General features: G+C 63.9%; 56 protein-coding genes and 1 tRNA gene (1 of these 57 only partly in view). 40 read left to right on the top strand and 17 right to left on the bottom strand.

Going from position 1 to position 55968, the window contains the following annotated elements; translation table 11 throughout:
• On the top strand, nt 1-4226 hold the 3' portion of the coding sequence (locus ACIQT2_RS05855) for an AAA family ATPase (RefSeq protein ID WP_402944490.1). The gene continues 76 nt to the left of window position 1, outside the view; only the last 4226 of its 4302 coding nucleotides appear in the window; the start codon falls outside the window, past its left edge; it ends in the stop codon at nt 4224-4226.
• 13 nt (nt 4227-4239) lie between these two features.
• On the opposite strand, the gene ACIQT2_RS05850 is transcribed toward ACIQT2_RS05855, so the two are convergent.
• The 3 genes from ACIQT2_RS05850 to ACIQT2_RS05840 form a co-directional block, all read right to left on the bottom strand.
• Nucleotides 4240-4992, bottom strand: coding sequence for a Flp pilus assembly protein CpaB (locus ACIQT2_RS05850; protein WP_402944487.1), 753 nt, complete (start codon nt 4990-4992; stop codon nt 4240-4242).
• Nucleotides 4993-5059: 67 nt separating this feature from the next.
• Nucleotides 5060-5335 (bottom strand): FmdB family zinc ribbon protein, encoded by a 276-nt coding sequence (locus ACIQT2_RS05845; protein ID WP_400329315.1) that lies wholly within the window; start codon nt 5333-5335, stop codon nt 5060-5062.
• Between the two features lie 145 nt (nt 5336-5480).
• Nucleotides 5481-6080 carry a 5-formyltetrahydrofolate cyclo-ligase gene (locus tag ACIQT2_RS05840; RefSeq protein WP_402944485.1) on the bottom strand — a complete coding sequence of 200 codons (600 nt, stop codon included), beginning with the start codon at nt 6078-6080 and terminating at the stop codon, nt 5481-5483.
• Nucleotides 6081-6184: 104 nt separating this feature from the next.
• On the opposite strand from ACIQT2_RS05840, the gene galU reads away from it, so the two are divergent.
• The 12 genes from galU (at nt 6185) to ACIQT2_RS05780 (ending at nt 14460) form a co-directional block, all read left to right on the top strand.
• Nucleotides 6185-7117 carry a UTP--glucose-1-phosphate uridylyltransferase GalU gene (galU, locus tag ACIQT2_RS05835; RefSeq protein WP_402944482.1) on the top strand — a complete coding sequence of 311 codons (933 nt, stop codon included), beginning with the start codon at nt 6185-6187 and terminating at the stop codon, nt 7115-7117.
• 7 nt (nt 7118-7124) lie between these two features.
• Entirely contained in the window at nt 7125-7751 is a 627-nt protein-coding gene (locus tag ACIQT2_RS05830; RefSeq protein ID WP_400329324.1) for a GNAT family N-acetyltransferase, read from the top strand.
• A gap of 152 nt (nt 7752-7903) precedes the next feature.
• On the top strand, nt 7904-8770 hold the full coding sequence (locus ACIQT2_RS05825; protein ID WP_402944978.1) for a hypothetical protein: 867 nt from the start codon (nt 7904-7906) through the stop codon (nt 8768-8770).
• A gap of 6 nt (nt 8771-8776) precedes the next feature.
• A complete protein-coding gene (locus ACIQT2_RS05820; RefSeq protein ID WP_402944480.1) occupies nt 8777-9577 on the top strand; it encodes an SDR family oxidoreductase in 801 nt (266 codons plus the stop codon).
• A 36-nt stretch (nt 9578-9613) separates the two neighbouring features.
• Nucleotides 9614-9686: transfer RNA gene (locus ACIQT2_RS05815), tRNA-Ala, on the top strand.
• Between the two features lie 47 nt (nt 9687-9733).
• Nucleotides 9734-10174 (top strand): VOC family protein, encoded by a 441-nt coding sequence (locus ACIQT2_RS05810; protein WP_402944477.1) that lies wholly within the window; start codon nt 9734-9736, stop codon nt 10172-10174.
• Between the two features lie 88 nt (nt 10175-10262).
• Nucleotides 10263-10799, top strand: coding sequence for a PadR family transcriptional regulator (locus tag ACIQT2_RS05805; protein ID WP_402944475.1), 537 nt, complete (start codon nt 10263-10265; stop codon nt 10797-10799).
• Nucleotides 10800-10804: 5 nt separating this feature from the next.
• Nucleotides 10805-12511: an ABC1 kinase family protein gene (locus ACIQT2_RS05800; RefSeq protein ID WP_402944472.1), complete on the top strand. Its 1707-nt coding sequence runs from the start codon at nt 10805-10807 to the stop codon at nt 12509-12511.
• A 37-nt stretch (nt 12512-12548) separates the two neighbouring features.
• Nucleotides 12549-13064, top strand: a complete 516-nt coding sequence (locus ACIQT2_RS05795) for a universal stress protein (RefSeq protein ID WP_402944470.1) — start codon at nt 12549-12551, stop codon at nt 13062-13064.
• Nucleotides 13061-13516 (top strand): fluoride efflux transporter FluC, encoded by a 456-nt coding sequence (locus ACIQT2_RS05790; RefSeq protein WP_402944467.1) that lies wholly within the window; start codon nt 13061-13063, stop codon nt 13514-13516. Before ACIQT2_RS05795 ends, ACIQT2_RS05790 begins: the two co-directional genes overlap by 4 nt.
• Entirely contained in the window at nt 13513-13884 is a 372-nt protein-coding gene (gene crcB, locus ACIQT2_RS05785; protein ID WP_402944464.1) for a fluoride efflux transporter CrcB, read from the top strand. Before ACIQT2_RS05790 ends, crcB begins: the two co-directional genes overlap by 4 nt.
• Before the next feature lie 45 nt (nt 13885-13929).
• Nucleotides 13930-14460, top strand: a complete 531-nt coding sequence (locus ACIQT2_RS05780) for a ferritin (RefSeq protein WP_397322117.1) — start codon at nt 13930-13932, stop codon at nt 14458-14460.
• A gap of 33 nt (nt 14461-14493) precedes the next feature.
• Here the strand turns inward: ACIQT2_RS05780 and zapE are convergent, their stop codons facing one another.
• From zapE to ACIQT2_RS05760, 4 genes are read right to left on the bottom strand one after another with little or no spacing between them, the layout of a single operon-like run.
• Nucleotides 14494-15669, bottom strand: coding sequence for a cell division protein ZapE (gene zapE / locus ACIQT2_RS05775; protein ID WP_402944461.1), 1176 nt, complete (start codon nt 15667-15669; stop codon nt 14494-14496).
• Nucleotides 15660-16655: a magnesium/cobalt transporter CorA gene (corA, locus tag ACIQT2_RS05770; RefSeq protein ID WP_402944459.1), complete on the bottom strand. Its 996-nt coding sequence runs from the start codon at nt 16653-16655 to the stop codon at nt 15660-15662. The genes zapE and corA overlap by 10 nt, the downstream gene beginning before the upstream one ends.
• A 10-nt stretch (nt 16656-16665) precedes the next feature.
• On the bottom strand, nt 16666-17091 hold the full coding sequence (locus tag ACIQT2_RS05765; protein WP_402944456.1) for a DUF1761 domain-containing protein: 426 nt from the start codon (nt 17089-17091) through the stop codon (nt 16666-16668).
• A gap of 10 nt (nt 17092-17101) precedes the next feature.
• Entirely contained in the window at nt 17102-17635 is a 534-nt protein-coding gene (locus ACIQT2_RS05760) for an Lrp/AsnC family transcriptional regulator (protein WP_402944453.1), read from the bottom strand.
• A gap of 152 nt (nt 17636-17787) precedes the next feature.
• Between ACIQT2_RS05760 and ACIQT2_RS05755 the strand changes: the two genes are divergently transcribed.
• Nucleotides 17788-19020: an MFS transporter gene (locus ACIQT2_RS05755; RefSeq protein ID WP_402944450.1), complete on the top strand. Its 1233-nt coding sequence runs from the start codon at nt 17788-17790 to the stop codon at nt 19018-19020.
• Nucleotides 19021-19032: 12 nt separating this feature from the next.
• Here ACIQT2_RS05755 and ACIQT2_RS05750 read toward each other — a convergent pair whose 3' ends face one another.
• The 3 genes from ACIQT2_RS05750 to ACIQT2_RS05740 are packed head-to-tail and all read right to left on the bottom strand — an operon-like array spanning nt 19033 to nt 21488.
• The gene (locus ACIQT2_RS05750) at nt 19033-19539 is read right to left on the bottom strand and encodes an Lrp/AsnC family transcriptional regulator (RefSeq protein WP_387434933.1); all 507 of its coding nucleotides are present in this window, start codon (nt 19537-19539) and stop codon (nt 19033-19035) included.
• 52 nt (nt 19540-19591) lie between these two features.
• A complete protein-coding gene (locus tag ACIQT2_RS05745) occupies nt 19592-20230 on the bottom strand; it encodes a TMEM175 family protein (RefSeq protein WP_402944446.1) in 639 nt (212 codons plus the stop codon).
• A gap of 31 nt (nt 20231-20261) precedes the next feature.
• Entirely contained in the window at nt 20262-21488 is a 1227-nt protein-coding gene (locus tag ACIQT2_RS05740) for an MFS transporter (protein ID WP_402944443.1), read from the bottom strand.
• Nucleotides 21489-21580: 92 nt separating this feature from the next.
• Here ACIQT2_RS05740 and ACIQT2_RS05735 point away from each other — a divergent pair, with 92 nt between their 5' ends.
• Nucleotides 21581-22555, top strand: a complete 975-nt coding sequence (locus ACIQT2_RS05735; protein ID WP_402944975.1) for a LysR substrate-binding domain-containing protein — start codon at nt 21581-21583, stop codon at nt 22553-22555.
• On the opposite strand, the gene ACIQT2_RS05730 is transcribed toward ACIQT2_RS05735, so the two are convergent.
• The gene (locus ACIQT2_RS05730) at nt 22530-23555 is read right to left on the bottom strand and encodes a nitronate monooxygenase (RefSeq protein WP_402944441.1); all 1026 of its coding nucleotides are present in this window, start codon (nt 23553-23555) and stop codon (nt 22530-22532) included. The two genes, ACIQT2_RS05735 and ACIQT2_RS05730, sit on opposite strands and share 26 nt — an antisense overlap.
• A 39-nt stretch (nt 23556-23594) precedes the next feature.
• Here ACIQT2_RS05730 and ACIQT2_RS05725 point away from each other — a divergent pair, with 39 nt between their 5' ends.
• Nucleotides 23595-24539, top strand: a complete 945-nt coding sequence (locus tag ACIQT2_RS05725) for an N-acetylglucosamine kinase (RefSeq protein WP_402944439.1) — start codon at nt 23595-23597, stop codon at nt 24537-24539.
• A gap of 37 nt (nt 24540-24576) precedes the next feature.
• Here ACIQT2_RS05725 and ACIQT2_RS05720 read toward each other — a convergent pair whose 3' ends face one another.
• Entirely contained in the window at nt 24577-25593 is a 1017-nt protein-coding gene (locus ACIQT2_RS05720; protein ID WP_402944436.1) for a pirin family protein, read from the bottom strand.
• A 49-nt stretch (nt 25594-25642) separates the two neighbouring features.
• On the opposite strand from ACIQT2_RS05720, the gene ACIQT2_RS05715 reads away from it, so the two are divergent.
• The 9 genes from ACIQT2_RS05715 to ACIQT2_RS05675 all read left to right on the top strand — a co-directional run bounded on the left by ACIQT2_RS05715 (nt 25643) and on the right by ACIQT2_RS05675 (nt 35232).
• Nucleotides 25643-27439, top strand: coding sequence for a beta-galactosidase family protein (locus ACIQT2_RS05715; RefSeq protein ID WP_402944433.1), 1797 nt, complete (start codon nt 25643-25645; stop codon nt 27437-27439).
• Between the two features lie 29 nt (nt 27440-27468).
• Nucleotides 27469-27933 carry an NUDIX hydrolase gene (locus ACIQT2_RS05710; RefSeq protein ID WP_402944430.1) on the top strand — a complete coding sequence of 155 codons (465 nt, stop codon included), beginning with the start codon at nt 27469-27471 and terminating at the stop codon, nt 27931-27933.
• A gap of 210 nt (nt 27934-28143) precedes the next feature.
• Nucleotides 28144-29304, top strand: a complete 1161-nt coding sequence (gene rsgA, locus ACIQT2_RS05705) for a ribosome small subunit-dependent GTPase A (RefSeq protein WP_402944428.1) — start codon at nt 28144-28146, stop codon at nt 29302-29304.
• A 159-nt stretch (nt 29305-29463) separates the two neighbouring features.
• Complete coding sequence (locus ACIQT2_RS05700) at nt 29464-30558, top strand: ABC transporter ATP-binding protein (protein ID WP_400329377.1); 1095 nt, start codon at nt 29464-29466, stop codon at nt 30556-30558.
• A complete protein-coding gene (locus ACIQT2_RS05695) occupies nt 30558-31292 on the top strand; it encodes an ABC transporter permease (protein ID WP_400329380.1) in 735 nt (244 codons plus the stop codon). The genes ACIQT2_RS05700 and ACIQT2_RS05695 overlap by 1 nt, the downstream gene beginning before the upstream one ends.
• Nucleotides 31289-32035 carry an ABC transporter permease gene (locus tag ACIQT2_RS05690; RefSeq protein ID WP_400329383.1) on the top strand — a complete coding sequence of 249 codons (747 nt, stop codon included), beginning with the start codon at nt 31289-31291 and terminating at the stop codon, nt 32033-32035. The genes ACIQT2_RS05695 and ACIQT2_RS05690 overlap by 4 nt, the downstream gene beginning before the upstream one ends.
• Nucleotides 32032-32985: an ABC transporter substrate-binding protein gene (locus tag ACIQT2_RS05685; protein ID WP_402944424.1), complete on the top strand. Its 954-nt coding sequence runs from the start codon at nt 32032-32034 to the stop codon at nt 32983-32985. The genes ACIQT2_RS05690 and ACIQT2_RS05685 overlap by 4 nt, the downstream gene beginning before the upstream one ends.
• 120 nt (nt 32986-33105) lie before the next feature.
• Entirely contained in the window at nt 33106-34326 is a 1221-nt protein-coding gene (locus ACIQT2_RS05680) for a pyridoxal phosphate-dependent aminotransferase (protein ID WP_402944421.1), read from the top strand.
• A gap of 51 nt (nt 34327-34377) precedes the next feature.
• On the top strand, nt 34378-35232 hold the full coding sequence (locus tag ACIQT2_RS05675) for a polyphosphate kinase 2 family protein (protein WP_402944418.1): 855 nt from the start codon (nt 34378-34380) through the stop codon (nt 35230-35232).
• A gap of 126 nt (nt 35233-35358) precedes the next feature.
• On the opposite strand, the gene ACIQT2_RS05670 is transcribed toward ACIQT2_RS05675, so the two are convergent.
• Nucleotides 35359-35601, bottom strand: coding sequence for an exodeoxyribonuclease VII small subunit (locus ACIQT2_RS05670; RefSeq protein WP_400329395.1), 243 nt, complete (start codon nt 35599-35601; stop codon nt 35359-35361).
• Between the two features lie 73 nt (nt 35602-35674).
• Complete coding sequence (gene xseA / locus ACIQT2_RS05665) at nt 35675-36952, bottom strand: exodeoxyribonuclease VII large subunit (protein WP_402944414.1); 1278 nt, start codon at nt 36950-36952, stop codon at nt 35675-35677.
• Nucleotides 36953-37123: 171 nt separating this feature from the next.
• On the opposite strand from xseA, the gene ACIQT2_RS05660 reads away from it, so the two are divergent.
• Nucleotides 37124-37990 carry a hypothetical protein gene (locus tag ACIQT2_RS05660; protein ID WP_402944411.1) on the top strand — a complete coding sequence of 289 codons (867 nt, stop codon included), beginning with the start codon at nt 37124-37126 and terminating at the stop codon, nt 37988-37990.
• A 9-nt stretch (nt 37991-37999) separates the two neighbouring features.
• Nucleotides 38000-39085: a 4-hydroxy-3-methylbut-2-enyl diphosphate reductase gene (locus ACIQT2_RS05655; protein WP_400329404.1), complete on the top strand. Its 1086-nt coding sequence runs from the start codon at nt 38000-38002 to the stop codon at nt 39083-39085.
• 148 nt (nt 39086-39233) lie between these two features.
• Here the strand turns inward: ACIQT2_RS05655 and ACIQT2_RS05650 are convergent, their stop codons facing one another.
• On the bottom strand, nt 39234-40484 hold the full coding sequence (locus ACIQT2_RS05650) for a DNA recombination protein RmuC (RefSeq protein ID WP_400329407.1): 1251 nt from the start codon (nt 40482-40484) through the stop codon (nt 39234-39236).
• Nucleotides 40485-40595: 111 nt separating this feature from the next.
• On the opposite strand from ACIQT2_RS05650, the gene ychF reads away from it, so the two are divergent.
• From ychF to ACIQT2_RS05610, 8 genes are all read left to right on the top strand, one after another.
• Nucleotides 40596-41681, top strand: a complete 1086-nt coding sequence (ychF, locus tag ACIQT2_RS05645) for a redox-regulated ATPase YchF (RefSeq protein ID WP_400329410.1) — start codon at nt 40596-40598, stop codon at nt 41679-41681.
• A 150-nt stretch (nt 41682-41831) separates the two neighbouring features.
• Nucleotides 41832-42344 carry a hypothetical protein gene (locus ACIQT2_RS05640; protein WP_402944406.1) on the top strand — a complete coding sequence of 171 codons (513 nt, stop codon included), beginning with the start codon at nt 41832-41834 and terminating at the stop codon, nt 42342-42344.
• Between the two features lie 37 nt (nt 42345-42381).
• A complete protein-coding gene (locus tag ACIQT2_RS05635; RefSeq protein ID WP_402944403.1) occupies nt 42382-42825 on the top strand; it encodes a nucleotidyltransferase domain-containing protein in 444 nt (147 codons plus the stop codon).
• A gap of 47 nt (nt 42826-42872) precedes the next feature.
• Nucleotides 42873-43160, top strand: a complete 288-nt coding sequence (locus tag ACIQT2_RS05630) for a DUF86 domain-containing protein (protein WP_402944401.1) — start codon at nt 42873-42875, stop codon at nt 43158-43160.
• 305 nt (nt 43161-43465) lie between these two features.
• On the top strand, nt 43466-45148 hold the full coding sequence (locus ACIQT2_RS05625) for an ABC transporter substrate-binding protein (RefSeq protein WP_402944398.1): 1683 nt from the start codon (nt 43466-43468) through the stop codon (nt 45146-45148).
• Nucleotides 45149-45275: 127 nt separating this feature from the next.
• A complete protein-coding gene (locus tag ACIQT2_RS05620) occupies nt 45276-46205 on the top strand; it encodes an ABC transporter permease (RefSeq protein WP_397322161.1) in 930 nt (309 codons plus the stop codon).
• Entirely contained in the window at nt 46195-47139 is a 945-nt protein-coding gene (locus tag ACIQT2_RS05615) for an ABC transporter permease (protein WP_402944395.1), read from the top strand. The genes ACIQT2_RS05620 and ACIQT2_RS05615 overlap by 11 nt, the downstream gene beginning before the upstream one ends.
• Nucleotides 47140-47149: 10 nt before the next feature.
• Complete coding sequence (locus ACIQT2_RS05610) at nt 47150-48859, top strand: ABC transporter ATP-binding protein (protein WP_402944392.1); 1710 nt, start codon at nt 47150-47152, stop codon at nt 48857-48859.
• 124 nt (nt 48860-48983) lie between these two features.
• On the opposite strand, the gene ACIQT2_RS05605 is transcribed toward ACIQT2_RS05610, so the two are convergent.
• The gene (locus ACIQT2_RS05605) at nt 48984-49871 is read right to left on the bottom strand and encodes an SGNH/GDSL hydrolase family protein (RefSeq protein ID WP_402944390.1); all 888 of its coding nucleotides are present in this window, start codon (nt 49869-49871) and stop codon (nt 48984-48986) included.
• 245 nt (nt 49872-50116) lie between these two features.
• Here ACIQT2_RS05605 and typA point away from each other — a divergent pair, with 245 nt between their 5' ends.
• The gene (gene typA / locus ACIQT2_RS05600; protein WP_400329433.1) at nt 50117-52033 is read left to right on the top strand and encodes a translational GTPase TypA; all 1917 of its coding nucleotides are present in this window, start codon (nt 50117-50119) and stop codon (nt 52031-52033) included.
• Between the two features lie 24 nt (nt 52034-52057).
• Complete coding sequence (locus ACIQT2_RS05595) at nt 52058-52453, top strand: hypothetical protein (RefSeq protein WP_400329435.1); 396 nt, start codon at nt 52058-52060, stop codon at nt 52451-52453.
• On the opposite strand, the gene ACIQT2_RS05590 is transcribed toward ACIQT2_RS05595, so the two are convergent.
• A complete protein-coding gene (locus tag ACIQT2_RS05590; protein WP_400329437.1) occupies nt 52440-52685 on the bottom strand; it encodes a hypothetical protein in 246 nt (81 codons plus the stop codon). The genes ACIQT2_RS05595 and ACIQT2_RS05590 overlap by 14 nt on opposite strands.
• 135 nt (nt 52686-52820) lie before the next feature.
• On the opposite strand from ACIQT2_RS05590, the gene fdxA reads away from it, so the two are divergent.
• From fdxA to ACIQT2_RS05575, 3 genes are all read left to right on the top strand, one after another.
• Nucleotides 52821-53147, top strand: coding sequence for a ferredoxin (gene fdxA / locus ACIQT2_RS05585; protein ID WP_018776555.1), 327 nt, complete (start codon nt 52821-52823; stop codon nt 53145-53147).
• A 14-nt stretch (nt 53148-53161) separates the two neighbouring features.
• Nucleotides 53162-54310, top strand: a complete 1149-nt coding sequence (gene dapC, locus ACIQT2_RS05580) for a succinyldiaminopimelate transaminase (RefSeq protein ID WP_402944386.1) — start codon at nt 53162-53164, stop codon at nt 54308-54310.
• A 232-nt stretch (nt 54311-54542) separates the two neighbouring features.
• A complete protein-coding gene (locus ACIQT2_RS05575; RefSeq protein ID WP_387434892.1) occupies nt 54543-55826 on the top strand; it encodes a citrate synthase in 1284 nt (427 codons plus the stop codon).
• Nucleotides 55827-55968 lie beyond the last annotated feature (142 nt).

The following is a 55968-nucleotide window of genomic DNA, read 5'->3' as shown; positions in this document are numbered from 1 at the left end:
AAGAGGACTCCGAAGAGCTCCGGAAATGGCTGTCTGGACTTAAGCCCGTTACCGGGGCGGACACCATGCTTCGCTTCGTCAAGACGCCGGAAGGCGCAATCGACCTCAGCACGGCGCACCCGTCCGGCCTGGCACAGTTGCTCGCAGGACGCCGAACTCGCTTGTCCACGCTGATCCGGGACCGCCAGCAATACCTGGTTGCTGCCCGTGCCGCGCGCAATATCCGTTCCAAGATCTTTGAACTCGGCAACGACCGTGGCATCGAGGCGGGCTACCTTTCTGCTGGAACCGTGGTGTGGACTTCCGCCGTAGGAGGCAAACCGCAGCGCGTTTCGGCGCCCGTCATGCTGACCGCCATCACGCTGACCGTCCGTCCTGGAGAGGACGACTTCGAGCTGCAATTGACCGAACAGGCCCGGATGAACCCCGCCTTGGTTCGGCACCTCAAGACTGTCCATGGCATTGTGTTCGACGTCAACGCGGTAGCACGGATGGCGTACAACACCGCGCGGCTGGATCCGCAGCCGGTCCTCGACCGCCTCGCCACGCTGGTACAACCGATCCATGGTGCGGACGTTGAGTTCAACCTGCTGGTAACCACGCTTGCCGACCTCTCCGGCAACCTCGACGATCCTTGGATCAACATGAACAACCCCACCGTGGCCGCATTGGCTACGGCGGCCAATGGCGGCGACGTGGAGCCCGAGCCGATCAAGGCCGGTCGTTTCCCCAGCCTGGACGAGCGCGATCCCGCCGACGAACTCCTGCTCCTGGACGCCGACACCGACCAGCAGTACGTGGTGGATGCTGTCCGCGCCGGCGATTCCCTGGTGGTCAGCACGCCTCCCGGCAGCGGACAAACGCAGACAGCCATTAACGCGGTTGGTGCGTTGGTGGCTGAGGGCAAGTCCGTCCTGGTGGTGGGGGAGCGCCAGTCGAGCCTCGCAGCCCTCTCTGCGCATCTTGACACCCTGGGGCTCGAATCGATGCTTTTCCGCCCCGGCAACGGCACTACGCCGCAACAGCTGAAGGGTCAGCTGGTCCGGGCCATCATGCGGAACGAGAAAGCCCTGGAACCCCAGCTGGGCAACCTCCACGAGACCTTGACGGGGCACCGCCATGCCCTGACGGACCATGTGGCTTCGCTGCACAACGTGCGTGAACGGTGGGGCTGCTCGCCGTACCAGGCCATGCAGTCCCTCGCCGAGCTGACGTCCATCCACCCGGCCCCGTCCACCACCGTGAGGCTCAAGCGCAGCGTCCTGGACAACATCAAGGACCGCGAGGAACTGGCCGGCCGCCTGCGCCGCGCTGCGGAACTGGGCAGCTTCAGCAAGGCATCCACGTCCAGCCCTTGGTACGGTGCTCGACTGGTCACGCGCAAAGAAACCGAGGAAGCGCAACAGCTTGCCCGGCTGGCCGAGGAGAAGCTTCCTGTCCTTCGCGACCGGATGAAGCAGTTGGCCGACCACGCCGAGATCCGGCTCGGGGAGACGTTCACCGAGTGGGGTACCCAACTCGAGCTGCTGATTGCCGTGCGTGAGAGCCTGGACAAGTTCACCCCGGACATTTTCGACCGTCCCGTCCACGACCTCATCTCCGCTACGGCGAGCTCTTCCTGGCGCCGCGAACGCAACCTTGAGATGCCGTCCATGCAGCGTTCCCGTTTGCGCCGGGTAGCCAAGGAATACGTGCGACCAGGTGTCCACATCGCAGATCTCCACAGCTCGCTGGTCCTGGTCCAGGAGCAGCGCGCGTTGTGGGCCGGCTACGCCACCACCCAGCGGCATCCCGCCGTGCCTTCCGGCCTTGCCGACCTTGGGGCGCTTTACCGCGAACTCGATGGCGAGTTGCAGCGTCTTGGCGAGGCCCTCCAGCACACCTCCGACGGCGGCTCCCTGCATGGAAGTCCCTACACGGAGCTCATGGAACGGCTGGAACGGCTTGTGGCCGATACCGCCACCTTGGAAACCCTTCCTGAACGCACCCTCCTGATTGAGCAGATGCGTGAGCATGGACTGGGCGACTTGCTGACCGACCTTGCCGCGCGTGAAGTCCCTGCCGCATCCGTCGCGGCCGAGCTTGACCTCGCGTGGTGGCAGTCTGCGCTGGAAGCCATGATCAGCGGCGATGACTACCTTGCCATGTCCGACGGCGATTCGCTGCGGCAGCTTGAGGCCGAATTCCGCTTGGCCGACCAAGCGCATATTGCCAGTGGTGCCGCACGCCTGCGGTGGCAGCTGGCCAGCCGGTGGCGCCAAGGAATCGTGGAACACCCGCGCCAGGCAGAACTGCTCCGCGCCCTGCTCAAGGATGGCCGGGTGACACTCCCGGCATTGAGCGCCCAGGCACCCGACCTGGTGCCGCTGCTGGTCCCTGTGTGGTCAGTCAGCCCGTACCTGCTGACGGGGGTGCTTCCCGCTGAGCAGAAGTTCGATGCCGTGGTGATCATCGACGCCGAGTCGACGTCCCTCCAGGCAGTGCTCCCGGCCATCGCCCGTGCCCGCCAGGTCATTGCCTTCGGCGACGCGAAGATCGCCAACGCCCGAACCTTCAGCGTGGCAGTAGAACCTCCAGTGGCCGGAGTTGCCAGCCACGAACCCGTGGACAGTGCCTTCACCGCGCTGGCGAGGGTCCTGCCGACGTGGCAACTGAACTGGGTGTACCGGGCCGTGGACGAGGACCTGGTCCTCCAGCTCAGCAAGAACTATTACGACGGCGGGTTGCGGCGCCTTCCGGACGGCAGCTCCGTGACGGGCCTGGACCGTTCCATCCTGGTGGAGTACATCCCGGACGGTACCGGACTTCCCGGGGCGGACCATGAGGGTGTGGAATCCGTGACGGCGGAGGTCAACCGCGTGGTGGACCTTGTCTTCGAGCACGCCCGGCTGCGTCCCCGCACGTCCTTGGCCGTGGTTACAGCGAGCCTGCGGCATGCGGCCCGCATCGGTGAAGCGATCAGGCTCCAGCTGCCCAACCACCCGTTGCTCTCTGCCTTCTTTGGTGCGGGACCGGAGTCCTTCCGCGTGGTGGATCTGGAACGCGCACAGGGACTGGTGCGGGACCATGTGATCTTCTCCTTGGGATATGGCCGCACGCCGCACGGACGAGCCCTGCATTCTTTCGGGCCTTTGTCCGTTGAAGGCGGACGCAACCGCTTTGCCCTGGCCATGACCCGAGCCCGCCGTTCCCTGCACGTGCTGAGCTGCTTCCGTCCTGAAGACCTGGACCTGGACCGCTTGTCGCACGGGGCCGTGGACTTTTATGAGTTGCTGGACCGGGAGTTGTCCGGGAACAGCAACCTGGGCACGCCGGCATCCCGCGCCGTGGCCAGTGAGCAGGCCCTCGGCGAGGATCCGCTGGTGGCCGATCTTGGCGACCGCCTGCGGGCGCGGGGAGCGCGGGTATGGCACCTCTATGATGGAGTGCTGGACATCGCTGCCGCGGCCGATCCTGTGCACACGATCGGCCGGGAAGGCGCCGAGGTTCCCACCCCGGTGGCCATTGAATCCGACGGCACCGAGCGTTACCGGCGGATGAGCGTCCGGGAACGCAGCAGGTTGCGTCCCCAACTGCTGGAGCGGATGGGCTGGCGGTACATGTCCCTGTGGACTATCGAGGTGTTCACTGATCCCTCCTCCTGCGCTGACCGTATTGGCTCTTACCTGGGCCTGGAGAACCATGTGCCGCAAGCTGCCACCGTCCCGCACCATGGTTTTCTGGACATGGACGTAGAACAATTGGACGTGGGCAGCGTCCAAGCCTTCGTGGCCCGCCCGTCCTCGGTGGGCTCCCGGGACCGTGCGGACAACCCGGAACCTGAAGTCGTGAAAGAAGAACCAGTGAGCACTGAGGAACCTGCCGTAGAGCCCGCACAGAAGGAAGGACAGCCCGGGGAACCGGGCCAGGAAACACTGGCGAACGCTTCCGAAGGTTCCGCAGAACCGGCCTCCGTCGACCAGGATTCGGGTGAGGCCAACGAGACCAGTAAGGCGATCGAGACCCGTGAGGCGAACGAGTCCCGTGAAGCGAACGAGTCCCACGAGGGCTCGGAGTCCGGAAAGGGCGCGGACGACGAAGACTTGAAGTCCGCAGCTGTGAAGCCCGCTTCCACGGGAATCCTGCCCAACAAGGCCTCGGAGGACGACCCCCGCCGGTGGGGCGACGAGTCCGGCTACGACCACGATCAGTGGCTGAAGGAGCAGCGGCCGCCTCACTGGGGCTGATCCCGGACGCTGATCAAGAGGTATTGATGAGCACGAAGAAGAGCTTGCCTTGCGTGGATGCGCCGGCAAGCTTTTCTGCTTGCTGAGGGTCTGCCGCTACCACAACCAGGCCGTCGGTATCGCTTGTTCCCAGCCAGGGCCCGGCCTTCCCGCCTTGGCCCGACGTCCAGAGCACGGGGACGGGGCCAGCGAGAGTCTGGTTCTGGCGGGATCCTTCGTAGGAGTCAGCAGGGGTCAGCACCACGTTGACGAGTTGTCCGGGGGAGAGCAACTGAATGGACGAGGGATCGGCCATGCGCAAGGGAACTGCTGCGGATCCTTCGGGCGCCCCTATGAGAAGGCCCGGACCCAGGAGATTCGCTTCGGTAGGAATTTGTCCCTTGGCCAAGGGCGAAGACAACTGGCGTCCGGCCAGCGATGCGGGGTCGCCAATGGCCCCCGAAATTGCCATGTCCTGTGGGACACCCATGCTGATGAAGTCTCCTTGGCTGAGACTTGTCCCCGCGGGCAGGTCCCGGGCGGCCACCACAATGCTGATGCGGTGCTCAGGGGCGGGAGTGAGCTGCTGGACGGCGATGCCGGCCGCCACGCACAGCAGAAGGGCTACAAGCAGCCGGCGGTGACGGGCAAGGCGGGAAAGGAACAGCAGCCGGGGGAGGCTGCCAGACGCGGGCACTGACGGACGCCCGGACGTGTAGCGCGTGCGGACTCCGCCATGTGCATGGCGCGTTCGGGCAAAGCGAGGAGAGGACGGTGAGTGTGGCATGACGCCACGCTAACCACCGTCACCGGCCGTCAGGCAGTGGCCCGCAGCCCTATGTGGATAAGTGGGTCTAGCTCGCGGCAGCGGCGGGCGCCGGCGTGGCGGCCGGTGCAGATGCCGGTGCCGGTGCAGCCGAAGGTGCAGCAGAAACGGTGCTGCTGCCCTTGGAATCGCGGGAATCCGTGCGGTAGAAGCCGGAGCCCTTGAATACAACACCGACGCTGTTGAACTTCTTGCGCAGGGCGCCCTGGCATTCCGGGCACTCCGTCAGCGAACTGTCCGAAAACGACTGGACGATGTCAAAGGCATGGTCACAGTCTTTGCAGGCGTATGCGTATGTGGGCACTGAATTCCTCCTCAGGACAAACGTCAGGTCCTGTGCAGCCTCGGCGGAGGGATCTCCGCCTTAGCAGTCGCAGGGCCTGAGTGCCAATTCTATCATCCGGCTGTTCAACCGCCACCCTGAAGTTGCCGGCCGTACGCCACCATAACTACCTGCCGAGCCGCACAATTCCCGATGGCGTGAGGGCCTCGGGGACGGGCTGGTCAAAAGGCTCGGCCGGGATGGCGCCGGAAGGCAACACATCGTCGTCGTACGTCACCGCGATGGTGCGGGGCTGCCGGCCCGAGGTGCCGAGGCCTTGGAGGAAGCGGTCGTAGTAGCCGCCGCCCTGGCCGATCCGGTTGCCGTCTCCGTCCACAGCCGTGGCAGGCATGAAGATGCCGTTGGCGTGCGCGGCGGCATCCGCGCCGTGCCGCTCGCCCTCCGGTTCGTCAATCGGTGCGTATTCCGAGCGGAGGAAGACCGTCTCCGGGGTCCAGAACACCCAGCTCAGTTGCCTGTCCGGCTCGCACACGGGAAGCAGGATCCGGTGGCCGTCCTGGTGCAGGGACTCGATCAGGGGGAGTGTGGGAGGCTCGAAGGCCACGCCCAAGTACACGGTGAAAGTCCCGGGGGCGCCGCCTGAAACGTCCTTGGCCCACGCCGTTCCGTGGGCCGCGAGGGCGTCGCCGGCGATTGCTATCTGCTCAGGAGTCAGCGTGCGACGGTGCAGCCTGCGGGCGGCACGTATTTCTTCCTTCGAGGCCATGATTGTCCGTTCCGTCGGTGCTTTGCCGGTTGGGGCGCCAGTGCCCCAACCAGCCAATTCACCGACAATTTGTGTGTCCCGGCACGGCGGGGGTTTACCTTTTGATGTGTTCCGTCCGTTACATTAGTCCCGTGACTCACCATAACAATGCTGTCCGTAAGGCCGTCATCCCCGCAGCGGGTCTTGGTACCAGGTTCCTCCCCGCCACGAAGGCGATGCCGAAGGAAATGCTGCCCGTGGTTGACAAGCCAGCCATCCAGTATGTGGTCGAAGAAGCCGTGAAAGTTGGACTGCATGACGTCCTGATGATCACCGGCCGCAGCAAGCGTGCGTTGGAGGACCACTTCGACCGTGTTCCTGCGCTTGAAGCCACTTTGGCGGAGAAGGGTGACACGTCCAAGCTCGAAGCCATCCAGTCCGCCACCAACCTTGGTGACATCCACTACGTACGCCAAGGCGACCCGAACGGCCTGGGCCACGCTGTCCTCCGCGCAAAGCAGCACGTAGGACACGAACCTTTTGCCGTCCTGCTCGGCGACGACCTGATCGATCCCAAGGACGATCTCCTGAGCGAAATGATCGCCGTGCAGCAGAAGACCGGCGGATCCGTGGTGGCCCTGATCGAAGTGGAACCGTCCAAGATCAGCGCCTACGGTTGCGCAGACGTCGAGGAGAACGGCGAGGAGGGGTACGTCCGCATCAAGCAGTTGGTGGAGAAGCCTTCCGTTGATGAAGCCCCGTCAAACCTTGCCGTGATTGGTCGCTACGTGCTGCACCCGGCCGTCTTCGACGTCCTCGAGAAGACAGCTCCGGGCCGCGGCGGAGAAATCCAGCTGACCGACGCTCTCGAGGTCCTGGCCCGCGGCGAGGGCGAAGGCTGCGGCGTCTACGGCGTGGTCTTCCGTGGCCGCCGCTACGACACCGGAGACAAGCTGAGCTACTTGAAGGCCTGCATCGAGTTGGCCTGCGAACGAGAAGATCTAGGTCCCGAGCTCCGCGAGTGGCTGCCGGACTTCACTGCCACCCTTCCCCAGTAACACCCGGATGTACGGCTCTGCGATCTGGCCGGTGACGCTGGAAAGCGGAGACCTGGTGCTTCGGCCCATCCGTTACCGGGACAAGCGGGAATGGTCCGAGGTCCGCTCGCGGAACAGTGAATGGCTGGCTCCTTGGGAGGCCTCCAACCCCGCACCGGGTGGGAGCCTCCCAAGCTACCGCCAGATGGTGGCCTCCCTGAACCAACAGGCGCGCCAGGCCACCGCCCTGCCGTTCATCATCGCCGAGTGGACACCGGGCTTCCGGGAACCGCGCATCGTGGGGCAATTGACGGTTTCCTCGATCGTCTGGGGTTCGGCCATGATGGCCACCCTGGGGTATTGGGTGGACAAGGACCGCGCTGGACACGGAATCGCTCCCACCGCTGTGGCGATGGCGACGGATCACTGCTTCCGGACGCTCGGCCTGCACCGCATGGAAATCAACATCCGGCCGGAAAACGCACCCAGCCTGCGCGTGGTGGAGAAACTCGGCTTCCGGGACGAGGGCTACCGCGAAAGGTACCTGCACATCAACGGGGAATGGGCGGACCACAGATCTTTCGCGCTGACCTCCGACGAAGTTCCGCACGGACTCCTGGAAAGCTGGCGGGAAGGAAGAACGGGCAGGTCATAGGCCCTTTTGGGGCTTCCCGGGAATCATTTAGGGACTCGCGGGCGACACACCGGCAGGAATGCCACGGCACCTGACGATTTGCTTCTACGGTTTTGAATGTGGACTTCCCTCTCAGCAGCTCAGTGATACTCGTTGTCACTGTCGCGCTCTGGATGGTGTGGGTCGCGCCCTATGTTCTACGCAAAGGGCGGCCACAGGTCCAAACGGCCACCGGGCCGGCAGAGCCATTCGAGGACGAGCCCGACGAGACGCAGCCAGGGGTGGTATTGGCATTGGCACCTCAGCAGGAGAAACCGATGGAGACCATGCACAGCACAGCACAGGCGTCGCCCCTGGAATCCCGCGTGGCTGATACGACTCCCCGGAAAACGTCCGGTACCCCGTTCACTATCCGTTACGCCCGTCTGACGTTGGCCTTGTCCGGCCTGATCCTCCTCCTGACGGCCGTGGTTTCCGGCATTGTCCGGCTGTTTGGGCAGGGCTCCATCTGGTTGCCGTTGGTGTCATTCCTCGGTGCCGTGCTCGCTGTCGTCGTTTTGCGGCAGCTTGCCTTGCGTGATCTCCGCGAACGCCGGGCACGCCGTGCTGCCGAAAAGGTATCCATTCCCACTCCCGCCCGGTACCTGCCCAAGGAACCGCCCATGGAGGCCAAGGAAACTCCTGTTTTCGATGCCGAGGCAGACGGGGAAAAGGCGAGGCTTTCCGCCGTCGAACTTCGTCAAGCGGCACTGGCCGTAGCCCTCGCCGCCGGCGACACATCTGCCGAGGCCGCACCCGAAGACGGTGGCACCCCGTGGAAGCCCGTTGAGGTTCCCAAGCCCACCTACGTTGGCGCAGCCAAGGCAAACCGGCCTGCACCGGAGCCGCTGGTCCTCCCCGAGGCCCCCAAGCCCGTCGGGAAGCCGGTCCTCAAACAGGGTGCGGAGCAGGCTGACGCCGCCACGCAGGTTCGCACTCCGGCCAAGGGTCACAGCGCCCTGAGCAATCTGGACGACGTCCTGCAGCGACGCCGGGCCTAGCCGCCCATGGCGGTGGTCTGCGTCGCTGGCGGCACCGGGCAGGTGGGCCGCGAAGTAGTGCGGCGTGCGCTGGGCCAGGGGCACACAGTCAACGTCCTCAGCCGCCACGTACCGCCCGCCGGTTCCGCGAAGCATCACGACGGCGCCACCTACTTCGCGGGCGACGTCACCACCGGCGTGGGGTTGGCGGCCGCGGTGGCGGGTGCCGACGTCGTTGTTGACTGCTTGGAAGGCCAGTTCGGAAAGGCTAAGAAGTACTTCGCCGACGGCGGTTCCCGGCTTCTGGGCGCCGCCCACCAGGCAGGCGTTCCCAAGGCGGTGGCGTTGTCCATCATCAATTGCGACAGGAGCAGTTACTCCTTCTACGTTTCCAAGGCCGCGAAGGAACGCGTCTACGCCGACTCGGCCTTGGAGACCGTGGTGGTACGGGCAACGCAGTTCCACAGCCTCGTGGAGATGGTGTTTGCCGCCGGTGCCCGAGTAGGGCTCATCCCAGTGTTCAAGGGCGCCAGGTTCCAGACGATCTCGCCTTCGGACGTCGCCCGGGCGTTGCTTGAGGAAGCACTGGCGAGGCGTTTTCCGGAGAACCACCGGATGAGGACAGTGGGTGGTCCTGAGGTGCTGAGCATGCAGGACATGGCACTGTCCTGGAAGGCGGTCACGCGATCACATGGCCGGGTAGTCGGGTTCCCGTTGCCCGGCCCCATGGGTCGCTACCTTCGTGCAGGGCTCAACCTGGCGCCAGGAGAAAAGCATGGGTCGGAGACGTTCGTGTCGTGGTTGGAAAAGCGCCGGAAAACTTTATAGCCTAAGGACACCGGCCACGCCGTACGGCATGGTCCAGGGGCTATAGCTCAGTTGGTAGAGCGCTTCGTTCGCATCGAAGAGGTCAGGAGTTCGAATCTCCTTAGCTCCACCCCTTCTCCCTTACCCTTCGCCGCAGCCTGGGCTAGCCTAGGCACCATGTCTTTCGTAAAGCACTTCGACCACGTCGGCATTACGGTTGCCGATCTCGACAAAGCCATTGCCTTCTTCGAAAGCCTGGGCCTCGCAGTCGAGGGCCGGATGCACATGGAGGGCGAGTTCGTTGACACGGTCATCGGCATACCGAACTCCCGCAGCGAAATAGCCACTTTGCGGGCTCCGGATGGCGGAACCGGCATCGAGTTGTCCAGCTTCACTCATCCCGACCACCAGCCGGGATCTCCCGCACCGATGTCCACTGAGTTGGGCCTGCGCAACGTTGCTTTCGAAGTCAATGACCTCGATGCTGCCCTGGAACGGTTGGCGGCCGATGGGTACGGCCTGGTGGGCGGCGTGGGCCAGTATGAAGACATCTGGCGGATGACGTACGTCCGCGGTCCGGAGGGGATCATCGTTGCCCTTGCCCAGCGGATCGGATAGTCCTCAAGAATGATTGTCCATCGCGGTGGCCAGGTATATCGTTTGGGCTATCGTTCAGTATCGTTCGCGATGATGTGAGGTGGGCATAATGCGTGAGTCATTTCCGGCAGGCGGCTTCATGGGGAACGGTTTCGAGGGCATGTGGCAGGCCATGGAGGACTTCCGGTCCCGATTCGAGAAACGCAGTGGGACACGGGCAGGGCGCGGCGAGCTGCGCACCGCGATCCTCACGCTCCTGGCCGAGCGTCCCATGCACGGTTACCAGATCATCCGCGAAATCGAGGAGCGCAGCGGAGGCAGTTGGAAGCCCAGCGCCGGCTCTGTTTACCCGACGCTCCAGCTCCTGGCGGATGAAGGATTCGTCAGTGCCGAGGAGTCCAACGGACGGAAGATCTATTCCCTGACCGAAGCGGGCCGGGAAGACGTGGAGCAGGCCGAGACCTCCGGTCTTTGGAGCTCCCAGGGCGAAACCCGGGGTTTCGCATCGCTGCCGAAGGCAGGCATCGACTTGGCCCAGGCAGCGGCCCAGGTGGGTCGTACCGGGACGCCCAAGCAGGTGCAGGATGCCGTGACCGTGCTTGAGGAAGCCCGCCGCCGGATCTACGCGATACTCGCCCAGGACTGAAACGGGTGGCATTGGTTCGGGGGGACCGGACGGCCCATCAGGCCCGCCCGGCGGATACCCGTGCCCGCTACCGCCGTATCCTGCGGTTTGCCGCATGGCATTTGGCCGTCACCTGGTGGTTCGAACTGTTCCTTCCCAGGTTCGGCCTGCGCAGGATCGCGGACCGGCACCGTGCAAGGAGAATGCGCCACTTCGCCCGGCGGTTCCATGACCTCGCCGTGGAGTTGGGTGGGCTGATGATCAAAGTGGGCCAGTTCATGTCCTCGCGGCTGGACGTGCTCCCACCCGAGATCACCTCGGAACTCGAAGGACTCCAGGACGAGGTTCCGCCGGTCCCTTTTCCTGCCATCAAGGAACTCGCAGAAACGGAGCTCGGCGCTCCTTTGGAAGCAGTCTTTGCGTCGATCGATGAAACGCCCATCGCGGCAGCTTCGCTGGGCCAGGCACACCGCGCCACGCTGCTCGCGCCGGACCGCGAGGAGACCGGCCTCAGCAGCGTGGTGTTCAAGGTGCAGCGTCCGGGGATCCAGGCGATTGTCGACGTCGACCTTGCCGCCTTGCGGAGGGTGGGCGGCTGGTTGAAGCGCATCCGGATCGTAGCGGAACGGGCCGACGTGCCGGCCTTGGTGAAGGAGTTCGCACAGACCAGCCTCGAAGAAATCGACTACCTGAACGAGGCCGCCAATGCTGAGCGCTTTGCCGTCGAGTTCGCAGATGACCGCAGGGTTGCCGTACCCGGGATTGTCTGGGAGCGGACGTCCCGCAGGGTCCTCACGCTGGAGGATGTCACCGCCATCAAGATCACTGACGCAGAGGCGCTGCGGGCTGCCGGGATCGAGCCCACAGCCGTCGCTCCCGTCTTTGCCTCGGTGATGTTCGAGCAGCTCTTCACCAATGGCTTCTTCCATGCGGATCCCCATCCCGGCAATATCTTCATCACCCCGGACCGTGATCCATCGGCGGAGCACCCGTGGAAACTGACGTTCATCGACTTTGGCATGATGGGCCAGGTCCCGCCGAAGACCCGCAGCGGGCTCCGGAAGTTGCTGATCGCGGCGGCCGCAAGGGATGGCCAGGGGCTCGTTGCTGCCATCAGCGACATCGGAGTGCTGGTGCCATCGGCGGATACCCGCAAGCTGGAACAGGCCATGACCCAGCTGTTCGCGCGTTTTGGCGGCATGGGGTTCGCGGAACTCCGCGAAGTGGACCCGCGGGAATTCCGTGATTTCGCGGTGGAATTCGGGGACGTGGTGCGTTCCTTGCCGTTCCAGCTACCCGAGAACTTCCTGCTGATTATCCGGGCCATGTCGCTGACGTCCGGGGTGTGCAGTTCCCTGGACGCCAGGTTCAACCTTTGGGATTCCGTGGAGCCGTACGCGGCCCGCCTGCTAAGGGATGAGCGCGGCAACGTGGTGAAGGACGCCGCTGCCCACGTGCTGGAAACCGCGGCCGTGGCCATGTCTTTGCCGAAGCGCCTGGACGGGATCATCACCAGGATCGACGAAGGATCCATCGAGGTATCCAATCCGCGGATGGAACGGCACTTGGCCCGGCTTGCCAGGACCGCCCAGCGCGCCGTGGGGGCTTTGATCTTCAGCGGCGTCCTGATCGCAGGCGCCTTGGTCCGCGCTGACGATCCGGTGCTCAGCAACGTCCTGATGGTTGCCTCGCTCCTGCCACTGCTCTATGTGCTGAGGCCCGGACGCCGTTAGGCCGGAAACCGGATTCGCGCATCGTAAACTTGCCCTTGTGACTGACACGCCTCCCCGCCCCCTCCGTGCAATGAACGTGATGAGGGGACCCGTGATCGCAGGCGTGGCACCTAAGCAGCAGTCGATCGTGGTGGAGCACGCCGCTGCCTTGGCCACCGCCGCAGGACTGCCCTTGGTGTGTGCCTTTGTGGACGTCACGGTCTACCCGGTTGATGGCACCACAGGCGGTCCCATGGCCCCGATTGATCCCGACGGTGTGGACGAAGACGCCGAGCCCATCCCCGCATCCCTGGAAGCGACCATCGCGGAGCAATTGGCCGGTTCCGGCGTTGACTGGTCGCTGGTAGCGCTGGCCGGAGAACCGGCCCACGCGTTGGCACGGCTTGCAGGCGAGATCGGCGCGTCCCTGATCGTGGTGGGCTCCAGGGAACACAAAATGGGCTCGACCATCCGGGAAATGACCGGAGGTTCGGTCGCCAGGCAGTTGCTGCACCGGCAGGATGGTCCGGTCCTGGTGGTTCCGGTCGATCCGCGGGTACCTGGCGAGCGATGACAGGGAACACCATCAAACGCCCGGCACATCTTCGGTGGGGTTTCATCGGCATTGTGGCTGCCGGCGGGGTCTTTGGCGCCTTGGCACGTTACGGGTTGGGGCTGGTCATCCCTGCACCCGGTGCGTGGCCGCTGCCCACGCTGATCATCAACCTGACGGGTGCGTTGGCGCTCGGTGCCTTGCTGGAAGGGCTCTCCCGGAGGGGGCCCGACGTCGGCAATCGCCGGGTCCTGCGCCTCGCCTTGGGAACGGGTTTCCTGGGCGCCTACACCACCTACAGCACGCTGGCCTTGGACACGGTGCACCTGATCATGGGCGGCTCTTCCAGCGGCGCGGCCTGGTATGTGGGTTTGAGCGTGGTGGGCGGGGCACTGGCGACGACGGCAGGCATTGCCTTGGGTGCGTGGCACCACCAACGAACCCGCAGGGCAGCGGACGGGCGTGCATCGTGACGGTGATTCTGCTTGCCCTGGCCGGTGGCATCGGCGCAGCGTCCAGGTTTGTCGTGGATGGCCTCATCCGGGGTAGGGTCCGGACTGCCCTCCCATGGGCCACGATTCTCATCAACGTTTCCGGTTCCCTGATGCTGGGGTTCATCGCCGGCTTGGTGATGCGTGGGCATGCCCCGGAATCGTTGCAGATGATCCTGGGCACGGGTTTCCTTGGCGGCTACACCACGTTCAGCACAGCCAGTTTGGAGACCATCCGCCTGGTGCAGGGCGGACGCATCGGACTTGCCTTCATCAACGCCCTCGGCTCCTTGGTGGCGAGTGTGGGCGCTGCGGCATTGGGCCTCTGGATGGCCTGGTTACTGCCCTGAGCGAACAGCCCGCCGGCGTCGATCCCCGACTGTAGGATCGGTGCCATGGCTAAGAAGACATTCAATGAGTTGTTGTCCGCCCAGGTCGCCAATGAGTTCGCGGCCTCCCAGCAGTACATCGCCGTGGCGGTGTACTTCGACGGCGAAGACTTGCCGCAGTTGGCACGTCACTTCTATCGCCAGTCCCTTGAAGAACGAAACCACGCCATGATGATGGTCCAGTACATGCTGGACCGCAACGTGCATGTCGAGATTCCGGGAATCGCCCCGGTCCGCAACAACTTCACCAATGCCAAGGAACCCATTGCCCTGGCGTTGGAGCAGGAGAAGGAAGTCACCAGGAACATCGAGGACATGTTCCGCGCGGCGCGTGCCGAGGGCGATGCCCTGGGTGAGCAATTCATGCTGTGGTTCCTGAAGGAACAGGTTGAGGAAGTTGCTTCCATGACCACGCTCTTGAACATCACCGAACGAGCCGAGAACCTGTTCGACATTGAGAACTATGTTGCCCGTGAGACCGTGGGCGACGGCGGACACGATGCCGGGGCTCCTTCGGCAGCCGGCGGCGCCATCTAACTGCGAACCAGAGCCAGGCGGGTCCGTCGGAAGTCAGCTTCCGGCGGGCCTGTCGTTTTCGGTGTCCGCCACGGATCGGCCCAGGAGGGAGAGTCTGCTGGCGATCCGCGCCAGGTCGACTGGCTGGACGCCGTCGGTCCCGGCCGCGTCCCAGTCGAGTGGGCCGACCCCTACCAGGAACAGGGTGATGTCCTGGTCGTACAGTACGTCCACCGCATTGCTGAACCTTTGCCAGGCGGGCGCCATGGAGGCGTCGGCGTGTGCCGGCGAAGGTACGTCGTCGATCACCCAGGCCTTGTAGGCATCGGCCAGGGCCAGGTAATCCGCCGTCGATGTCAGGCCCGCGAACAGGGACCCGAAGCTGACCCAGAGGAGGTCCGGATCTGCGTTCTTCACCACCACCGGCTGGGTGGTAGGGGTGAGGACCCGGCTCTGCGAGGCGGGTGGCGCGAACAATCCCAGTCGGCCCAGTTGATGGGCAGAGCCGGGGCAGATGATCCGTCCGGAGCTGAACGCCGGGGGAGCGGCGTCCAAGGAAGAACCGGCCACAGGGTACCGCCGGAAATCCGAGGGCCCGCTGACCACCAGCACGTCCATCATGTCTTTGATGGCTTCGATGGTGGGAAGAAAGTGATCATGCCACAGGGGATTGGGCAGCAACTCGTCAGGGGCGTAGTTGGAGGTAACCACCAGGGGCACGTGGCGTTGCGCGGCGGTGCGCAGCAGACGGGCCATGAACATCCCGTCTCCAACATCGTGGACGTGGAATTCGTCGAAGAACAGCACATCGATGTCCGCCAGCAGCGCATCCACGGACCGCTGGATGGCTGTCCCGTCGCCTGCGCCTTGCTGTCCGTGGGTACCGCGGTGCAGCGACCTGAAGAAATCGTGGAAGTGGACTCGGCGCTTCCGTGCGTGGAGTCCGCGGTAGAAGCTGTCCATGAGCCAGGTCTTGCCGCGCCCCACGGGGCCGTGAAGGTAGATGCTCCGGGGCGTCCTGGCCCGCGTGACCGTTGTGGGTAGTGCCCGACGCCGGCCGGTCACCGATGCGCCGAAAGCCGCCAACCGCTCAGCTGCTGCCCGCTGGCTCGGCTCAAGCGCGAAACCCGAGCGTCCGGCGTCGTGCTCTATTCCTGCCAGCAGGGCGGCACCGACCGCCTTGGGCCGTTGGCGATGCCAGGGGCTTGCAAGGGGTGGCGTCAAAGCCATCCCTTCCGTTTGAAGATCACGTACATCACGAGTGCCGCGCCCACCATGAGGCCGACCGCCATCGGGTAGCCGACTATCCAGTGCAGTTCGGGCATGTAGTCGAAGTTCATGCCGTAGACCCCGGCCACAAACGACGGGGCGAAGAAGATTGCGGCCCAGGAGGAGATCTTCTTGACTTGCTCGTTCTGCGCTGCGCTTGCCTCGTTCTGGCGGTTGGCAGTGAGGGTGCCATCCAACGTGAGGGCGTTCTGAAGAAGGTCGCGGAAGGAGTTGACCCGCGATATCACGTGCTTGACGTGGTCCTCGACGTCCCGCAGGGAGCGCTGGAGCTCAATATCCACGCCGTACTTTTCAAAGCCCTTTTCGAGCAGGGTCATCATCTCCGGCAGGGGATGGATGGCGCGCTGGAACTGGATCACTTCGCGGGCGAGTTCATAGATCCTTCGGGAGACCGTGGAATCTCCGCTGAAGAGCTGGTCCTCGATTTCGTCGATGTCGTTTTCCAGGCCGGCCACCACGGGAGCGTAGTCGTCCACCACCTGGTCGAGGAGCGCGTAGAGCACGGCCTCGGGACCGTGGCGCAAGAGGTCCGGGCGGTCTTCCAGCCGGTGCCGGACCCGGGCTACGCCCGCTGTTTCCGCGTGGCGGATGGTGACCACAAAATTGGGGCCGGTGAAGACGTGGAGTTCGCCGAACTCCACCGTTTCGGTTTCGTCCAGGTACCTCGCGGGCCGCAGGACGGTGAAGAGGTTGTTGTCGTACCGTTCCAGCTTGGGCCGCTGGTGGGCGGAGACGGCGTCTTCGACGGCGAGTTCGTGGAGTCCGAACTCGGTGGCGACGCCTGCCATCTCCTCTTGCGTGGGCCGGTACAACCCGATCCACGCCATGCCCCCGTGCTTGGCAAGTGTCTCGAAAGTTTGCTCCAGGCTTTCCGGAGTGGCGGTGCGTACGCCGTCTACGTAGACGGCGTTATCGATGATGGTCACGGGCAGAAGGCTACTGCATGGCTCCGATGATGGCGCCCGCGATTGCGAGTGCCACCACGTCGTGGCCCGAGTCGATCACTGTGACTGCCGTGGGCCTGCCGGCGAAGCCGTTGTGGATCACGTGGCCGCCGGCCCGGAATACCAAGGCAATGATGATCCCGAAGAAGGCGCCAGCCCAGAAAGTGTTCAGGTCCAGTGCGCTGATCAGCACGGCGAGGAGGACGCTGGTCAGGGCCGAGGCAAGCATCATGGGGACCCAGATGCCCACGCCGCCGTCAATGTTCTTGAGGTCTTCCTCTGTCTTGCCGATGGCCTGCATCCATCGTTGGCCCAGGACGGATGGCATGTACCAGACGAACCCCACAACCATGCTGGAAACGAATGCCAGCAGCACGGCCAGCCAGTTGATCTGTGAAATGTGTGAAAGCCAATCCATGCTAAAAATCCTAGGACCCTTGACCGGGGTTGGAGTGCTCCTGCCTGGTGCGTGTTGGCGTGGCCGCCATGCGCCCAATCAGTGGCTCGGTGCGGTACGGGATGTGTGTGTGGAGCGCGAGCACTGTCTCGGTCCGGATCACGCCTTTGGTCCTGAGCACCGAGCGGAGGGCTGACTGGAGGTTGTGCGTATCCGTTGCCACGACGCGGCACCAGAGATCGCCGCGGCCGGAGATCTCGTGCACTTCCAGGACCTGCGGGATCAGGCGGAGGGCGCCGATGACGCCGTCGAGCTCGCGGTGGGTGACCTCGATGGTCACGAAGGCCACCACGTCATAGCCCACCTTCTCCAGGTCGACCTCGCGGCCGGCAGCCTGCAGGACCCCTGAACGCAGCAGTCGCTTCACCCGGCTTTGCGCGGTGTTCCGGGCAATGCCCAAGGACTCACTGAGCTCGGCGATCTGGACGCGCGGGTCCTTGATGAGTTCCAGCAGGATTTTCAAGTCCAAGGGGTCAAGGCTGTTCAAATGGTCACTCCGACTCATTCTAGGGGTACATGTTTGAGTATTTCGCTCAATCCTGCCATGAATTCACTGCGTTGCGCTCAGTTGTAGGCCATTCTGTTGCCACCAATACTCAGCCATGCCAACCATCCCACAAGGACACGCCGGCACGGCACTTGATCGAAGGCACGGAAATGACTGTCTTGAGTGAACTCCGCATGCGTCCGGCCACCGCCGGGCGATGGGGATGGGATGCCAGTACGACTGCGCGGTTGGTCCTCGCGGGCGTGGTGATCTTCTCGTTGCTGGTTGGTGCCAACCTCGCAACGCCGTTGTATCCCTTGCTGCAAGCCCGGCTGGGTTTGTCTTCCCTGGACGTCACTGTGGCCTTTTCCAGCTACGTCGTCGCGTTGGTGGCCGTCCTGATCCTGGCCGGCCACTGGTCGGACCACATTGGCCGGCGGGCCGCCTTGGTCCTGGCTGTCCTGGTTGGCCTGGCCGGCGGGGCCATCTTTGCCGCAGCCGACAGCCTCCTGATGCTGTCTGCCGGCCGTGCCCTCCAAGGCGTGGCCGTGGGCTTGGCTACGGGTGCAAGTTCGGCGGCGCTGCGTGAGCTGTTGCCGCACAGGCCGGACTGGGCTTCGCGCTTCACGCTGTTGTCTTCCGCCGGTGGTGTCGCCGCTGGTCCTGTGATCGGAGGCCTGCTCTCGCTCCTGCCGGACCCTACGCGTACCCCGTACTATGTCCACTCCGGAGTGCTGCTGGCTGCGCTGGTGCCGTTGTGGCTCCTGAAGGCCCGGCCCGCCATTGCGCCGGCTCCAGGGAAGCCGGCGTTCAAGGTGCTCGCCCCGCGGCGTCCGGCGGTGTCACGGAGCGCGCGGGGTGCCTTCTGGATGGCCTCTGCCGTGGGCTTCCTGAGCTTCGCGGTCTTCGGGTTCTGCCTGTCGTTGGCACCTGGTTACTTCGCGTCCGTGGTCCATGCTGATTCCCGGCCACTGATCGGGCTTCTTGCGGGCGTGACGTTGGGGGCTTCAGCCTTGAGCCAACTGTTGGGCACCCGCGGAAAATACCAGGTCCCCGTTGCCTTGGCCGTCCTCGGCGTATCAGTGGTCCTGGTGGGTGCTGCCGCCATGTGGTCCAGCCCGGCACTGCTGGTCGTTGCCAGTATCACTGCGGGAGCCGGCCAAGGTGTGGCCTTCCGCCAGGTCTTCAACGAGGTGGCCGGCAAAGTGGAAGCGGCCCGCCATGCGCAGGTCATCAGCACGGTCTACGTCATCACGTACCTGGGAAGCGCCGTCCCGGTGATGGGGCTGGGTCTTGCCGTTGCGGCGGTGGGGCTCCAGTCCGCCGTCGTGGGTTTCACCGTCTTGTGCGGAGTGGCAGCGCTGGCGCTCGCTGGAGTCGCCTTGCGGGCTGCCCGCGCTTGAGTGGTTCCGTTCCTACTCGGGAAGCGGTCCCCGATTACCAGGGATGTGCTGGAACACCATGGTGGTTTCCGTGTGGCCCACCACTGGATCCGTGGCGAGGTTGTCCAGGAGCCAGTTCCGGAGGTCGTCCGTATTGGCGACGGCGATGTGCAGCAGATAGTCGACGGAACCCGTGGTGTGGAAGGTGGAAATCACGGCCGGCAGCTTGGGGACGCGGGCCGTGAAACGGTCGATCTGGTCGCGGTCGTGGGCGCGCAGGCGGACGGCGATCAGGGCCTGTACGGAGCGGCCGATCGCGGGCAGGCTCAGCACGGCTTCGAAGCCCTCAATGATGCCGCGTTCGGAGAGTGCCCTGGTGCGCATCAGGGCCGTGGAGGGGGCAATGCCCACCAGTTCGGCGAGTTGTTTGTTGGAGATGCGGGCGTCGTCTACCAGCGCTGCGAGGATCCGTTCGTCGATGGCATCCAGTGGCTCTGCGTTGCCCGATGCAGATCGAACATTCTTCGGGGTGGTGCTCACGGATCCTCCTGAAATAGCGGTTTCACCATCATAACGGTGAATTCCCTGCGATCTAGGCGGCCTTTGTTTTCCGGAGCCGTTTGTTGCCGAGCCGCTGCAGCGGCTCGCTGAAAACCATCAGTATCAAGGGGAGCATCCCAAGGTCCGGTGCCATGAGCGCAATGACCAGCGCAAGGAGGAACAGGGCGGCCACGATGGCCCCTCCCAGAACTCCGGAAATGGCCTCGGTCTCGTCGAAAGTGTGAAGCTCGGGATGGCGGCGCAGATACACGCGGGCAGCCAGCAACATAATGCTTGCCGCCAGCAGCGTGCCGATGTAAACGAGTGGTTGGGCCCAGTCATCGCGCATCTGGGTAGTCAATGCCGTGGCAACGGGCAGCCACACAATGGTGAACATCCACCCCACTGTCAGCCAGAGCAACCCTGAATCGACGCGCTGGACACCCCGGAAAAGCTTGTGGTGGTGTACCCAAAACACGGCGATGAGGAGGAAGCTCAGGGCGAAGCCCAGCAAGGGGTAGCGCTCTTCCTCGAACCACTGGGCCGTGGTGCCCTCATGGTCCGCTAGCTCGCCGACGCTTTCCATGAGCGGCAGGATCAGCAGCGTCAGGGCGATGGCCACCACGGCATCCGTGAATGCCTGCAGCCGTTCGGGTGAGGACAGTTCCCGGGGTCTGGTGACCTGTGCCATGCCTCCGATTGTAGGTGTTGTACGGCTGTTGTCAGCCTGTTGCGCGGGACCCGCCGTGGATCGCAGCGGTGACGGCCGCCGTCGTCAGTCCCAAGGCGATGACGCCGAGCGCCAACGTGGGCCAGCCGAAGGCCTGGAAAGCCAGTCCACCGGCCCAGCCGATCACGCTGGAACCCAGGTAGTAGGACAGGTTGTAGAGCGAAGCCGCCTGGGCCCGTCCCGTGGTGGCGATGGCACCCGTCCACCCCGATCCGACACTGTGCGCCGCGAAGAATCCGCCGGTGAAGACCACCAGGCCCGCCAGCGTGGCAGCGAGGTTTTCGAGCAGGGTGAATGCGAGGCCCGCGGACATGATGGCTATTCCGGCGAGGAGGACGTTCCGTCGTCCAAAGCGGGTGGTCAGCCCGGCCGCCCAGCGCGAGCTCACTGTCCCGGACAGGTACGCCAGGAAGATCAGGCTCACCAAGGTGGCGGGCAGGCCGAACGGTTCGGCGTGGAGCCTGAAGCCGAGGTAGTTGTACACGGCCACGAATCCTCCCATGAGCAGGAATGCCTGCAGGTAAAGGGAGAAGAGCCGAGGATTGAAGGCATGGCCGCGAAGGGTCCGCAGGGCGCCTTGGAAGCCTTGGACCGGGGCCGGCCGGAAACGGCGTTGCTTGGGGACAAGGACCAGGAACAGGATGGCGGACACTGTGGCGAGTACCGAAACGGCCAGCGCGGCGGCCCGCCATCCCCACGCCTCGCCAACAGGGCCGGCCACGAGGCGTCCCGCGAGCCCGCCCAAAGTCGTGCCGGCTACGTAGCTGCCTGCAGCCAGCGCGGTGTGGATTTTGGTGACTTCCTCATTGAGGTAGGCGATGGCAATGGCCGGAATACCGCCAAGTGCCATGCCTTCCAGGGCCCGCAAGCCCAGCAGTACAGGAACGGTGGGTGCCAGCGGAACCAGCAGGCCCAGGACGGTAGCGGCCCCGATCCCGAAGGCCATGGCCCGGACCCGACCAATCCGGTCCGCGACGAAGGACCAGGGCAGCACGGTGACCGCGAGGCCGATGGTGGCCAGGGAAATGCTGAGGGCAGCATCGGCGGCCGAGATATGCAGGTCTGCCGCCATGAGGGGGAGGACTGCCTGGGTGGAGTAGAGCTGGGCAAACGTAGCCACTCCGGCCAAGGCCAAGGCGGCAAGGACCCGTCGATAGCCGCTGGATCCTTTCGCGTGTCCGTCCCAGGTGGGGGGCGAGGCTGCTGCTGTATTCGTCACCCGGCCAGACTAGGCTTGGCGCAACTGTGTATTCCAATGCATGATTTGCTCATAACTCATGCACTATTGCATCAATGATGGTGGAGGGAACCATGGAGCCGGACCACCAGCAACTGATCCAGTTGCTGCCGCTGCTGCCTGTCTTGGCCGAGTTGGGGCGTACCGAACATATGACGGAGACCGCCGAACTCCTTGGCGTTCCGCAATCGACGGTGAGCCGTGCCGTTGCCCGGGCCAGCGCGATCGTCGGGATGGACCTGCTGGTCCGCGACGGCAGGGGAATCCGGCTGACGCCCGCAGCCAAGACGCTCCTGCCTTACATCGAAGCCGCGCTGGAGGACTTCCAAGCCGGCCTGGACAGGGTCAGGCACGAGTCGGATGTGGTGCGCGGCAAGATCGGGGTCTCGTTCCAGCACACGTTCGGCGAAGCGACGTTGCCGCTGCTCATCAGCGCGTTCCGGGCGCAGCACCCGAACGCCGTTTTTGAGCTGCGGCAAGGCCCGCGGGACGACTGCCTCCAGGAACTGGCAAGAGGCGACGCCGACTTTGCGCTCACCGCGCCCATCGCTCCGGAAGGCAAAGGCATCCGCTCCTTCGCCCTTTACCGCGAGCCATTGAGGGTGGTGCTCCATTACCGCCACCCCCTGGCCGGACGGACGAGCCTCCACCTTTCCCAGCTTCGCCATGAACCCTACGTCACTCTTCCCGAGGGCGTGGGCCTGCGGGCACTCGGCGAGGCACTGCTCCGGGAGGCCGGCTACCGGCCACGGATCGCCTTCGAAGTGCAGGAGTCCACCACCGTCCGCGGACTGGTTTCGGCCGGTTTGGGATACAGCATCCTGCCCCCTGCCGGACCCGGCTATGGCACGGGGCAGTTCCTCCCGGAGGCGGAACTGGGGCTGGTGGAGGTGCCGATCGAATCCGATCTGGCCTTCCGGCAGATCGGTTTGGCTTGGCGGGAACGGAGTTTCGAACCGGAGGCGGTGCGGCGTTTCAGGGAACTGGTGGTTAACCGGGGCGGGGAACTGTTGGCCGAACTGGTCAGAGCCCGCTCAGGAACTCCTTGACCACGGAGGAAGCCGACCCGGTACGCGCCGACCGCCAGCCCGCACCCGCCCACAGATTGACCCGGTGTGGATCGGCCGCGGCGGACGCAGCGGCCCGGATGGGTGCCGTCAAATGGTGGATGGCAGGGTAGCCCTCGGGGGCATCGTGGTGATCACGGACAAAATCGTTCACCAACGAGCGGGCCCAGCGTCCGGTAAACGCCCTGGTCATGGCTGTTTCGGTGAAGCCCGGATCGCCCAATGCGTCCTTGTGTACCTGCCTGGCCCCGCTCTCCTCGGTGCGGACCAAGGCCGTACCCACCTGGGCGGCGTCGGCCCCGGCCGCCAGGACGTCGCGCAGCAGGGCGCCGTCACTGATCGCGCCTGCCGCAATCAGCGGAAGCCCGACGGCGGCACGCACCTGGGCGAGCAGCCCCGCCGTCGTGCTTTCAGCCCGGGGTCCACCGCTGGTGAGGAAAGCCGCTGTGTGTCCGCCGGCGGTGTGGTGCTGAACCGCGATGGCGTCCGGCCCTTCTTCGGCCGCCGCCAAGGCTTCGTCAACACTCGTGACACTGGAAATCACCGTTGTTCCGGCTTTTTGCAAAGCTTTGACCACTGCCGTGCCCGGAAGCCCGAAGGCGAAACTGACGAATTCGACAGGATCCGCCAGGAGGGCGTCGATCTTTCCCTGCCATGCGTCGTCATCATCCAGGCGGAGGGGCGGCATGGTCACGCCATAGCGGGCGGCGTCGGCCTCAAGAGCGGCACGATAGTCCTCAAGCCGTGCCCTCACCTCAGCCCCGGGCGGGAGCTGGGCAGGATCCGGGATAAAAACGTTCATCCCGAAACGCAGGCCCGCACCGCGGGCGGCGGCGATTTCCGCCGTCATGGACTCGACGCTCTTGTATCCCGCAGCAAGGAAGCCCAAGCCCCCGCCATCCTGGACTGCCTTCACCAACGCAACACTGGAGGTGCCACCGGCCATGGGTGCGGCGATGAACGGGGTATGGAACAGGGACATGCGGTTTCTCCTCCGGACGCTCCAAGCTAGTCTTTCACGGTGAACAATCTTGACTCGGACAAGCATTCCCCGTCGTCGCCCGAAGCCGTGGCACCCCTGGCCGGAACCGTGATCGGCCTGGACATCGGCGGCACCAAAACGCGCGGCGTGCGTTTCGAGGACGGAACGCCTGTACGTGACGAGAGCGCCGGAAGTTCCAACGTCCAGAACGTCACCCGGGAACAGGCCAAAGCCAATCTTGCCGAACTGTTCGCCAAGATCGGCGGTGGCAATGTTGCCGAGGTGTTCGCAGGCTCCGGCGGCATTGACACAGACGAGGACGCGCAGGCGCTCGCAGACCTGATCGCCCCGCACGTACCGGGCGCGCGCATCACGGTTGTCCACGATTCCAGGCTGCTCCTGGCAGCCGGTGGCGCAAGCACGGGCGTCGCGGTCATTGCGGGGACGGGTTCGGCTGCCTGGGGCAGGAACGAGGCCGGTGAGGAAGCCCGCGCCGGTGGGTGGGGGTACCTGTTGGGCGACGAAGGCAGCGGTTACTGGTTGGGCCGCGAGGCTGTCCGCCACAGCCTCCGCCGCATGAACCAGGGCCTTGAACCTGACGTGCTCAGCCGGGCCTTGCTGGAAGCGTGCGGAGTGGACGAACCCGGCAAGCTCATCGCCCTTTTCCATTCCCCGGAGACCGGCCGCCGATTCTGGGCGCAGCAAGCACGCCTGGTGGTGGAAGCCGCGGATTCCGGTGACGAGACGTCAGTGGCCTTGGTGAACCAGGCGGGCAGGGACCTTGCCGACCTCGCCGCCCAGGCCGTGCGGCAGCTGGGCATCGACGGGCCCGTGATCCTTGGCAGCGGCCTGGGCATGAACGTGGTCCGGCTTCAGGAAGCTTTCAGGGGAAGGCTCGCCGAGGCGGGGATAGCCGACGTGCGGATCCTGCAGCAGGACCCGGTTTTCGGTGTTCCCCGGCTCGTGGCGGAACAGCGCGCCTGACCGGGGCAGCGGCGCGGCTCGTCAGCCGCGGGTCGGCTCAGCCGCGGGTCCGCGGGCGTAGCTTGACCCCCGGAAGCGGCGGCGCCGGTATGCGGCCTGCCTCGGCTCCCGCATCCGGTCCGTGGCCGCGGACCAGGCCGAAGCGGGAGGTGGCGGCAGCATCGTCGTCGAGCAATCCCTCGGCTTCCCACTCCTCGCGGGCCCGTTCCACTTCCTCGTGGGTGCGCCCCACGAAGTTCCACCACATCAGCAGGTCCTCGCCGAACGGTTCTCCGCCCAGGAGCATGAACCGGGTGTCCGGGGCTGCGTCGACCGTCAACGAGTGCCTGCCCGCACCCAGGTAGGCGAGCGGACCGGGTGCAACGGTTTCTCCGTCGATGACCAACTGCCCGTCCAATACCAGGACGGCATGCTCAAAGTCCGGGCGCAGCGGGAGCCCAAGTGTTCCCGCGCCCCTGATGTCCACGCCGACGATCGGGCTGAACATGGTGGCGGGGGAGCGCTGGCCGGCGAACTCGCCCACCATCACTGTGGCGGTGTAGCCCTCACCAACGGCAACCGGGAGTTCGCGGTGCTGTTCGAAGGTGGGTTCGCGGTGCCGGTGGGCGTCGGGCAGCGCAACCCACAACTGCAGTCCACGGGAGACCGGGATGTCCTCCGGCGAACCGTCGGATTCCGGGAGGACGGAGAACTCCGAGTGGGAGATGCCGCGGCCGGCCGTCATGATGTTGAGCTCCCCGGGTTGGACCACCACGTCGCTGCCCACGCTGTCGCGGTGCCGGACGGCTCCTTCCAGCGGCCACGTGACCGTCTGCAGGCCGCAGTGCGGGTGGGGGAGCACGCTCATGGCAACCCGGTCCGGGCCGAAGCTGTCCAGGAAGCACCAGGCGCCCACGGTGGGCAACCCGCGTTGCGGCAGGGTGCGGTAGACGTTCATGGCGCGAACGCCGCCCAGGGGAACCTCACGCGCAGGCCATAACTGGACGCACGGCCCCTGGCCTTCAGGTGCGGCGGGGCAGACCTGCTCCGCGGGAGCAGTATCCAGATTGGTCATGTGTCATCACCTGTGCATAAATGTTGGAAATTGAGCTAATCTGTTCCGTGTGAACAACGCCCTTCTGAGCTACCGCGACGCCGTCCTCCACCGTTCGGGTGAACCGTACCGCATCCTCGCTGGAGCCATCCACTACTTCCGCGTGCATCCGGATCTCTGGCGTGACCGGCTGCGTCGGCTCAAGGCGATGGGCGCTAATACGGTGGACACCTACGTGGCGTGGAACTTCCACCAGCCTACGCGCGGACAGGCTCCGGACTTCACCGGTTGGCGGGACCTGGGACGCTTCATTGACACTGCCGCCGAGGAAGGCCTGGAGGTCATCGTCCGGCCCGGGCCGTACATCTGCGCCGAGTGGGACAACGGTGGCTTCCCCGCATGGCTCACGGGCATACCGGGTATCGGCCTGCGCTGCCTGGACCCTGCGTTTACCGGGGCCATAGAGGAATGGTTCGGCCACCTGCTGCCCATCATCGCCTCCCGCCAGGCCTCTGCAGGCGGACCCGTGGTGGCAGTCCAGATCGAGAACGAATACGGCAGCTACGGCGACGACCACGAATACATCCGATGGAACCGCCGCGTGCTCGAGGATGGCGGGATCACTGAACTGCTCTTTACGGCCGACGGCGGAACAGACTATTTCCTTGATGGCGGTTCGGTTGACGGTACGTGGGCTACGGCGACGCTGGGGAGCCGCGGGGATGAGGCCATTGAAACGTGGAAGCGACGCCGGCCGGATGAGCCGTTCTTCAACGTTGAATTCTGGGGCGGCTGGTTTGATCACTGGGGCGAACACCACCACCGCCGCGATGCCGCCGATGCTGCCGCCGAAGCCCGGAAAATGCTCGACGCCGGTGGGTCCTTGTGCGTGTACATGGCCCACGGTGGAACCAACTTCGGCCTCGGATCCGGCAGCAACCACGACGGCACCATGCTCCAGCCGACGGTCACGAGCTACGACTCTGATGCCCCGATCGCCGAAAACGGCGAGCTGACACCCAAGTTCCACGCCCTCCGCAGGGAGTTCTACCGCGCACAGGGCATCGAAGACCTGCCCGAACTTCCCGCTGGGCTGCTCACGTCGGCTCCTGTCCTCCCGGCGCAGTCGCTGCCGCTCAGCCCGGGCACGGAACTGCTGGAGGTCGTCAGGGCGGCCAGTGCTCCGATCGCCAGCGTCAAGCCCCTCACCTTTGAGCAGTTGGGGCTCGACGGCGGCATGGTCCTCTATGCGGCCGAGGCCATCCTCCCGGGACGCGCTGATGCTCCCACGGAGAGCCGCCTCAAGATCATGGGCCTCCACGACCGTGCGTACATCTGGGTGAACGGAGCGTACGTGGGGGTCCTGGATGACCAAACCGCGGCCGAGGGGCTGACCCTTACCGGAACAGGGATCCCGGCAAGACTGGAAATCCTCGTGGAAAATCTGGGCCGCATCAACTATGGGCCCTTCACGGGGCAGGGCAAGGGCATCCTGGGTGGCGTGCTCATCAACCAGCGCTACACCTTCCACTGGACCCAAACGCCGGTTGCCCTGGGCGAATGGACGGAGAAGGATCTTGCGGACCTCCCCGAAGCAGTGTTCACTGCACCGGAACCCGCAGACACCTATTTTGAGCTCCCGGAATCCACCAAAGGCTTCCTCTGGCTCAATGGCTTTCTCCTGGGCAGGTACTGGAACAAGGGACCGCAGGTGACCCTCTACGCCCCGGCGCCTTTGTTGAGGGCGGGACGCAACAGCATCCGGGTGCTGGAACTCGGCGATCCGGGTGCCGTCGTCGAACTTCGGGAGAAGCCGGACCTCGGACCGGAACATGGCGGCCCCATCGGCGCGGCCGATCTTACGTAGGCCGGCGCGGCCGCAACTATGCTGGCTGGATGAGCCTGGACTTCGACACCCGCCCTGCCGCCTACGCCGTCATTATTCAGGACGGCAAGATCCTCCTGGCCTACTGGAAGCAGGACGACAAAGAAGGATGGACCCTTCCGGGTGGAGGGCTGGACCTGGCCGAGCATCCCGTAGACGGCTGCCGGCGGGAGGTCTTTGAGGAAACCGGGTACGAGGCGCAGATAGACCGGATGCTCGGCATCGACGTGGGACATTGGCCCAGGGAAGCCCGGCCGGACGGAACCGTCCGTGATTTCCAGGCGCTCCGGCTGGTCTACGAAGCCTCCATCACCGGCGGGGAGTTGACGCACGAGATGGACGGCAGTACCACGCACGCTGCCTGGATCCCCCTTGAGGATGTGGGCAAGCTCAACCGGGTTTCGCTGGTGGATGTAGCCCTTCGCCTCGAGCGGGAACGCCCGCTGGATGGAAAGCTGATGGCGCAGCATTCTTGAAAAGGTAGCCATATCCGGCGGGCCTGAGTACGCTGGAGATCGTTGCCGGCCGATCGATTGCCGGCCTTGATGCCGAGGAGGTGGATTTGATGACTGCCATAGTCTTGCGCGCCCCGCATGCTGCAGCGGCGCACCGTCACTCCACCATTCCCGTCCCGGCATCAGCCTGCGCCTAGCCAGGCGACCGGGCCTCAGCAGAGGCATTCCACATTGAATATCCACGCTTTTTCAAGCGACACTGTTTTTCCTGACACCAACCGGCTCCCCATGGAGTACGGTTTCACCGCCAAAACCGCGGAGTTGTTTGCGGCCAATCCCACCTCGAATCCGGGGGATAACTGGCCCGGACGCATCGTTCGCCTGGATAGAAACCGGGTCCTGGTCGCATCAGGGCACGGCTTGCTTCACTTGCCGTACCCCCGCCGGGGCCTCATCCCGGCCACGGGCGACTGGGTCTGGTTGGGGCACAACGCCACCGGTGAGCCGGCCGTCGTCGAGGTGTTGCCCCGCCATTCGGCGCTCAGCCGCAAGCGCGCCTTCGAAGCATCGTCGGAGGAGCAGATCCTGGGCGCCAACATCGACATCGTAGCGGTGGTTGTTCCCATGGACCGGCCGCTGACCCACAACCGCCTGGAACGAACCTTGGTCGCCGCCTGGGATTCCGGCGCCACACCCCTGGTGGTCATCACCAAAGCAGACCTCGCAGACCTCGCGGACGATGTTGTGGGTGAGGTCATCCACCAAGCGGCCGGAGTGGAAGTGGTCACGACGTCCGCCGAACTCGGCGACGGGCTGGATGAGCTCCTCCGCCACATCCCGCAGGGGGCAACCCTGGTGCTGCTCGGGCCCTCCGGCGCGGGCAAGTCCACCCTGATCAACGCCCTGGTGGGTCACGGAGTCCAGGAAACCGGCGCCGTGCGGTCGGGCGACGGCAAGGGCAGGCACACCACCACATCCCGTGAGCTCGTTCCGTTGCCGGGCGGCGCAGTCCTGATGGACACGCCGGGCGTCCGTGGGTTCGGCCTTTTCGACGCGGACGACGGCATGGACGAAATGTTCGGCGACCTGGAGGAGCTCTTCGGGCAATGCCGGTTCTCCGACTGCTCCCACCAGGCTGAGCCGGGGTGTGCCGTGCTGGAAGCCTTGGCCAACGAATCGCTGGACCAGCGCCGGTGGGCCAGCTATCTCAAGCTCCAGCGGGAGCTCGCGGCACTGAACCGGAAACACGATGCTGCGGCGCGTCGTGCGTACCAGCGGGAGTGGCACCAGAAGGTGGTTTCCGCCGAACGAGGACAACGCGCGGCGGAAAGATACCGCCACGATAAAGCCGAGGAGAGGGCCGGGAAGACCGCTAAACGCCGGAAACGGTGAACATTGCCGATTCATTACGGAATACGTGGCGTCGCTGACATCGCTTGGCCCGCTGGCTACGCTGGGTGAAGATCGGCTTTACAGCCACAGTAAGCGTGCTTATGATCATTTGGCTCTACCGTCCGAGGATGTCGAAATTACAGATAGGTAAGCCCAGGTATGGCCGAAGCCATGATTGAGTTCCAGAGCGTGACCAAGCAGTACCAGGGGGGACAACCAGCGGTTGACGCTCTGAGCATGTCCATCGACAAGGGTGCCATTACGGTCTTTGTCGGACCCTCGGGCTGCGGCAAGACCACGTCATTGCGCATGATCAACCGCATGGTTGAGCCCAGCGCGGGCACCATCACCGTCAACGGCGAGGATGTGTCAAAGGTCCCGGCCGCCCAGCTGCGCCGGTCAATGGGGTATGTCATGCAGTCCGCAGGTTTGCTCCCGCACCGGTCCGTGCTGGACAACATTGCCACTGTTCCCCGGCTGAACGGGGTTCCGAAAGCGGCTGCGCGGAAGCGCGCGGCGGAACTGCTCGACGTCGTCGGGCTGGCTTCCGGGCTCGGCAAGCGGTACCCGTCGCAACTCTCGGGCGGCCAACAGCAACGCGTCGGCGTGGCGCGTGCGCTCGCGGCCGATCCGCCGGTGCTGCTCATGGATGAGCCCTTCAGTGCGGTTGATCCCGTGGTGCGCGACGAACTTCAGCAGGAACTGCTGCGCCTCCAGCGCGAACTGGCCAAGACCATCGTTTTCGTGACCCACGACATCGACGAGGCCACCGTGCTGGGCGACAAGGTGGCGGTCTTTGCCGTGGGCGGCAAACTCGCACAGTATGCAGCTCCGGAGGAGATCCTCAGGGCGCCGGCCAACGACTTCGTAGCGTCCTTTGTCGGCCGCGACCGGGGGTTCCGGCATCTCGCGTTCAACGCCGCCGACTCGGTGCAGCTGCACCCTGTCACCATGGTGGGAGCCTCTGACGGGCATCACGCCGGCCGGGACTCGGGGGAGTGGGCGCTGGTTGTCGACCAGGAGACCAGGCCGCTCGGGTGGTCCTCACCGCGGGACGGCGCCGGAATCATCCCCGGTGGTTCACTCTTCCGCAAGGGGGACACCCTGCGGCGGGCGCTCGACGCAGCGCTGTCCTCGCCGTCGGGGCTGGGCGTTGCCGTGGACGACGACGGCAGGGTCGCTGGAGTCCTGAAGGCACCGGAAGTCCTGGCCCTCATCGAAGAAGTCCGCCGCCGCAGGGAGGACGCCACCTGATGCAGTGGTTCCTGGCGAACACGGGCATGGTGTTTGGCTTGGCGGGACAGCACCTGGTCCTGGCAGTCATCCCCATGGTCCTCGGGCTGCTGATTTCGGTTCCCCTGGCTCAGCTGGCCCGCCGAAACAGTACGCTGCGGTCCATAGTGGCCACGGCTACGTCCTTGCTCTACACCATCCCGTCCCTGGCGTTGTTCATCATTCTCCCCACCATCCTCGGGACCCGGATCCTGGACCCGCTCAATGTGATCGTGGCGCTGACGATCTACGCCGTGGCCCTGCTGGTCCGCGCGGCAATGGACGCCTTCGATTCCGTGGACAACGATCTTCGGAACGCAGCCGTGGCCATGGGCTTCAAGCCCCTGAACAGGTTCTTCCACGTGGACCTTCCGCTGTCCCTTCCGGTGATGTTTGCCGGGCTGCGCGTGGTCTCCGTCAGCAACATTTCCCTGGTGAGCGTTGCGGCGCTGCTGGGTGTGGGCAACCTTGGCATGCTGTTCACTGACGGTTTGCAGCGCACCTTTGTCACGGAGGTCGTGGTTGGCATTATCGCCATCCTGGTGCTCGCGTTGCTGATGGACGCTGTGCTCGTTGTGCTGGAGAGGATCCTGACGCCCTGGACCCGGGCCGCGGGCGGCAGCGGACAGGCCAGCGCCACGGCCATCATCACCGAGCCCAAGTCCGGGCCGGGACCGCAGGCGACCCCACGACCGGATCCGGGGGCATCGGCATGAGCAACATCTTCACAGACACCATCGCCTGGCTTGTTGACCCTGTGCACTGGTCCGGAAGCGGTGGAATTCCAGCGCGTTTATCCGAACACTTGCAATACAGCGGCCTCGTGCTGGTCATCGCCGCGGCGATAGCCATCCCCGTAGGTCTCTATATTGGCCACACAGGTCGGGGCAGGGTGGTTGCCGTTGCCCTGGCCGGAGCCCTCCGTGCCTTGCCCACGCTCGGCTTGCTGGTCCTGTTCGCGCTGTTGGCGGGCAGCGGCCTCATGCCGCCGGTTTGGGCACTCGTGATCCTCACCGTTCCACCGCTCCTTGCAGGCACCTACGCAGGCATTTCCAGCGTCGATTCCACGGTGGTGGATGGTGCCCGGGCCATGGGCATGACCGAGATGCAGATCCTGTTCCGCGTTGAGCTGCCCAACGGGCTGCAGGTCATGTTCGGCGGAATCCGGACCGCTGTACTCCAGGTCATCGCCACAGTGTCGGTGGTTGCCTACCTGCCGCTCGGCGGGCTGGGCCGGTACCTCTTCGACGGCCTGGTCCTTCAAGACTTCCCGCGCATGCTCGGCGGCTCCCTGTTGATCGCGGCTTTGGCGATCGCCGTCGACCTTGTCCTTGCCGCCATCCAGCGCCTGGTGCTGTCACCAGGCCTTGCCCCCGACTCCCGCGGTCGCCAGAAGGCGCCCGACGGTCACCAAGCCACAGCTCCCTCCGGGGCTGCCGTTCAAGGAGGTACACCATGAAAAACCCCGTCCCCATGACCCTTACGCGCCGTGGTCTCGGCGGCCTGGCAGCCGGCCTCGGTGTGGCGCTCGCGTTGAGCGCCTGTGGTGGCAGCCCCCTGGCAACACCGTCATCGTCGGCAGCCAGCGGATCAGCCGGCGGATCGTTGGTTGTAGGTTCGGCAGACTTCCCGGAAAGCCAGGTCATCGCCGAAATCTACGCCGGTGCCCTCAACGCGGCCGGAGTCACAGCCACCACCAAGCCAAACATTGGCTCCCGCGAAATCTACTTCAAGGCGGTCCAGGACGGCTCGGTAGACCTCGTGCCGGACTACTCGGGCAACCTCCTGTCCTACCTGAACGCCGATGCCACGGAAGTCTCGGCCGATGACGTGTACAAGGCGCTGCCGGGCAAGCTGCCCGACGGCTTGGCCGTGTTGGATGCGGCCAAGGCAGAGGACAAGGATGCCATGGTGGTCACCAAAGCCACGGCAGAGAAATACCAGCTGAAGTCCATCGAAGACTTGGCCAAGGTGTGCAAGGACTTCACCATGGCTGCCCCGGCCACCTTCGAGACCCGCTCCTACGGTTTCCCGGGCTTGAAGAAGAACTACAACTGCGAGCTCAAGGGGCTGCAGCCCTTCAGCGACGGTGGTGGCAACCTGACCCTGCAGGCGCTGCTCGAGGACAAGGTCCAGGTGGCCGATATCTACACCACCACGCCGTCCATCATTGACAACGACCTTGTGGTCCTCGAAGACCCCAAGAACAACTTCAAGGCCCAGCAGGTCCTGCCGCTCTACAACAAGTCCAAGATGACGGACAAGGCCAAGGACGCACTCAACAACGTGTCCAAGATCCTCACCACCGAGGACCTCATCAACCTGAACCGTTCGGTGAGCGGCGACCAGAAGCAAAGCGCCAAGGACGCAGCCGCCGCCTGGCTCAAGGACAAGGGCATCGTCAAGTAACGACTGGCAAGAACCGCTGACGACGGCGGTGACGGACCCCCGCGGCCCCGTCACCGCCGTCGTTGCTTCTGTGAGGGACGTCTCAACGGAAGTCCATGACCGCTATGGCATATTTGAGGAATGGCGAATTTCAAGCAGTCCACCAAGCTTCATAATGTCCTCTACGACATCCGTGGACCGATTCTTCAGGCCGCCCAGCAGATGGAGGCGGAGGGTCACCGGATCCTCAAACTGAACATCGGAAACCCGGCACCGTTTGGTTTTGAAGCGCCTGACGCCATTTTGGTGGACATGATCCGCCACCTCCCCAACGCCCAGGGATACAGTGACTCGCGCGGCATCTTCTCGGCCCGGACGGCCGTGTCCCAGTATTACCAAACCCGCGGCATCCAGAACATCCACGTTGACGACATCTACCTTGGCAACGGCGTCAGCGAGCTCATCACCATGTCCCTCATGGCACTGCTCGAAGACGGCGATGAGGTTCTGATTCCCACCCCGGACTACCCCCTGTGGACGGCTTCTGTCGCCCTGGCCGGCGGACGGCCCGTCCATTACCTCACCGACGAGGAATCCGGCTGGCAGCCCGACCTTGAGGACATGGAAGCCAAGATCACGCCCCGTACCAAGGGCATCGTGGTCATTAACCCGAACAACCCCACCGGTGCTGTCTATCCGGAAGGGACGCTGAAGAAGATCGTGGCTTTGGCCGAGAAACACGGCCTGGTGATCTTCGCGGACGAGATCTACGAAAAGATCCTGTACGAAGACGCCGTCCACGTGAACCTCGCCGGCCTGACGGGCGACGACGTGCTGTGCCTGACGTTCAGCGGCCTGTCCAAGGCTTATCGCGTCTGCGGCTACCGGGCTGGCTGGATGGCCATTTCCGGGCCGAAGAAGGATGCCGCGGATTACCTCGAAGGCATCAACCTGCTGGCCAACATGCGCCTGTGCGCCAACGTGCCCGCCCAGCACGCCATCCAAACGGCACTGGGCGGCTACCAGAGCATCAACGACCTCATCCTTCCCGGCGGTCGGCTCCTGGAGCAGCGGAACAAGGCTTACGACCTCCTGAACGCCATTCCCGGCGTCAGCACCCAGCAGGCGAGGGGAGCGCTTTATCTGTTCCCCAAGTTGGATCCGGAGGTCTTCCACATCCGGGACGATGAGAAGTTCGTCCTGGATCTCCTGAGGGAGCAGAAGATTCTGGTCTCGCACGGCAGGGCCTTCAACTGGGTACGTCCTGACCACTTCCGCATGGTTACCCTGCCCAACGTCAAGGACATCGAAGAGGCGATCGGGCGCATGGCGGACTTCCTGTCGAGGTACCCGGGCAACTAGCCTGAGTTCCATGCTGCGCCGCCGGGGCGCCGCCCGGCAGGAAGGCAAGCCATGGTCGCTGCGGTTGAGTTCGCCAAGAGTCCAGCAGAAGTCTTGAGGGTGGATTCGGGATTCTCACTTGCGGGTGTGGATCCCGAATCGACGCCGGGCTATTCAGGCAACAAGGTGGACGGCAAGGCCTTGCTCGGCGCGCAGGATGCCAGGCTGACCGAACTCCAGGAGCAATTGTTTGCGTCGGGAAAGTTCGGCAGTCCCAAGCGGTTGCTGTTGATCCTCCAGGCCATGGACACAGCGGGCAAGGGCGGGGCTGTCAGCCACGTTGTGGGTGCCATGGACCCGCAAGGCGTCCACCTGACGGCCTTCAAGGCACCCACCGAGGAAGAGAAAGCCCACGATTTCCTGTGGCGGATCGAGAAGCAGGTTCCGGCTGCAGGCATGGTGGGTGTCTTCGACCGCTCCCATTACGAGGATGTCCTCATCCACCGGGTGCACGGATGGGCCGACGCCGAGGAACTGGAGCGGCGGTATTCAGCCATCAATGACTTCGAAGCGCGGCTGGCCGAACAGGGAACCACCATCGTCAAAGTCATGCTGAACATCAGCAAGGACGAACAGAAAAGGCGCCTCATCGCGCGGCTGGACGATCCGAGCAAGCACTGGAAGTACAGTCGCGGCGACCTGACCGAGCGGGCCTTCTGGGATGACTACATGGACGCCTACAGCGTCGCCTTCGAGAAAACATCCACTGACGTCGCCCCGTGGCACGTGGTTCCGGCCAACAAGAAGTGGTACGCGCGCATCGCTGTTCAGGAATTGTTGCTGGAGGCCCTCCGCGGGATGTCCCTGGACTGGCCCAAAGCGGAGTTTGACGTTGCCGCCGAACGCGCCTTGGTGGTCGAGTCCTGAACTGTCCCTCGGGTTGCGTGCGGCTTGCCGCGTGCCGGCCGGTCAGCCGTTTCTTCCTGTCAGTAGCCGGGTAGCCGCAGGGCGCGGGCCTAGCGGCTTACCCGTCGGTCGAGGGGCAGCACCCGGTTACTGACCCGCCCCGGAATCCGTATTTGCCTCGCGGGCCGTTGCGAGCCGCTTGCGGGCGCCTTCCAACCAGTCTTCACAGCGTTTGGCAAGCGCTTCGCCGCGTTCCCACAGGGCGAGCGACTCTTCCAGGCTTGCGCCGCCGGCCTCAAGACGGCCCACGACGGCCACCAATTGTTCACGGGCTTCTTCATAGCTCAGGGCATCGAGCGACTCGGAAGTGTGTGCGGGGTTTTCGGTCATGGGTTTCCTTTGGCTGTCCCGGCCGCTTGGACCGGTTGGTGGTCTGAATGACGCCGTCGTTCGTGTCCTGGGATCATCGCCCGGCGATCTGGCCTTGCCCCACGGACATTGCCCGGAAGCGTCCTTCCGCAACCCGGATGGCCAAAGCCGTTCCTTCCGGCGTCTGCTCCGGGCTGCTGACCACGGTGTGGCCAGCCTGGTCCTCGCCCACGATCTGCACCACCGCATAGCCGCGGTCCAGTGTTTTTTGCGGGGACAAGGCACGTACTTGCGCGCGTAGGTGATGCACCTGGTCGAGGGCCCGCAGCACAGCTGTATTCACGGCAGAGTGCGACCTTTGCCGTAACCTGGCAACGTCCTCGGCGCGCACTGCCACGAGGGTGTCCGGCGTGGCCAAAACCGGCCTCGACCTCAGGGCGTGCAGCCGGTCCGTTTCCCTGTCCACCATCCTCCCAATGCTGCGGCGCAGGTGGTCGCGGGCCTGCCGGACCGCCGCGAGCTCTTCGGAGACGTCCGGAACGATCCTCTTGGCTGCATCCGTTGGCGTCGAGGCGCGGAGGTCGGCAACGTCATCAAGGATCGGCCGGTCGGCTTCGTGGCCGATGGCACTGACCACCGGGGTTGTAGCGGCGGCCACGGCCCTGATCAGGTCCTCGTTGCTGAACGGCAGGAGGTCCTCGAGGGCACCGCCGCCGCGGGCGAGGACGATGACATCCACGTGCGGATCAGCATCCAGCTTTTTGAGGGCGCCAATGATTTGCGAGACTGCGGTGTTGCCTTGGACTGCCACCTCGCGGACGTCGAATTCGACGGCGGGCCAACGCAGCGCTGCGTTGCGCAGGACGTCCTTCTTGGCGTCCGAATCGCGGCCGGTGATCAATCCAATGCGGTGAGGGAGCAGGGGCAGCTTCCGCTTCCTCGAATCGGCGAAAAGCCCTTCTGCCGCCAAGGCCTGCCGGAGCCTCTCAATCCGGGCCAGGAGGTCGCCCAATCCCACCGGCCTGATGTCCTTCACCGACATGTTGAGGCGCCCGGTCTTCACCCAGAAATCGGCTTTCACCAGGGCCACTACGCGTGAGCCGCGTTCCAGCGGAGTCCGTTGTCGGTCCAGCACCGTGGACCACACCGAAGCTGGCAACGAGATCTCCGCGTCGACGTCACGAAGCGTCAGGAACGCGTTGCCACCGCGGCGGTTCATTTCGATGACCTGGCCCTCGATCCATGCGGCCGGTGCACGTTCGATGTGGGCCTTGAGCTTCCGCGACAACAATTGCAGGGGCCACGGGTTGTCCGGGCTGGTCTCGGCGGCTGTCGCAGGCAGTGTCGATTCAGGGCTGGCTTCAGCTGACATGGGTGATCCGTGCTTTTTCCTGCATGTGCCTGTCCTCGGTAGCATTGCGCCCGCCGGTTACGGGGCTGCTTTCCAACTCTATCCATAGCCGCAGCCGCCGGGTCCCATATTTTCCCCTGTATGTGGACAGTCCTAGGATGGTTGGACAGCCCCCTAGCACCGAGGTAGACCTTGCGTACTTTTGTCTCAGCAGTGGGAGTGATCCTCGCTTTGCTGCTCACAGCCGTGGCCGTGCCTGCAGCATGGGTTGATGCGAATGTGGTCAAGGAAGACGGTTTTGTCCGCATGGCCGGTGCCTTGGGCAAGGACCCCGACTTTCAGAACCGCCTGACCGGCGCGGCCGTGAGTACCTTCGAGTCCTCCGTGCAACTGCCCGAGCCGGTCCGCAACCTGGCAGGCGACGCACTCAAAGGCGCTGCGAACGGCATGCAATCGTGGAGCGACTATCCGCAGGCCTGGGAAGAAACGGTCCGGAACAGCCACCGCCTCAATTTTGGCGGCCAAACCGAAGAATCAGGTTCCCCCACTGCTTTGCTCCTGGATATTGCGCCGCTGGTCCGGCTCATCAGGGACCACTTCGCCTCGTCCACGGGCATCACCCTGGACGTCCCGGCTGAAAGCGTGGTGACGTTGGGGCAACCGTCGCAGCGGCAGATCGTGGAGCGCGTGTCCGCCTTCGTCCCGTTGTGGTGGGTTGCCGCATTGGGCGCCGCGGTGTCGGTTCTGCTCGCGCTGGCTGCGGCACGCAGGCGCGCGCTGGTTTTCGTCTTCCTGGGACTTGGCGGGCTGGCTCTGGCTGCCCTCTGGAGCACGACGGCGGACCTCGCCGTCAATTCGGTCCAGAACCTTTCCAGCGGCAACAGTGTGGCGGAGTTGTTCAAACAGGAGTTCCTGGAGTCGTCGCGGTCCGGCTTTGGCCAATGGATAATCGTGGATGTTTGGGTCTCGGCTGCCGTCCTGGCACTGGGATTCCTTGGGTGGTTGGTATCCGGGAGACGGCGGTCACCTTCGGCAAACCGGGCCACCGCTGCCCGGTAGCATGGAAGGATGACCAGCACAGCAGTCTCCATTCCGATGCCCACGGTTCCCCGCAGACGTCGATCCCCTGAAGAGGTACTGGCGGCTGCTCCTGTGAACGGTACCAAGAAGGTCCTCCTGGCTGCTCCGCGCGGATACTGCGCCGGCGTCGACCGTGCCGTCATCGCGGTCGAAAAGGCCTTGGAGCATTACGGACCTCCGGTCTACGTCCGCAAACAGATTGTCCACAACGTCCATGTGGTCTCCTCACTTGAGGAAAAGGGCGCCATCTTCGTCGATGAGACGGACGAGGTCCCTGAGGGTGCCCTGGTGATCTTCTCTGCCCACGGAGTTTCGCCTGCCGTGGTGCAGTCGGCTGAGGATCGGGGTCTGCGCACCATCGACGCCACGTGTCCCTTGGTGACCAAGGTTCACCGCGAAGCCGTGCGTTTCGCGAAAGAGGATTACGACATTCTGCTCATCGGCCACGACGGCCACGAGGAAGTAGAAGGCACGGCCGGTGAAGCCCCGGACCACATCCAGATCATTAACGGCCCGCATGAAGTGGGCAAGGTAACGGTCCGCAACCCTGAGAAGACCATCTGGCTTTCCCAGACCACCCTGAGCGTTGACGAGACCATGGAAACCGTGCGCATGCTCAAGGAACGGTTCCCCACGCTCCAGGATCCGCCCAGCGACGATATTTGCTACGCAACCACCAACCGCCAGGTAGCCATCAAGAAGATCGCTCCGCAGGCCGACCTCGTGATCGTGGTGGGATCGGCTAACTCATCGAACTCCGTCCGCTTGGTCGAAGTTGCCCTGGAATACGGTGCAAAGACGTCGTACCGCGTGGACTTCGCCAATGAGGTGGATGAAAGCTGGTTCGAAGGCGTTGCCACCGTTGGCGTCACATCCGGCGCTTCGGTGCCGGAGGTTCTCGTCCAGGAAGTGCTGCGGCTGCTCGCAGACTACGGCTACGGCGAGGTCCAGGAAGTGGTGACAGCCGAAGAGGACCTTCTCTTCTCCCTGCCGAAGGAACTCCGCGCCACCCTGAAGCAGGCCGGCGACGTGAGCCGGGCGCTTGGCGGGCGCGGAAACCGCCCTACGTCCTAGAGGGATTCAAGAACTGGTCCCGGCCGGGTAACTGTCACATGAGTGAGAGTCACCCGGCCGGGCCGTTTCTTTTGTCGGCACTATGGCTGAAGAAGGGGAATTGGCTGCATTGCCAGCCCTCCACCCACCGGCCTGGCCAGGTGTTTCCTTAGGCAGCCGACTCGCGGTCGTGGTCCGTTTCGTCCCGGGACTCCACGGCCAGGAGTTCCGGTGCGGCGAGGGAGCGCGGCACGGCCTCCACCGACGGCGGGGCGACGAGTCCCGCGTCATCCATGGTGTTGAGTTTGCGGGCCGTGGGCAGAACCCGGGCCTCCAAAGTTCCCACCAGCGCGTTGTAACGATCAACGGACGTCTTGAGGGAACTGCCCAGTTTCCCGACATTTTCACCCAGGGTGCCCATGCGTTCGTAGAGCTGCTTGGCGAGATCGAAGAGTTCGTGGGCGCTGTCCGTGAGGACGTCCTGCCGCCAGGTGAAGGCCACGGATTTCAGGACCGCGAGAAGCGTTCCCGGCGACGCCAGGACCACGTTCCTGGACAGGGCATGCTCCAACAAGGCCGGGTCCGTTTCCAATGCCGACGCCAGGATCGACTCGGCGGGGAGGAAGCAGATGACCAGTTCGGGGGAGTTGCCGGGGATGTCCCAGTACTTCTTCGAAGCGAGGGCATCAATGTGGGCCTTGAGTGCCTTGGCGTGCTGGGCAAGGAGCACTTTGGGATCTTGGTTGGCTGAAGGTGTGACGGACTCACCAAGGGCACCCTCGCCGTGGAGCTGCTCCTGCGCTGCCAGATATGAGGCCAAGGGCACCTTGGCATCCACTACCAACTGCTTGCCGCCGGGAAGCTGGACCACAAGGTCCGGACGCAGGGTGTTGTCGCTGCGTGCGGAATGCACCTGCTCATGGAAGTCCACGTGGCGCAACATGCCCGAGGCCTCAACAACCCGGCGAAGCTGGACTTCGCCCCACTGACCGCGGGCACTGTTGGAGCGCAGTGCGGAGGCCAAGGCGTGCGTCGACCTGAGGAGCTGTTCATCGGAGAGCCGGGCGTCCTGCAGTTGCTGCGCCAATTGCCCGTACTGTTCCACGCGGTCGCGTTCCAGGAGCGAAACCTGCTGCTGGACTGCGGTCAGCTTCTCGGCGACCGGGGCAAGTGCGCGCAGGACGCTGCCGTCCGAATTCCGCGCCTCGCTCAGTTCCCGGTTCTGTGCGAACAAAAGCCGGCGTTCGGCGTCGGCGGCCGCGAACTGGGCTGTCACGTCCGAAAGGCGGGACGAAACGGCGTCGAAGTCAGCTTCCAGTCCGGCGCCCCGGCGCTGGAAGAGCACGTACCCGATGCCAAGTCCGACGGCCGCTCCGATCAGCAGCATGAGCAGGGCCAGAACCAATCCAAATCCATCCATGCAGTAACCCTGTCACAGGGGTACGACAGTTTTAGCGCGGCCTCGCGTGTGACCCTTCGGTGCCGGTTTCAACAAGCAAGTCTGCGGACGTTCCGGGTAGAATCAATCCTCGTGGCTCTTACTATTGGCATCGTCGGACTGCCCAACGTCGGCAAATCAACCCTTTTCAACGCACTGACCCGCAACCAGGTGCTTGCTGCGAACTATCCCTTCGCAACCATTGAACCGAATGTCGGCGTCGTGAACCTGCCGGACCCCCGCCTTGCGAAGCTGGCCGAGATCTTCGGGTCGCAGCGGCTACTGCCGGCCCCGGTGTCCTTTGTGGACATTGCCGGAATCGTCAAGGGCGCATCCGAAGGTGAAGGCCTGGGCAACAAATTCCTTGCCAATATCCGTGAAGCCGAGGCGATCGCCCAGGTTGTGCGCGTCTTTGACGACCCCGATGTCATCCACGTTGACGGCAAAGTCGACCCGCGCTCCGACATGGAGACCATCAACACCGAACTGATCCTGGCTGACCTCCAGACGATCGAAAACGCGATCCCGCGCATCGAAAAAGAAGTCAAAATCAAGAAGCGCGAAGCCGCTGAGCTCGCAGCCATCAAGGCAGCCCAAGCCGTACTGGAGCGCGGCGACACCATCTTCTCGTCGATCAAGAGCGACAAGCTGGAGATGGGACACCTCAAGGAGCTGGGCCTCCTGACGGCCAAGCCCTTCATCTACGTCTTCAACGCCGACGAAGGCATCCTCGGCGACCCCGCCAAGCAGGATGAGTTGCGCGAACTCGTTGCCCCCGCCGATGCCGTATTCCTCGATGCCAAGCTTGAGGCAGACCTCGTTGAACTGGACGAGGAAGAAGCCCGCGAAATGCTGGAGATGAACGGGCAGAGCGAATCCGGACTCGACCAGCTCGCCCGTGTCGGCTTCCACACCCTTGGCCTGCAGACCTACCTGACTGCCGGACCCAAGGAAACCCGTGCCTGGACCATCCGCCAGGGTGATACCGCTCCGCAAGCAGCCGGCGTGATCCACTCCGACTTCCAGCGGGGCTTCATCAAGGCCGAAGTTGTGTCCTTCGACGACCTCATCGATGCCGGCTCCATGGCTGAGGCCAAGTCGCGCGGCAAGGTCCGCATCGAAGGCAAGGAATATGTCATGGCCGACGGCGACGTGGTGGAGTTCCGCTTCAACGTCTAGTTTCACGAGCCAACATGGCCCCGGTTCAAGCTGAGCACCTCAGCTTGGATCGGGGCTTCCTTTTTCCGGAAAGAGAATTGTTCCACTGAGTTGTCCACATAGCGCAATGGAACGCCTCTCAGCAGCCAGCTGCTTGGCAATACTGGGCAAATGGGAATCAGATACTACGCATTTGCCTTCGACGGAGACATGACTGATCGGGTACTCGCCGACCCAAGAAGTGTTATGTCATCGGATCCACTCGCAGATGCCTGGGGGTTCGAATCAGGAGCTGAGGTCGGTTTTCCCACTTTCGAACAATCCATACCTGAGCGCGACATGCTCTACTTGGACAAGGCCTGGAGGGAACTGCAGGCTTTCACTGCCCCGTCCAGGACAGGAGCGTATGCAAGACCGGCCTTTCGCATGTTCGAGGGCGAGGTAACCATGCATTATGACGGCTGGGAATCATGGATTCGGGTGCTGCCACCGATGGATGTACCTGCAATCGCCCAAGACTTGAGCGACATCACTGACGCAGAGTTGGGAAACTGGTTGCAGGGTTCCTTGCGTTTCCAGAGGGACTCGAACGTCTCCTACGCCGTTGACTACCTGCAGCGGGCGCGGGCTTTCGTCAATGATCTGGCGGCCTCCGACCGTGGCTTTGTTTATCTCATTGGTTAGCCTGGGACGACGGTATATCACGCGATATCATGGCGATATGGGCAATGCCGTGAGGGAACTCCGGGAGGCTGCCGGTATCAGCCAGGGTGAGTTGGCCCGGCGCTCCGGAGTGGCGCAGCCAAACATTGCGGCCTACGAATCGGGCCGCCGCAAGGCATCCAGGGGGATGCTGGATCGTCTTCGTGCCGCTGCGCGGCCCTTGCCGCACGTGGTCCTTGCCTTGCGGGCACAGGAGCTACGTGAATTGGCAGGCCGTTATGGATTCAGCAACGTTCGCGTCTTTGGGTCGGCCGCACGTGGATCCGATGGTCCGGGGAGTGACCTGGACATCCTGGTGACTCGTCCGGAGGGCATCGGACTGTTGACTGTGGCCGCGTTCGCCGCCGCGGCGAGTGAATTGCTGGGAGTCGAGGTCGATGTCGTGACGGACGGCGGCCTGCGTGCAGATCACGAAATCCTGACGACGGCGGTCGCAGTGTGAATCAACGGGACGCTGCCGCGCTGAAGGAGATACTCCGACTCTGCCGTGTGGGAGCCGATCTGGTTGCCCGTGGGCATCGTTGGTACACCTCGGATCCGGACAACGTTCCAGGTCTCGCGGCGGAGTCCCTGATCATCAAGATAGGGGAGAACATGGCCCGGATCAGCGCGGAAACCGCCATGAAGCATCCCGAGGTGCCATGGTCGCTTATCAAACGCATGAGGGATCGCCTGGCCCATCACTACGAAGGCACCGACTACGAGGCCGTTTGGGACACCCTCATGATTGACCTTCCCGCAATTGGCAGATACCTCGAGTCCCTGGACGGCGCCTAGCGCATAGCCCCGGTCCAGCTGAGAGATCAGCAGGACCGGGGCTCTTTTTTGCCCAAAAACAGTCCTGTCCTGCTGTCAGACAGCGAATATTACCACCGAGTAGCCTTTGACTTGAAATCCCCGGCAAATTAGGCAAGCAGAGGTTGCGGAACGGTTACAGTTTGGCTGGTTTGTTCCAACATCCGGACGCAATGTGGGTAGGCTTACACTCACATGTAGGCAACGTCACAGTAGGAATCTGTGCCCGCGCCTGGGGGAAATCACGAAACTTCCCCTGCTCAACTCCACGACTCATAGGAGGCGGAATGCGTTTCTCGCGCACTTCCAAAGCTCTAGGCGTAGCGGCGATCGTCGCCCTCGCCATGACCGCTTGCGGTGGCGGCACGGGCGGCAATACGAACAGCTCGGCCGCTGGCGACCCCAACAAGGTCATCACTGCTTACAGCAACGAACCGCAGAACCCGCTGCTCCCGGCGAACACCAATGAGGTGTACGGTGGCCGCGTCGTCGAGCTGCTGTTCGAAGGCCTGCGTTCCTACGACGCCAACGGCAAGCCGGTCAACGCGCTGGCGGAGTCCATCGATACCACGGACTCCCAGAACTGGACCATTAAGGTCAAGTCCGGCGCCAAGTTCACCAACGGCGAGCCCATCACGGCCAAGACGTTCGTTGACTCCTGGAACTTTGCTGCGCTGAGCACCAACCTCCAGAACAATGGCTTCTTCTTCGAATCCATTGAAGGCTACGCCGATGTCAGTGCCGTCAACGAGACCACGGGCGCTGATGGCAAGAAGACTTCCACCCCGGCTCCGACTGCGCAGACCATGTCCGGTCTGGCAGCCAAGGACGATCAGACCATCACGGTCAAGCTGTCCCAGCCGGAAGCTGACTGGTCGCTGCGTCTTGGTTACTCCGCGTTCTACCCCCTGCCCTCCGAGGCGCTGAAGGACTCCAAGAAATTCGGCGAGAACCCCGTAGGCAACGGCCCGTACAAGTTCGAGAAGGAAGGCGCCTGGGTCCACGACCAGTCCATCTCCCTGGTCAAGAACCCCGACTACACGGGTCCGCGCACTGCCAAGAACGGCGGCGTGACGTTCAAGTTCTACACCGACCCGGGTCCCGCATACACGGACCTTCAGGCCGACAACCTTGACGTGACCGACGTCCTGCCGTCGAACGCCCTGAAGACCTACACCACTGACTTCCAGGACCGTAACTCCACCAAGCCGGTGGCAAACAACTCCACGCTGAACATCCCGGGCTACAACCCGAACTTCCAGGGTGAAGCAGGCCTGCTCCGCCGTCAGGCCCTGTCCCACGCCATCAACCGTGACGAAATCACCAAGGTGATCTTCAACGGCACCCGCACCCCGGCCACCGAATTCACGGCTCCGGTGCTTGATGGCTACAACGACAACATCCCGGGCAGCGATGTCCTGAAGTTCGACGCCCAGAAGGCCAAGGACCTGTGGGCCCAGGCTGAAAAGATCAAGCCTTACGATGCCTCCAAGCCGCTCCAGATTGCTTCCAACACTGACGGTGGCAACAAGGAATGGATCGACGCCGTCGCCAACGGTTTCAAGAACAACCTCGGTATCCAGGCCGAAATCCAGCCGTTTGCCAAGTTTGCTGAGGTCCTCGACCTGCGCAAGTCCCAGTCCCTCCCGGGCCTGACCCGTGCCGGCTGGCAGGGCGACTACCCGTCGCTCTACAACTTCCTTGGCCCGGTTTGGGCAACCAACGCTTCCTCCAACTACGAGAAGTACTCGAACCCGGAGTTCGACAAGCTGCTCAAGGAGGGCCTGGCTGCAAAGACGCCTGAGGACGCTAACGCCAAGTTCAACCAGGCACAGGAGATCCTCTTCAAGGACCTCCCAGGCCTGCCGCTGTGGTACCAGAACCGCCCGATCGTGTGGAGCAACAACGTTGTGAAGGCCGAGACCGGCTGGAACGGCGGCATCCTCTACTACAACATCGAGGCCAAGTAATCCTCAGGATCTGAACTTGCCGTGAGGCATTGGGGGCCCGGCCATGGCGCCGGGCCCCCAATTGCTTGCCTCGGCAGGAAGGCAAACATGACACACCTACACCCGTCCAGAGAAAGGGGGGTGAACCGTGGTCCGCTACATTCTGCGTAGGCTCCTCCAGGTGATTCCCGTCTTCCTGGGAACCACACTCCTTGTCTACTACATGGTGTTCGCCCTCCCCGGCGACCCCATCGCAGCCCTTTTCGGTGAACGCCAGCCCCCACAGAGCGTCATCGACGCGCTCCGGGCACAGTACAACCTGGACCAGCCTTTCTGGGTCCAGTACGGCATCTTCCTGAAGAACCTCTTCACGTTCAACCTTGGTGTTGACTTCACCCAGCAGCCCATCGCGGCCGCACTTGCCCGCGCCTTCCCGGTGACGGCAATGCTGGCCATCGAAGCCCTCATCATCCAGGCCGTCTTCGGCATTGCGTTCGGTGTTTTCGCCGGCCTGCGCAAGGGCAAGCTCTTCGACTCCACCGTCCTGGTCATGTCCCTCGTGGTGATCGCCGTACCCACCTTCGTCCTGGGCTTCGTCTTCCAGTTGGTGTTCGGCGTCCAGCTCGGCTGGGCCAAACCGACGGTTGGAGCCAATGCCGACTGGGGCAACCTGATCCTGCCCGCGGTGGTGCTGGGCTTGGTGTCTTTCGCCTACGTACTGCGCCTCACCCGCGCATCGGTCAGCGAGAACATGAACGCCGACTACGTCCGGACCGCGACTGCCAAGGGCCTGTCCCGGCCACGCGTCGTGATGGCACACATCCTGAGGAACTCACTGATCCCGGTGGTGACCTACCTTGGTGCCAACCTGGGTGGCCTCATGGGTGGCGCTATTGTCACTGAAGGCATCTTCAACGTCCCCGGTGTAGGCAACAAACTCTTCCAGGCCATCCAGCGCAGCGAAGGTCCAACCGTCGTCGCGATTGTGAGCGTCCTTGTCCTGGTGTTTGTTGTGACCAACCTCCTGGTTGACCTCCTGTACGCCTGGCTTGACCCAAGGATCCGCTATGACCAGTAACACCGAACACTTCGTTGCACCCGTCGATGAGACACCGCTGCAGGCGACCGACAGTGTCAAGACTGAAAATGCCCCGCTGAGCCTCTGGGCCGACGCCTGGCGCAAGCTCCGCCGTCGCCCGCTCTTCATCATCTCGGCATTGCTCATCCTGTTGCTCATCACCATCGCGTTGTTCCCGGGCCTCTTCACCAATGTGGCTCCCAACAGCGACTGCCAATTGTCCAACTCCGAGGCCGGCCCGACTGCAGGTCACCCCCTGGGCTTCACGCTGCAGGGCTGCGATGTGTACTCACGCGTTATCCACGGCACGCAGGCCTCCTTGTCCGTAGGTATCCTGTCCGTCCTTTGCGTGATCATCATTGGCGTCACGCTCGGTGCGCTGGCCGGCTACTACGGCGGCTGGCTGGACGCGGTCCTGGCACGGTTGGGTGACATTTTCTTCGCCCTGCCGATCATCCTCGGCGCCTTGGTCATCACCCAGTTGCCGCTGTTCCGTGAGAACAGGAGCGTTTGGACTGTGGTGCTCACCATATCCCTGTTGGCGTGGCCGCAGATGGCACGTATTACCCGCGGCGCAGTGATCGAGGTGCGCAATGCCGACTTCGTAACGGCTGCCCGCTCCCTGGGTGTGTCCAAGTTCGGTGCCTTGGTGAAGCACGCACTTCCCAACGCCCTTGCGCCCGTCATCGTGCTGGCAACGCTTGAACTCGGTGTGTTCATCGTCCTCGAGGCAACGCTGTCCTTCCTGGGTGTTGGCCTGCCGACGAGCGTCATGTCCTGGGGCAATGACATCTCTGCGGCCAACGCGTCCATCCGCACCAACCCGGGCATCCTGCTCTACCCGGCAGCCGCCTTGTCCATCACCGTCCTGAGCTTCATCATGCTTGGCGACGCCGTCCGCGATGCTCTTGATCCCAAGAGCCGTCAGCGCTAAGGAGGCGAACATGACTTCAGCCAACATCAGCATCGATGAAGCCACGGCGACGGCCAGGCCAATTCTGGAAATCAAGGACCTCGCCATTACCTTCAAGACCGGTTCCGGTGAGGTAAAGGCCGTCAAGAATGCCCACCTGACCATCATGCCGGGCGAAACGGTCGCCATCGTGGGGGAGTCCGGTTCGGGCAAATCGACGACGGCGCTCGCCGCCATTGGTCTGCTGCCGAACAACGGCCGGGTCTCGGGCGGACAGATCCTGCTCGACGGTGAGGACATCGCCCATGCGCCTGAGAAGCGGATGATCGAACTTCGCGGCAGCCACATCGGCATGGTTCCACAGGATCCCATGTCCAACCTGAACCCTGTGTGGAAGATTGGCTACCAGGTACGTGAGACGCTCAAGGCCAACGGGCGTCCCGACGGTCCGGAGGACGTGGCCCGTGCACTCGCCGAGGCTGGCCTTCCGGACGCTGCCCGTCGGGCAAAGCAGTATCCGCACGAGTTCTCCGGTGGCATGCGCCAACGTGCCCTGATCGCGATCGGCCTGAGCTGCCAGCCGAAGCTGCTTATCGCCGACGAGCCGACGTCCGCGTTGGATGTCACGGTCCAGAGGAAGATCCTGGACCACCTGGACACCATGACCACGGAGCTCGGAACGTCCGTGCTGCTCATTACCCACGACCTCGGCCTTGCCGCCGAACGCGCGGACAAAGTAGTGGTCATGTACCAGGGCAACGTGGTGGAGGCAGGTCCGTCGCTTGAACTGCTCCGGAACCCGCAGCACCCGTACACCAGGCGACTGGTGGAATCTGCGCCTTCTCTGGCCTCCCGGCGCATCCAGGTGGCCAAGGAACAAGGGGTGGAAGCCGAGGACCTGCTGGCGCCGACCACCGCGGCAGAAAGCCGTGCCACTGACGATGTCCTGCAGATCAAGGACCTTCGCAAGGTCTATAAGCTGCGCCAAGGGTTGGGCCAGGCGACGGACTTCGCGGCCGTCGATGGTGTCAGTTTCAACGTCAAACGCGGCACCACCACTGCGATTGTGGGTGAGTCGGGTTCCGGCAAATCCACGGTCGCCAAAATGGTGCTCCAGTTGGAGAGCCCCACGGAGGGCCAGATTGTGTTCGACGGCGTCGACACGGCGGGCCTGAAGGGCAAGGAACTGTTCAAGTTCCGGCGTCGCGTGCAACCGATCTTCCAGGATCCGTATGGCTCCCTGGACCCGATGTACAACATCTTCCGAACCATCGAAGAACCGCTCAGGGTCCACAAGATCGGCAACGCGGCCAGTCGGGAAAAGAAGGTCCGGGAGTTGCTGGACCAGGTTGCCTTGCCGCAGACCACCATGCAGCGGTACCCGAACGAACTCTCGGGTGGCCAAAGGCAACGCATTGCCATCGCGCGTGCTTTGGCACTCGACCCCGAAGTCATCATCTGTGATGAGGCCGTCTCCGCTCTGGATGTTCTGGTCCAGGCCCAGGTGCTCAACCTCCTGGCGGAACTGCAGGATAACCTCGGCTTGACCTACTTGTTCATCACCCACGACCTCGCGGTGGTCCGGCAGATCGCCGATCACGTGTGCGTCATGGAGAAGGGCAAGCTCGTGGAAACCGGGAGCACCGACGAGGTGTTCGACAACCCGAAGCAGGCCTACACCCAGGCTCTGCTGGATGCCATCCCGGGTGGCTCCTTGCTGCTGCCCCCGGCGGTGGCATAACCGCCGTCGTACTCCACGGCAGTCGCACTAAAGCGAAGAGCCGGTGGTCCCCGAAAGGGAACCACCGGCTCTTGCCGTTAAGGAGTTGCCGGGCCCGCTCTGCGCGGCCCAGCAACAGAAATGACTACTGGCTTGGTGCCGGGCTGTCCGTCTCCGGCCGCGGCTGCAAGCCCAGGGAAGCCAGCTGGCCGGCGAGGACTTTACCCAGCTTTTCATGGCCGGAGGGCTTCATGTGTACACCGTCCTGGAGGTCCTTGACGGCGTCGTACCGGGTCAGCCAGTCTCCGGCGCTGACGAACGGGATGTTGTTCTTGGCCGCAACCCGGCTCAGCAAGGCATCCACTTCGGTACGCCGTCCGCCACCGTTATCAGCCCCCTTGGCCAAGGTACCGATCATGGCCAGGCGCGAACCGGGGTAGCGCTTCTTGAGCACGGCGAGGAGGCGTTCGGCATTGGTGGAGATCTGCGCGTCGGAGGCTTTCTGGGCGGCGTCGTTGCCACCGCCCTGGACCACGATCAGCGGGGGAGCGCCATAGGGGAGTACCCAGTCGCCGCGCTGGAGGGCGTCGATGTAGTTTCCGGTCTTGGATGTCGAGGCGACAAAGCCCGTGCCACCCATTCCGGCCACGTAGAGCTTGTAGCCGAGCGCTGCGATGCCGCGCTGCGGCCATGAGTCCTTCGGCTGCGACTGCGAATCTCCGATGAGGACCGCCGTGTGCCTGATGTCGGCGAGGATGACCTCGTTGCGGTCATTCGCCGGGTTCCGGTAGAGGGACCCCACCGGAAGATCCGGAGAGGGGGACGCCGTCGGCAGCCCTTGCGGCTTCTGGGCGGCCGCAGTGGCAGCCGCGACTGGCGCGGGCGAGTCTGATGAAAGTGTGGGGGATGGCGTATTCGTCCCGCAGCCTACCGACAGAACGCCTACGGCGATCAACGGTGCGAACAAGCGGAACACGGCCGAAGCTTTTCGCATCGATTTTCTCCGAAGGGCACTGGTTCCTGCAGACATCATGGGGCATGCCAGAGGGAAAATCCAGCGTCTTGAGATGAACTTTCGCAAAACCTGAGCAAGCGTGAGGGAAGGCACATTCGCTCCCAGGGTGCCTTGCCTTTTAGGCCCACTCATGCTGGTGCGTTTAGAATAGCCATAGGTGCCCTGTGTCCCGGGGTCTTTTCGTTGTGTGTTCCGGTCCGGAAGATCAGGTATGCGCGCGGATGAAAACAGCTGACTTCACCACTGAAACGAGTCATAAACGCATGTCTGAAACTACCGTTAACACTGCGTCGCGGAGCGATCTGCGCAACGTCGCGATCGTTGCACACGTTGACCACGGCAAGACCACCCTGGTCGATGCCATGCTCAAGCAGACCAACTCCTTCGCTGCCCATGGCGAGGTTGAGGACCGCGTCATGGACTCCGGCGACCTGGAGCGCGAAAAGGGCATCACCATCCTCGCCAAGAACACGACCGTTGCCTACAACGGTCCGTCTTCCAACGGCGAGACCATCACCATCAACGTCATCGACACCCCCGGCCACGCCGACTTCGGTGGCGAGGTGGAGCGCGGCCTGTCCATGGTTGACGGCGTCGTGCTGCTGGTTGACTCCTCCGAGGGTCCTCTGCCCCAGACCCGCTTCGTCTTGCGCAAGGCCCTCGCGGCGCACCTGCCGGTGATCCTGCTGGTCAACAAGACCGACCGTCCTGACGCCCGCATCGACGAGGTTGTCCACGAGTCCATGGACCTCCTCCTTGGCCTGGCTTCGGACCTCGCAGACGAGGTTCCGGACCTTGACCTGGACAAGGTCCTTGAAGTTCCCGTGGTCTACGCCGCCGCCAAGGTTGGCCGCGCTTCCCTGGAGCAGCCGGCCAACGGCTCCGCCCCGGAGAACGAAGACCTTGAGCCGCTGTTCAAGACCATCATCGAGCACATCCCGGCACCGACGTACAACCCGGACGGTGTCCTGCAGGCACACGTGACCAACCTGGACGCTTCCCCGTTCCTCGGCCGCCTCGCCCTGCTCCGTATCTACAACGGCACGCTGCGCAAGGGCCAGCAGGTTGCCTGGGCCCGCCAGAACGGTGAACTGAAGACCGTCAAGATCACCGAACTCCTCGCCACCAAGGCGCTGGAGCGCGTTCCGGCAGAGTCCGCCGGCCCGGGTGAGATCGTGGCCGTTGCCGGTATCGAGGACATCACCATTGGTGAAACCCTGACGGACGTGGAGAACCCCGAGCCGCTGCCGCTCATCACCGTGGACGATCCCGCGATCTCCATGACCATCGGTATCAACACCTCCCCGCTGGCCGGCAAGGTCAAGGGTGCCAAGGTCACGGCCCGCCAGGTGAAGGACCGCCTGGACAAGGAACTGATCGGTAACGTCTCCATCAAGGTCCTCCCCACCGAACGTCCCGACGCCTGGGAAGTCCAGGGCCGTGGTGAGCTCGCCCTGGCCATCCTCGTGGAGCAGATGCGCCGCGAAGGCTTCGAGTTGACCGTCGGCAAGCCGCAGGTTGTTACCCGCACGGTTGACGGCAAGCTGCACGAGCCGATGGAACACATGACCATTGACGTCCCCGAAGAATACCTCGGCGCCGTTACCCAGCTCATGGCCGCCCGCAAGGGCCGCATGACCAACATGGCCAACCACGGTACCGGCTGGTGCCGCATGGAGTTCATCGTTCCCGCGCGTGGCCTGATCGGTTTCCGCACCCGCTTCCTCACGGACACCCGTGGTGCCGGTATCGCTGCCTCCATTTCCGAAGGCTACGAGCCGTGGGCCGGTCCGATCGAATACCGTACCAACGGTTCGATGGTTGCCGACCGTCCCGGCGTTGTGACGCCGTTCGCCATGATCAACCTCCAGGAGCGCGGTTCCTTCTTCGTGAAGCCCACGTCCGAGGTTTACGAAGGCATGATCGTGGGCGAGAACTCCCGCGCTGACGACATGGACGTGAACATCACCAAGGAAAAGAAGCTCACCAACATGCGTGCAGCTTCCTCGGATTCCTTCGAGAACCTGACCCCGCCGCGCGAGCTGACCCTTGAAGAGTCGCTCGAATTCGCCCGTGAGGACGAGTGCGTCGAGGTCACGCCGGAGGACATCCGTATCCGCAAGGTCATCCTGGACTCCAACGAGCGCGCCAAGGCCAACCGCGCCCGCGCCAAGGCCTGATCCCTGCCCGCAGGAACCATCAGCGTGAACAAGAGAGTCGCCAGTGCGGCCCGTGGCATCGCCATGGCCGTGCTGGCGGCTCTTTTTGTCGCCGTAGCCGGGACGGTACTGCACCGGCAAAGTGTGGTGATTTCCGGCGTCGAGCTTTATTGGGGAGCCGGCGCCGCCCTGCTCCTGCTCGCTTCGGTCCAACTGTGGTTGGTGGCGTGGTCGGCTTCGGTGATTCCGACGGCGGTAGCCGGCCTTGTTGCCTATGCCACTGTTGGGTTGTTGTCCTCTGGCGGGCCTGACAAGCGCCTGGTCCTCGGCGACCTGCCGGGAAACGTATGGGTCTTTGGCATTGCCGGTGTGACCCTGTTGATGCTTGTGGTCGCGGCCTGGCTGTTGGCCAGGTGGAAAGCGGCCCTCAGGGACGGTTAACGGCGGACCGCCGGGGTGGCGGTGGCGGAACCTGCTTGGCCGCGATCACCATGGCAAGCGGAATTTCGACGTCGGAGGTCCGGGTCCGCACGGTGCAGCTGTTTCCGTTGACCGCCACCAAGTAGCCCAGCGCGTCCGTTAGACCTTCCTCTATCCTGTACCGGACCACCACCCGGGTACCTGGTTCTGCGGTGAGGAGGAATTGTCTGGGCGGCAAATGCGGGGGAGTCACCGATTCATACTAAGACGCGGGCTAGGTTGGCGTCACAGCCCTGTTGGATAATAGGCTCGGAAGTTCAGTGCCCGGCGTGAAGCCGGCCGTATTAACCCGGCCTTCGCCGGGACAAACCGTTGAGAGGTCTGGGACGTGACGTACGTAATCGCGCAGCCGTGTGTGGATGTCAAGGACAAGGCATGTATTGAAGAATGCCCTGTCGACTGCATTTACGAAGGTGAGCGTTCCCTCTACATCCACCCCGACGAATGTGTCGACTGCGGTGCCTGCGAGCCCGTGTGCCCGGTGGAAGCTATCTACTACGAGGATGACACCCCGGAAGAGTGGGCCGACTACTACAAGGCCAATGTGGAATTCTTCGACGACCTTGGCTCGCCCGGCGGCGCTGCGAAGATCGGCAACACCGGCAAGGACCACCCGTTCATTGCCGCCCTGCCGCCGCAGAACCAAGACCACTAAGGACGGTTGCATCGTTGATTTCCGCGGCACCGGCCTTTGGCCTTAACCTGCCTGACTACCCGTGGGAAGCCATGGCGCCCTACGCTGCCACGGCTGCGAAGCACTCCGGCGGTGCAGTGAATCTGTCCATCGGCACGCCCGTGGATCCTACGCCGGGCCTCATCCGTGACGCTCTCGCTGCGGCTTCTGACGCCCACGGCTATCCCACGGTCCACGGAACCGAGCCGTTGCGGCAGGCCGTGGTGGAGTGGTTTGCCACCCGCCGGGGGGTGCCGGGGCTTGACCCCCGCGACGTCATGCCCACCGTCGGCTCCAAGGAACTGGTGGCCTGGCTCCCGTTCCTGCTCGGCCTGGGCAGTGGTGACGTCGTGGTCAGGCCTACTGTGGCCTATCCGACCTACGACATCGGGGCGATGCTCGCCGGAGCCACCGCGGTGGCCGCCGACAACCTGGATGAACTGGACGCTGCCACCCGCGCCAAGGTGCGGCTGGTGTGGATCAACTCTCCGGGCAATCCCACCGGAAGCGTGCGCAGCGTTGAGTCTTTGCGTGAAATCGTCGGCCAGGCCCGCGAGCTCGGTGCCGTCGTGGCCTCCGACGAATGCTATGCCGAACTCGGCTGGGGCGAATGGGATGCGCAGCGGGGTGGCGAAGCAGTGCCGAGCGTCCTGGATCCCCGGGTCACGGGCGGTTCCAGCGACGGGCTGTTGAGCGTCTACTCCCTCAGCAAGCAGTCAAACCTCGCAGGGTACCGGGCGGCCTTCGTTGCCGGAGACTCCGCGATCATGGCCAACCTGGTCAATAGCCGCAAGCACGCCGGGATGATTGTTCCTTTCCCGGTCCAGGAGGCCATGCGTGTGGCCCTTGGGGACGCGGGGCACGTGTTGGCGCAGAAGGACCTCTACCGTAGCCGTCGCGAACGGATCGTTCCCGCGCTTGAGAAGTTCGGCCTGCAGATCCACGAGTCGAAGGCCGGGCTGTACCTCTGGTCCACGGCCGGCGAACCCACATGGGATACGGTGGCGCGCTTTGCCGATCTGGGCATCGTGGTGGGTCCCGGTGTTTTCTACGGCGAGGCGGGCAACGGCTTCATCCGCGTGGCCCTGACCGGTTCCGACGAACGCATTGACGCTGCCGTGGAGAGGTTAAACTCGGCCTCATAACAATGCTGTGACTTGCAGCACAAACGCTGTGTTTCCGCCAGTAACCAGACGGCACGGATTAGTTCCGGGGGGTTACTGGCGGTAACTTTTTAACTGACTATCAATGGTGGCCTTCAATAAGAAAGCACTTCGGCCGTTGGAGCCCTGCAACAGTGGGGCCGAATGCGGCGTCACCAAGAGTTGGTTGGACAAGCGTTCTATAGAGGCCCAGAGGCCTCATGAAGGGGACTCCATGACTGAGACCACCAGCGCGACACTGCGCCATGCCGGCGGCGAACTCGAACTGCCGCGCATCAAGGTTGTAGAAGGAAACGAAGGCTATGACGTTTCCAAGCTGCTGAAGCAGACGGGCGCCGTTGCCTATGACCCCGGCTTCATGAACACAGCCGCCACCACGTCGGCCATCACCTACATCGACGGAGACGCAGGCATCCTGCGCTACCGCGGTTACCCGATCGAGCAGCTGGCCCAGCACTCGAGCTTCCTGGAAGTTTCCTACCTGCTGATCTACGGCAACCTCCCCACGCCCACCGAGCTCGAAGAGTTCGATCAGCGCATCCGCCGCCACACGCTCCTCCATGAGGAACTGAAGGGCTTCTTTGGCGGTTTCCCCCGCGACGCGCACCCCATGCCCGTCCTCTCCTCGGCCGTTTCCGCGCTGTCCACCTTCTACCAGGACTCGCTGGATCCGTTCAACGCGGAGCACGTGGAGGTTTCCACCATCCGCCTCATGGCCAAGCTCCCGGTCATCGCGGCGTACGCCCACAAGAAGTCCATCGGCCAGCCCATGCTGTACCCGGACAACTCCATGAACCTCGTGGAGAACTTCCTGCGCCTGAGCTTCGGCCTCCCGGCCGAGCAGTACGAGCTGGACCCGGTTGTGGTCAAGGCGCTGGACCTCCTGCTTATCCTGCACGCGGATCACGAGCAGAACTGCTCCACCTCCACCGTGCGCTTGGTGGGCTCGTCCAATGCGAACCTCTTCGCCTCCGTTTCTGCCGGCATCAACGCCCTCTTCGGACCCGCCCACGGTGGCGCCAACGAGGCCGTCCTGAAGATGCTCCGCCAGATCCAGGCCGACGGCATCAAGCCCGAGGACTACATGGAGAAGGTCAAGAACAAGGAAGACGGCGTCCGCCTCATGGGCTTCGGACACCGCGTCTACAAGAACTACGATCCCCGCGCCAAGATCATCAAGGCCACGGCCCACGAGGTCCTCGGCAAGCTCGGCGGCAACGACGAACTGCTGGACATCGCCATGCGCCTCGAAGAGAAGGCCCTCGCGGACGACTACTTCATCCAGCGCAAGCTGTACCCGAACGTCGACTTCTACACTGGCCTCATCTACAAGGCGATGGGCTTCCCGGAAAAGATGTTCACGGTGCTCTTTGCCATTGGCCGCCTTCCGGGCTGGATTGCCCAGTGGCGCGAAATGATCAACGATCCCCAGACCAAGATCGGCCGTCCGCGGCAGCTCTACACGGGGGAGCCGGAGCGCAATTACCCGGCCAACTAATACGGCATTAACGACGTCGGGGGGCCCCCCCCCCCCCGGGGGGGGGGGGGGGGGGGGGGGGGGGTGGGGGGGCGAACCGCCGCGAAGCCCACTCCCGCGCGGGGAGGCGGCGAAGGCCGCGCCCGCGGGGGGGGGGTTATCT

The organism is Paenarthrobacter sp. NPDC090522, from assembly GCF_044769225.1.
Taxonomy (GTDB): Bacteria; Actinomycetota; Actinomycetes; order Actinomycetales; family Micrococcaceae; genus Arthrobacter.
The sequence above is the reverse complement of the archived record's forward strand: the minus strand, read 5'-3'. Positions and strand labels throughout refer to the sequence as shown.

What these genes read in the sequence shown, in the direction of transcription:
- ACIQT2_RS05850 (WP_402944487.1), bottom strand. Translation starts at nt 4,992, where the DNA reads ATGCCACACTCACCGTCCTCTCCTCGCTTTGCCCGAACGCGCCATGCA.
- ACIQT2_RS05840 (WP_402944485.1), bottom strand. Translation starts at nt 6,080, where the DNA reads ATGGCCTCGAAGGAAGAAATACGTGCCGCCCGCAGGCTGCACCGTCGC.
- galU (WP_402944482.1), top strand. Translation starts at nt 6,185, where the DNA reads ATGTGTTCCGTCCGTTACATTAGTCCCGTGACTCACCATAACAATGCT.
- ACIQT2_RS05830 (WP_400329324.1), top strand. Translation starts at nt 7,125, where the DNA reads ATGTACGGCTCTGCGATCTGGCCGGTGACGCTGGAAAGCGGAGACCTG.
- ACIQT2_RS05825 (WP_402944978.1), top strand. Translation starts at nt 7,904, where the DNA reads ATGGTGTGGGTCGCGCCCTATGTTCTACGCAAAGGGCGGCCACAGGTC.
- ACIQT2_RS05820 (WP_402944480.1), top strand. Translation starts at nt 8,777, where the DNA reads ATGGCGGTGGTCTGCGTCGCTGGCGGCACCGGGCAGGTGGGCCGCGAA.
- ACIQT2_RS05810 (WP_402944477.1), top strand. Translation starts at nt 9,734, where the DNA reads ATGTCTTTCGTAAAGCACTTCGACCACGTCGGCATTACGGTTGCCGAT.
- ACIQT2_RS05805 (WP_402944475.1), top strand. Translation starts at nt 10,263, where the DNA reads ATGCGTGAGTCATTTCCGGCAGGCGGCTTCATGGGGAACGGTTTCGAG.
- ACIQT2_RS05790 (WP_402944467.1), top strand. Translation starts at nt 13,061, where the DNA reads ATGACAGGGAACACCATCAAACGCCCGGCACATCTTCGGTGGGGTTTC.
- ACIQT2_RS05780 (WP_397322117.1), top strand. Translation starts at nt 13,930, where the DNA reads ATGGCTAAGAAGACATTCAATGAGTTGTTGTCCGCCCAGGTCGCCAAT.
- zapE (WP_402944461.1), bottom strand. Translation starts at nt 15,669, where the DNA reads ATGGCTTTGACGCCACCCCTTGCAAGCCCCTGGCATCGCCAACGGCCC.
- ACIQT2_RS05765 (WP_402944456.1), bottom strand. Translation starts at nt 17,091, where the DNA reads ATGGATTGGCTTTCACACATTTCACAGATCAACTGGCTGGCCGTGCTG.
- ACIQT2_RS05760 (WP_402944453.1), bottom strand. Translation starts at nt 17,635, where the DNA reads ATGAGTCGGAGTGACCATTTGAACAGCCTTGACCCCTTGGACTTGAAA.
- ACIQT2_RS05755 (WP_402944450.1), top strand. Translation starts at nt 17,788, where the DNA reads ATGACTGTCTTGAGTGAACTCCGCATGCGTCCGGCCACCGCCGGGCGA.
- ACIQT2_RS05745 (WP_402944446.1), bottom strand. Translation starts at nt 20,230, where the DNA reads ATGGCACAGGTCACCAGACCCCGGGAACTGTCCTCACCCGAACGGCTG.
- ACIQT2_RS05735 (WP_402944975.1), top strand. Translation starts at nt 21,581, where the DNA reads ATGGAGCCGGACCACCAGCAACTGATCCAGTTGCTGCCGCTGCTGCCT.
- ACIQT2_RS05730 (WP_402944441.1), bottom strand. Translation starts at nt 23,555, where the DNA reads ATGTCCCTGTTCCATACCCCGTTCATCGCCGCACCCATGGCCGGTGGC.
- ACIQT2_RS05720 (WP_402944436.1), bottom strand. Translation starts at nt 25,593, where the DNA reads ATGACCAATCTGGATACTGCTCCCGCGGAGCAGGTCTGCCCCGCCGCA.
- ACIQT2_RS05710 (WP_402944430.1), top strand. Translation starts at nt 27,469, where the DNA reads ATGAGCCTGGACTTCGACACCCGCCCTGCCGCCTACGCCGTCATTATT.
- ACIQT2_RS05700 (WP_400329377.1), top strand. Translation starts at nt 29,464, where the DNA reads ATGGCCGAAGCCATGATTGAGTTCCAGAGCGTGACCAAGCAGTACCAG.
- ACIQT2_RS05695 (WP_400329380.1), top strand. Translation starts at nt 30,558, where the DNA reads ATGCAGTGGTTCCTGGCGAACACGGGCATGGTGTTTGGCTTGGCGGGA.
- ACIQT2_RS05690 (WP_400329383.1), top strand. Translation starts at nt 31,289, where the DNA reads ATGAGCAACATCTTCACAGACACCATCGCCTGGCTTGTTGACCCTGTG.
- ACIQT2_RS05685 (WP_402944424.1), top strand. Translation starts at nt 32,032, where the DNA reads ATGAAAAACCCCGTCCCCATGACCCTTACGCGCCGTGGTCTCGGCGGC.
- ACIQT2_RS05680 (WP_402944421.1), top strand. Translation starts at nt 33,106, where the DNA reads ATGGCGAATTTCAAGCAGTCCACCAAGCTTCATAATGTCCTCTACGAC.
- ACIQT2_RS05675 (WP_402944418.1), top strand. Translation starts at nt 34,378, where the DNA reads ATGGTCGCTGCGGTTGAGTTCGCCAAGAGTCCAGCAGAAGTCTTGAGG.
- ACIQT2_RS05670 (WP_400329395.1), bottom strand. Translation starts at nt 35,601, where the DNA reads ATGACCGAAAACCCCGCACACACTTCCGAGTCGCTCGATGCCCTGAGC.
- xseA (WP_402944414.1), bottom strand. Translation starts at nt 36,952, where the DNA reads ATGTCAGCTGAAGCCAGCCCTGAATCGACACTGCCTGCGACAGCCGCC.
- ACIQT2_RS05655 (WP_400329404.1), top strand. Translation starts at nt 38,000, where the DNA reads ATGACCAGCACAGCAGTCTCCATTCCGATGCCCACGGTTCCCCGCAGA.
- ACIQT2_RS05650 (WP_400329407.1), bottom strand. Translation starts at nt 40,484, where the DNA reads ATGGATGGATTTGGATTGGTTCTGGCCCTGCTCATGCTGCTGATCGGA.
- ACIQT2_RS05640 (WP_402944406.1), top strand. Translation starts at nt 41,832, where the DNA reads ATGGGAATCAGATACTACGCATTTGCCTTCGACGGAGACATGACTGAT.
- ACIQT2_RS05635 (WP_402944403.1), top strand. Translation starts at nt 42,382, where the DNA reads ATGGGCAATGCCGTGAGGGAACTCCGGGAGGCTGCCGGTATCAGCCAG.
- ACIQT2_RS05625 (WP_402944398.1), top strand. Translation starts at nt 43,466, where the DNA reads ATGCGTTTCTCGCGCACTTCCAAAGCTCTAGGCGTAGCGGCGATCGTC.
- ACIQT2_RS05615 (WP_402944395.1), top strand. Translation starts at nt 46,195, where the DNA reads ATGACCAGTAACACCGAACACTTCGTTGCACCCGTCGATGAGACACCG.
- ACIQT2_RS05610 (WP_402944392.1), top strand. Translation starts at nt 47,150, where the DNA reads ATGACTTCAGCCAACATCAGCATCGATGAAGCCACGGCGACGGCCAGG.
- ACIQT2_RS05605 (WP_402944390.1), bottom strand. Translation starts at nt 49,871, where the DNA reads ATGATGTCTGCAGGAACCAGTGCCCTTCGGAGAAAATCGATGCGAAAA.
- typA (WP_400329433.1), top strand. Translation starts at nt 50,117, where the DNA reads ATGTCTGAAACTACCGTTAACACTGCGTCGCGGAGCGATCTGCGCAAC.
- ACIQT2_RS05575 (WP_387434892.1), top strand. Translation starts at nt 54,543, where the DNA reads ATGACTGAGACCACCAGCGCGACACTGCGCCATGCCGGCGGCGAACTC.